The organism is Pelagibacterium nitratireducens, from assembly GCF_037044555.1.
GTDB classification, from domain to species: domain Bacteria; phylum Pseudomonadota; class Alphaproteobacteria; order Rhizobiales; family Devosiaceae; genus Pelagibacterium; species Pelagibacterium nitratireducens.
Window position 1 is genome coordinate 773,986 of the sequence record NZ_CP146275.1, and the last position, 57,671, is coordinate 831,656.

The 57,671-nt window shown below is 61.2% G+C and carries 51 protein-coding genes (2 of these 51 only partly in view); 28 read left to right on the forward strand and 23 right to left on the reverse strand.

The genetic code is table 11. The features are described from left to right. The 4 genes in view from V6617_RS04025 to V6617_RS04040 are tightly spaced (at most 56 nt apart) and all read right to left on the reverse strand, a layout consistent with a single transcriptional unit that may run on beyond the window. Positions 1-751, reverse strand: the 5' portion of a protein-coding gene (locus V6617_RS04025) for a substrate-binding domain-containing protein (protein WP_338609277.1). Its footprint begins 203 nt before the window's first position; 751 of the gene's 954 nt are visible here — the first part of the coding sequence; the start codon lies at positions 749-751; the stop codon falls past the left edge of the window. Between the two features lie 56 nt (positions 752-807). Beyond that, positions 808-1,803: an ABC transporter permease gene (locus V6617_RS04030; RefSeq protein ID WP_422394799.1), complete on the reverse strand. Its 996-nt coding sequence runs from the start codon at positions 1,801-1,803 to the stop codon at positions 808-810. Next, positions 1,796-3,367 carry a sugar ABC transporter ATP-binding protein gene (locus V6617_RS04035; protein WP_338609279.1) on the reverse strand — a complete coding sequence of 524 codons (1,572 nt, stop codon included), beginning with the start codon at positions 3,365-3,367 and terminating at the stop codon, positions 1,796-1,798. The genes V6617_RS04030 and V6617_RS04035 overlap by 8 nt, the downstream gene beginning before the upstream one ends. After that, positions 3,364-4,068, reverse strand: coding sequence for a GntR family transcriptional regulator (locus V6617_RS04040; RefSeq protein ID WP_339641859.1), 705 nt, complete (start codon positions 4,066-4,068; stop codon positions 3,364-3,366). Before V6617_RS04040 ends, V6617_RS04035 begins: the two co-directional genes overlap by 4 nt. Before the next feature lie 77 nt (positions 4,069-4,145). Between V6617_RS04040 and V6617_RS04045 the strand changes: the two genes are divergently transcribed. From V6617_RS04045 to V6617_RS04060, 4 genes are read left to right on the forward strand one after another with little or no spacing between them, the layout of a single operon-like run. Then, the gene (locus tag V6617_RS04045) at positions 4,146-5,180 is read left to right on the forward strand and encodes an Ldh family oxidoreductase (RefSeq protein ID WP_338609281.1); all 1,035 of its coding nucleotides are present in this window, start codon (positions 4,146-4,148) and stop codon (positions 5,178-5,180) included. After that, entirely contained in the window at positions 5,167-6,396 is a 1,230-nt protein-coding gene (locus tag V6617_RS04050) for an iron-containing alcohol dehydrogenase (protein WP_338609283.1), read from the forward strand. Before V6617_RS04045 ends, V6617_RS04050 begins: the two co-directional genes overlap by 14 nt. A 10-nt stretch (positions 6,397-6,406) precedes the next feature. Beyond that, positions 6,407-7,876 (forward strand): NAD-dependent succinate-semialdehyde dehydrogenase, encoded by a 1,470-nt coding sequence (locus V6617_RS04055; protein ID WP_422394800.1) that lies wholly within the window; start codon positions 6,407-6,409, stop codon positions 7,874-7,876. Beyond that, positions 7,876-8,688, forward strand: a complete 813-nt coding sequence (locus V6617_RS04060) for an alpha/beta hydrolase (RefSeq protein ID WP_338609284.1) — start codon at positions 7,876-7,878, stop codon at positions 8,686-8,688. The genes V6617_RS04055 and V6617_RS04060 overlap by 1 nt, the downstream gene beginning before the upstream one ends. 42 nt (positions 8,689-8,730) lie before the next feature. Here V6617_RS04060 and V6617_RS04065 read toward each other — a convergent pair whose 3' ends face one another. Genes V6617_RS04065 through V6617_RS04080 form a run of 4 tightly spaced genes read right to left on the reverse strand, consistent with a single transcriptional unit; the run spans position 8,731 to position 12,812 of the window. Continuing rightward, the gene (locus tag V6617_RS04065) at positions 8,731-9,882 is read right to left on the reverse strand and encodes a mandelate racemase/muconate lactonizing enzyme family protein (RefSeq protein ID WP_338609285.1); all 1,152 of its coding nucleotides are present in this window, start codon (positions 9,880-9,882) and stop codon (positions 8,731-8,733) included. A gap of 52 nt (positions 9,883-9,934) precedes the next feature. Continuing rightward, positions 9,935-11,206, reverse strand: coding sequence for a TRAP transporter large permease (locus V6617_RS04070; protein ID WP_338609287.1), 1,272 nt, complete (start codon positions 11,204-11,206; stop codon positions 9,935-9,937). Between the two features lie 34 nt (positions 11,207-11,240). Further along, positions 11,241-11,732, reverse strand: coding sequence for a TRAP transporter small permease (locus V6617_RS04075; protein WP_338609289.1), 492 nt, complete (start codon positions 11,730-11,732; stop codon positions 11,241-11,243). A gap of 57 nt (positions 11,733-11,789) precedes the next feature. Further along, a complete protein-coding gene (locus V6617_RS04080) occupies positions 11,790-12,812 on the reverse strand; it encodes a TRAP transporter substrate-binding protein (protein WP_338609291.1) in 1,023 nt (340 codons plus the stop codon). 122 nt (positions 12,813-12,934) lie between these two features. On the opposite strand from V6617_RS04080, the gene V6617_RS04085 reads away from it, so the two are divergent. Beyond that, on the forward strand, positions 12,935-13,609 hold the full coding sequence (locus V6617_RS04085) for a GntR family transcriptional regulator (RefSeq protein WP_338609292.1): 675 nt from the start codon (positions 12,935-12,937) through the stop codon (positions 13,607-13,609). Positions 13,610-13,702: 93 nt separating this feature from the next. On the opposite strand, the gene V6617_RS04090 is transcribed toward V6617_RS04085, so the two are convergent. From V6617_RS04090 to V6617_RS04120, 7 genes are all read right to left on the reverse strand, one after another. Continuing rightward, on the reverse strand, positions 13,703-14,467 hold the full coding sequence (locus tag V6617_RS04090; RefSeq protein WP_338609293.1) for an SDR family oxidoreductase: 765 nt from the start codon (positions 14,465-14,467) through the stop codon (positions 13,703-13,705). A 44-nt stretch (positions 14,468-14,511) separates the two neighbouring features. After that, positions 14,512-16,293, reverse strand: coding sequence for an IlvD/Edd family dehydratase (locus V6617_RS04095; RefSeq protein ID WP_338609294.1), 1,782 nt, complete (start codon positions 16,291-16,293; stop codon positions 14,512-14,514). Continuing rightward, on the reverse strand, positions 16,290-17,216 hold the full coding sequence (locus V6617_RS04100) for a DMT family transporter (RefSeq protein WP_338609296.1): 927 nt from the start codon (positions 17,214-17,216) through the stop codon (positions 16,290-16,292). Before V6617_RS04100 ends, V6617_RS04095 begins: the two co-directional genes overlap by 4 nt. Beyond that, the gene (locus V6617_RS04105; RefSeq protein WP_338609298.1) at positions 17,217-18,428 is read right to left on the reverse strand and encodes a mandelate racemase/muconate lactonizing enzyme family protein; all 1,212 of its coding nucleotides are present in this window, start codon (positions 18,426-18,428) and stop codon (positions 17,217-17,219) included. A gap of 116 nt (positions 18,429-18,544) precedes the next feature. Then, on the reverse strand, positions 18,545-19,552 hold the full coding sequence (locus tag V6617_RS04110) for a TRAP transporter substrate-binding protein (RefSeq protein ID WP_338609300.1): 1,008 nt from the start codon (positions 19,550-19,552) through the stop codon (positions 18,545-18,547). A 38-nt stretch (positions 19,553-19,590) separates the two neighbouring features. Next, entirely contained in the window at positions 19,591-20,868 is a 1,278-nt protein-coding gene (locus V6617_RS04115; RefSeq protein ID WP_338609302.1) for a TRAP transporter large permease subunit, read from the reverse strand. Beyond that, on the reverse strand, positions 20,865-21,398 hold the full coding sequence (locus V6617_RS04120) for a TRAP transporter small permease (RefSeq protein WP_338609304.1): 534 nt from the start codon (positions 21,396-21,398) through the stop codon (positions 20,865-20,867). The genes V6617_RS04115 and V6617_RS04120 overlap by 4 nt, the downstream gene beginning before the upstream one ends. A 209-nt stretch (positions 21,399-21,607) precedes the next feature. Between V6617_RS04120 and V6617_RS04125 the strand changes: the two genes are divergently transcribed. From V6617_RS04125 to V6617_RS04190, 14 genes are all read left to right on the forward strand, one after another. After that, entirely contained in the window at positions 21,608-22,633 is a 1,026-nt protein-coding gene (locus V6617_RS04125; RefSeq protein ID WP_338609306.1) for a LacI family DNA-binding transcriptional regulator, read from the forward strand. Between the two features lie 31 nt (positions 22,634-22,664). Next, complete coding sequence (gene denD, locus V6617_RS04130) at positions 22,665-23,654, forward strand: D-erythronate dehydrogenase (RefSeq protein WP_338609307.1); 990 nt, start codon at positions 22,665-22,667, stop codon at positions 23,652-23,654. After that, positions 23,651-24,397 (forward strand): SDR family oxidoreductase, encoded by a 747-nt coding sequence (locus V6617_RS04135; protein WP_338609309.1) that lies wholly within the window; start codon positions 23,651-23,653, stop codon positions 24,395-24,397. Before denD ends, V6617_RS04135 begins: the two co-directional genes overlap by 4 nt. A 166-nt stretch (positions 24,398-24,563) precedes the next feature. Next, the gene (locus V6617_RS04140; protein ID WP_422394801.1) at positions 24,564-25,691 is read left to right on the forward strand and encodes a fumarylacetoacetate hydrolase family protein; all 1,128 of its coding nucleotides are present in this window, start codon (positions 24,564-24,566) and stop codon (positions 25,689-25,691) included. Positions 25,692-26,013: 322 nt separating this feature from the next. After that, a complete protein-coding gene (locus V6617_RS04145) occupies positions 26,014-27,045 on the forward strand; it encodes a LacI family DNA-binding transcriptional regulator (protein WP_338609312.1) in 1,032 nt (343 codons plus the stop codon). Positions 27,046-27,241: 196 nt separating this feature from the next. Further along, on the forward strand, positions 27,242-27,913 hold the full coding sequence (locus V6617_RS04150; protein WP_338609313.1) for an amino acid ABC transporter permease: 672 nt from the start codon (positions 27,242-27,244) through the stop codon (positions 27,911-27,913). 9 nt (positions 27,914-27,922) lie between these two features. After that, complete coding sequence (locus tag V6617_RS04155; protein WP_338609315.1) at positions 27,923-28,579, forward strand: amino acid ABC transporter permease; 657 nt, start codon at positions 27,923-27,925, stop codon at positions 28,577-28,579. 37 nt (positions 28,580-28,616) lie between these two features. Beyond that, complete coding sequence (locus tag V6617_RS04160; protein WP_338609316.1) at positions 28,617-29,414, forward strand: transporter substrate-binding domain-containing protein; 798 nt, start codon at positions 28,617-28,619, stop codon at positions 29,412-29,414. A 23-nt stretch (positions 29,415-29,437) separates the two neighbouring features. Continuing rightward, positions 29,438-30,199 carry an amino acid ABC transporter ATP-binding protein gene (locus V6617_RS04165; RefSeq protein ID WP_338609317.1) on the forward strand — a complete coding sequence of 254 codons (762 nt, stop codon included), beginning with the start codon at positions 29,438-29,440 and terminating at the stop codon, positions 30,197-30,199. A gap of 50 nt (positions 30,200-30,249) precedes the next feature. Beyond that, positions 30,250-31,191 (forward strand): 2-hydroxyacid dehydrogenase, encoded by a 942-nt coding sequence (locus tag V6617_RS04170; protein WP_338609318.1) that lies wholly within the window; start codon positions 30,250-30,252, stop codon positions 31,189-31,191. 108 nt (positions 31,192-31,299) lie between these two features. Beyond that, the gene (locus tag V6617_RS04175) at positions 31,300-32,031 is read left to right on the forward strand and encodes an SDR family oxidoreductase (RefSeq protein WP_338609319.1); all 732 of its coding nucleotides are present in this window, start codon (positions 31,300-31,302) and stop codon (positions 32,029-32,031) included. A 151-nt stretch (positions 32,032-32,182) separates the two neighbouring features. Further along, positions 32,183-33,034, forward strand: a complete 852-nt coding sequence (locus V6617_RS04180; protein WP_338609321.1) for a fumarylacetoacetate hydrolase family protein — start codon at positions 32,183-32,185, stop codon at positions 33,032-33,034. Positions 33,035-33,384: 350 nt separating this feature from the next. Next, positions 33,385-35,106, forward strand: coding sequence for a type I secretion system permease/ATPase (locus tag V6617_RS04185; RefSeq protein ID WP_338609322.1), 1,722 nt, complete (start codon positions 33,385-33,387; stop codon positions 35,104-35,106). After that, positions 35,103-36,419, forward strand: coding sequence for an HlyD family type I secretion periplasmic adaptor subunit (locus V6617_RS04190; RefSeq protein WP_338609323.1), 1,317 nt, complete (start codon positions 35,103-35,105; stop codon positions 36,417-36,419). The genes V6617_RS04185 and V6617_RS04190 overlap by 4 nt, the downstream gene beginning before the upstream one ends. Positions 36,420-36,506: 87 nt before the next feature. On the opposite strand, the gene V6617_RS04195 is transcribed toward V6617_RS04190, so the two are convergent. Genes V6617_RS04195 through V6617_RS04205 form a run of 3 tightly spaced genes read right to left on the reverse strand, consistent with a single transcriptional unit; the run spans position 36,507 to position 43,778 of the window. Then, positions 36,507-42,209, reverse strand: a complete 5,703-nt coding sequence (locus V6617_RS04195; protein ID WP_338609325.1) for a M10 family metallopeptidase C-terminal domain-containing protein — start codon at positions 42,207-42,209, stop codon at positions 36,507-36,509. Beyond that, entirely contained in the window at positions 42,206-42,883 is a 678-nt protein-coding gene (locus V6617_RS04200) for a hypothetical protein (protein ID WP_338609326.1), read from the reverse strand. The genes V6617_RS04195 and V6617_RS04200 overlap by 4 nt, the downstream gene beginning before the upstream one ends. Continuing rightward, positions 42,867-43,778 carry an MJ1477/TM1410 family putative glycoside hydrolase gene (locus V6617_RS04205; RefSeq protein ID WP_338609327.1) on the reverse strand — a complete coding sequence of 304 codons (912 nt, stop codon included), beginning with the start codon at positions 43,776-43,778 and terminating at the stop codon, positions 42,867-42,869. Before V6617_RS04205 ends, V6617_RS04200 begins: the two co-directional genes overlap by 17 nt. Before the next feature lie 172 nt (positions 43,779-43,950). On the opposite strand from V6617_RS04205, the gene V6617_RS04210 reads away from it, so the two are divergent. The 5 genes from V6617_RS04210 to V6617_RS04230 all read left to right on the forward strand — a co-directional run bounded on the left by V6617_RS04210 (position 43,951) and on the right by V6617_RS04230 (position 48,912). After that, positions 43,951-44,652 (forward strand): hypothetical protein, encoded by a 702-nt coding sequence (locus V6617_RS04210; protein ID WP_338609328.1) that lies wholly within the window; start codon positions 43,951-43,953, stop codon positions 44,650-44,652. A gap of 9 nt (positions 44,653-44,661) precedes the next feature. After that, positions 44,662-46,194 (forward strand): GT4 family glycosyltransferase PelF, encoded by a 1,533-nt coding sequence (gene pelF, locus V6617_RS04215; RefSeq protein ID WP_338609329.1) that lies wholly within the window; start codon positions 44,662-44,664, stop codon positions 46,192-46,194. Between the two features lies 1 nt (position 46,195). Further along, entirely contained in the window at positions 46,196-47,590 is a 1,395-nt protein-coding gene (gene pelG, locus V6617_RS04220) for an exopolysaccharide Pel transporter PelG (protein ID WP_338609331.1), read from the forward strand. A 34-nt stretch (positions 47,591-47,624) separates the two neighbouring features. Next, a complete protein-coding gene (locus tag V6617_RS04225; RefSeq protein WP_338609332.1) occupies positions 47,625-48,161 on the forward strand; it encodes a hypothetical protein in 537 nt (178 codons plus the stop codon). A 103-nt stretch (positions 48,162-48,264) separates the two neighbouring features. Then, entirely contained in the window at positions 48,265-48,912 is a 648-nt protein-coding gene (locus V6617_RS04230; RefSeq protein ID WP_338609333.1) for a helix-turn-helix domain-containing protein, read from the forward strand. A 175-nt stretch (positions 48,913-49,087) separates the two neighbouring features. Here the strand turns inward: V6617_RS04230 and fixJ are convergent, their stop codons facing one another. The 5 genes from fixJ to V6617_RS04255 all read right to left on the reverse strand — a co-directional run bounded on the left by fixJ (position 49,088) and on the right by V6617_RS04255 (position 53,096). Further along, positions 49,088-49,714, reverse strand: a complete 627-nt coding sequence (gene fixJ / locus V6617_RS04235) for a response regulator FixJ (RefSeq protein WP_338609334.1) — start codon at positions 49,712-49,714, stop codon at positions 49,088-49,090. Further along, complete coding sequence (locus V6617_RS04240) at positions 49,704-51,161, reverse strand: sensor histidine kinase (RefSeq protein ID WP_338609335.1); 1,458 nt, start codon at positions 51,159-51,161, stop codon at positions 49,704-49,706. The genes fixJ and V6617_RS04240 overlap by 11 nt, the downstream gene beginning before the upstream one ends. A gap of 290 nt (positions 51,162-51,451) precedes the next feature. After that, entirely contained in the window at positions 51,452-51,856 is a 405-nt protein-coding gene (locus V6617_RS04245; RefSeq protein WP_338609337.1) for a DUF2177 family protein, read from the reverse strand. An 8-nt stretch (positions 51,857-51,864) separates the two neighbouring features. Beyond that, complete coding sequence (locus tag V6617_RS04250) at positions 51,865-52,524, reverse strand: ChrR family anti-sigma-E factor (protein ID WP_338609339.1); 660 nt, start codon at positions 52,522-52,524, stop codon at positions 51,865-51,867. Next, positions 52,521-53,096, reverse strand: a complete 576-nt coding sequence (locus tag V6617_RS04255) for a sigma-70 family RNA polymerase sigma factor (RefSeq protein ID WP_422394821.1) — start codon at positions 53,094-53,096, stop codon at positions 52,521-52,523. Before V6617_RS04255 ends, V6617_RS04250 begins: the two co-directional genes overlap by 4 nt. A gap of 240 nt (positions 53,097-53,336) precedes the next feature. Here V6617_RS04255 and V6617_RS04260 point away from each other — a divergent pair, with 240 nt between their 5' ends. The 4 genes from V6617_RS04260 to V6617_RS04275 all read left to right on the forward strand — a co-directional run. Beyond that, complete coding sequence (locus tag V6617_RS04260; RefSeq protein WP_338609342.1) at positions 53,337-54,692, forward strand: NAD(P)/FAD-dependent oxidoreductase; 1,356 nt, start codon at positions 53,337-53,339, stop codon at positions 54,690-54,692. Then, entirely contained in the window at positions 54,689-55,471 is a 783-nt protein-coding gene (locus tag V6617_RS04265) for a DUF1365 domain-containing protein (RefSeq protein WP_338609344.1), read from the forward strand. The genes V6617_RS04260 and V6617_RS04265 overlap by 4 nt, the downstream gene beginning before the upstream one ends. Positions 55,472-55,589: 118 nt before the next feature. Next, complete coding sequence (locus V6617_RS04270; RefSeq protein WP_338609346.1) at positions 55,590-57,083, forward strand: aldehyde dehydrogenase family protein; 1,494 nt, start codon at positions 55,590-55,592, stop codon at positions 57,081-57,083. Between the two features lie 165 nt (positions 57,084-57,248). Beyond that, positions 57,249-57,671 carry the 5' portion of an EAL domain-containing protein gene (locus V6617_RS04275; protein ID WP_338609348.1) on the forward strand. Its footprint extends 1,806 nt past the window's final position, so 423 of the gene's 2,229 nt are visible here — the first part of the coding sequence; the start codon lies at positions 57,249-57,251; its stop codon lies beyond the right edge, outside the window.

A 57,671-nucleotide genomic window follows, 5' to 3' on the forward strand; every position in this document is an offset into this window, starting at 1 on the left:
CGACCATACCATTGGCACCGAGCGCGAATTTGATGTCGTCGCGGCCGGCCTGGTCGATGGCTTCGAGCACGCCGAGCAGCATGTCGTCATCATTGGCCCAGACCGCATCGATATGGGAATATTTGGCAAGATAGTCCTGCATCAGATTGAACGCTTCATCGCGATTCCAGTTGGCGTACTGGACGTCGAGGATGTTGATGTTGGTGCCCTCAAGGGCATCCTGGAAGCCCTGAATGCGTTCGTCATCGATGACGGTGGGAATGCCGCGAAGAACGACCACGTCGCCTTCTCCGCCCAGTTGTTCGGAGAGCCAGTTGGCGGTGTTTGCGCCCACGGCGACATTGTCACCGGCGACATAGAGATCCTGTATGCTGGGATCGGTCAGACCACGATCGACGACGGTTATGAAGGTGCCTGCGTTCTTGACCGTTTCGACGGGGCCGGTGAGCTCCTCGGACGTGAAGGGCAGGATGACCAGCGCATCGGGATCGCGTGAGGCCTGCAGATCTTCGAGCGCACCGACCTGGGCGATGGCCGAGGGCGAGGTGTTCACGACGACGTCGATATTGGGAAAGGCCTCGCGGATTTCCGCGGCAGCCGCTTCGGCATGATAGACAACGCCGCCAGTCCAGCCGTGTGTCGCGGCCGGAATGGAAACGGCCATGACCTTTTGCTCCTCCTGGCCAAGGGCTGGTGCCGCCGCGGCAAGCGCAGCGACACTGAGCAGTGTGAACATACTCAAATATTTCATGGATTGTCCTCCCTAAATGATGAGCCAAGCGTATTGGTGGAAGTCATGTGGCTCGATCATGACCGCCTGGAAAACCTCTGGATCAGCATGGCGACGATGATGATGACGCCCTGAACGGCTGCCACGAGGTATTCGGAAATGAAGTCGGAAAGCACCATGAGGTTGGCGATCATCTCGAGGATGACCGCCCCGGCGATGGTGCCCCAGATGTGGCCCTTTCCGCCGCGGAGCGCAGTGCCGCCAATGACCACGGCGGTGATCACCTGAAGCTCCCACAGCAGCCCCGTCGTCGGGGTTGCGGCCCCCAGGCGCGGCACATAGCACACAGCGGCAATGGCCACGCAGATGCCCTGTATCACGAAGGCCGTGGTGCGAATTTTTGCGACCGAGATGCCTGAAAACCGCGCGACCTCTTCGTTGGCGCCGACGGCGGCACATCGGCGACCATATTTGGTCTTGTAGAGGATGAATGCCCCGATCCCGGCAACGATCGCGCAGATGACGATGGGGATGGGAATGCCCAGGACATCGCCGAAATAGATGGGCCGGAAGGGATCTCGCAGAGAGCGGTCGATCGGGATCGTGCCGCCATTGGACATGAAGGTGATAAAGGCCCGGAAGATGCCCATTGTGCCGAGGGTGACAATGAACGGCTCGATCCTGCCGATCGTGACGATCAGGCCGTTAAAAAGCCCGCACAGCGCACCCACGCAGATCACAAGGGCTATGCCGGCGACAATGGCATTGGCGCCGAGGCTGGGCACCAGGGCATTCATGAACATGATCATGATGCCGGCGACAAATGCCGTCATGGCGCCGACCGAAAGGTCCAGCCCGCCCGAGGAGATGACGAATGTTGCACCTACGGCGATGATGGCGACGAATGTCGAGCGCGTAAGAACGTTGGATACGTTGGTGGCCGAGAGAAAATCGGGATTGATCAGCACGCCGATTACAGCCAGAGCCACAAGGGCGATGAACGGGCCCAGATCGAACCAGTTGATGCGCTTGAGAATCGGTTCCTGCCCGGGAACCGCAATAATATCAGTCACTTGGTATTTCCTCCCCCGTTTTCGCCGATCCGGTGTTGCTGGTTGCGGCGAGAACGACTGCGTCTTCTGTAATCTGGTCACCGGTGAGTTCTGCTGTGATCCGGCCGCTGCGCATGACCAGCACCCGGTCACACAGGCCAACGAGTTCCTGAAGCTCCGAGGAGATCACCACGCAGGCTTTTCCGGCGCCAACGAGCTTGTCGATGAAGGCGTAGATCTGCCCCTTGTTGCCGATGTCGATGCCGCGGGTGGGCTCGTCGATGATGACGACGTCGGGATCGAGCATCATGATCTTGGCGAGCAGAAGCTTTTGCTGGTTGCCGCCCGAAAGCTGCCCGGCCGTAAGCTTCTTGCTGCGGACCCGGATATCGTATTTTTCGATGGCGCCATCGAGCTGTTGGCCTTCCAGTCGCTCGTCGGTGTAAATGGTGCGGTAGAGCCATGAGAGCGCCGAAAGGACAAGGTTGGGCGCAAGCCGTTCACCGAGCAGCAGGCCTTTGCCCTTGCGGTCCTCGGTGAGATAGCCGACCCCCAGCTCCATCGCATCGGCGACCGAGCCGATCCTGACCGGCTTGCCGCGCACCCTGACGGTTTTCACATGAGCCGGGCGAAGCCCCAAAAGTCCTTCGAAAACCTCGGTTCGTCCCGCGCCCATCATGCCGCCGAAGCCCAGAATTTCTCCGGGCCGGGCGCTAAAGGAAATGTCATGGGCAATAGTGGAAACCTGCAGCCCCTCGACCTCGAGCAGGGGAGGCTGGGTGGAGACACCGCGCCTGGGCGGGTAGAGCATCGAGAGTTCGCGCCCGACCATCATGCGGGCCATGTCTTGCTGGGTCAGTTCGGACGCCGGGTGTGTGCCGACCTTCTCGCCATCACGCAGAACGGTGATGGTGTCGGCCAGCGCCTGGACCTCGTCGAGGCGGTGGGAGATGTAAAGAACGGCGACGCCCTGCCGGCGCAGGCGGCGCACGATGTCGAGCAAGGTTTCCACTTCATTTGCCGTGAGTACGGCCGTGGGTTCATCGAAAATCACCAGCCGGTGATCTTCAAGCAACGCGCGGGCGATCTGGACCAGTTGCCGCTGTGCAATGGGCAGGGTGTTGACCGGGTCGCGCGGTGACGCCGTCGCGCCGAGCTCTGCAAGCTTTTCGCGCGCTATCGCCTCCATGCGCGCATTGTCGATGATCCCGTTCCGGGTCAATTCGCGGCCCATGAACAGGTTCTCGGCGACCGTGAGGTCACCAGCGAGCAGAATTTCCTGGTGAACGAGCACGATGCCCGCGTCTTCGGCATCGGCGGGTTTGGAGAATTTCGCGGTCTCGCCCAGATAGCTGATCGATCCGGCGGTGGGTTGGATATAGCCCGAGATCAGGCGCATCAGGGTCGATTTGCCGGCACCGTTCTCGCCGATGATTGCATGAACCTCTCCAGCGCGGATCTCAAGATCGACGTCGCGCAGCACCTTGATCGGGCCGTAGCTCTTGCTCAGCCCTGAAAGCGCGATCAGGGGCGTCGGCTGTACGCTATCGCGTGCCGATTGATCGATGCTGGCTGTGGCAGTCATTCGAACACCGGAAGGATTCTGTCGCGCGAGCGTTCGATGTGCACGCGCATGGCGCGTTCGGCGGCGTCGGCATCGCGATGCTCGAAGGCGGTAATGATCGCTTCGTGTTCGGCCAGCGCCTCTTCGGTCACGCGCGAATGGAACAACAACCGGAAGATGTGAAAGTGCACATGCTGATGGGCAAGGATATCCCGCACCAGCTGATTACCCGCCTCCTTGAGAATAAGATCGTGGAAGATGGCGTCCTGGCGCGCGAACTCCGAATAGCGGGCGCGCTCGTCGGTCTTGTTGCTCCGTCCGGCCATTACGCCTGCCGCTTCTGTAAGCTCGGCCAGATTTGACCCGTCGAGATTGGCAACCAGGCGACGGGCCGCGTCAGGCTCAAGAAGCAGGCGAAGCTCGTAGAGCTCGGAAAACTGGCCGCGCGTCAGTTGGGGCGCGGCGCTATAGCCCATCAAGTGGGTCTTGATCACCAGGCCCTCGCCCTCGAGGCGGCCAAGGGCCTCGCGGATCGGGGTCTGGGAAACGCCGAACTCGCGGGCAAGCGTGTCCACGGTGATGCGCGATCCCGGGGGGATCTTGAGCGCCATCAGCTGAGAGAAAATGGTGTCGTAGATTTCACTGGCAAGCCCCGCCGGACGGCGGATCGGCGATGTCGCCGGCTCAGTTGTCGATGCGGTGGATGGATGTTCTTGCGCCATGTTTGCCTCTTGACATTGAGCGACTGCTAACACGATAGTCTGCGATATGCAATCAGATATCCTATAGGATTTTTAGTATGAGGGTAATGGCGGCTCAGGCCCTGTCGCTTGCGACAGCGTTGCTCGAAGCCAGGGGCGCAGAGCCTTCTCATGCCCGGCTGCAAGCCGAGGTGCTCGTCGAGGCGGAATTGCGCGGCCACCCTTCGCACGGGCTGCAAAGGCTGCCGCGCCTTCTCGCGCGCATCGATCGAGGGTTGATCGCTCCCAATGCAACCGGCAGCCAGACCTGGGCCGGATCGGCCTTTCTTGCGGTCGATGGCGAGGCGGGGCTGGGCCCGGTTGTTGCCCATGCCGCAATCGAACAGCTTGTCGATCGGGTCGAACAGACCGGCATCGCCATAGCCGGCATTCGGGATGCAAATCATCTGGGAATGCTGGCCGTTTACGTGCAATCGATCGCCTGCAGGGGCCTGATCGGTATCGTGCTCACCAGCAGCGAAGCGCTCGTTCACCCTCATGGCGGTGACAAGGCGATGATGGGAACCAATCCGGTTGCCATCGGCATGCCGACCTCGGGCGAACCCTATATTCTCGATATGGCAACCAGTGTCGTTTCGATGGGCAAGATCCATGATTATGCGCTCAAGGGAGAGCCAATTTCCCAAGGCTGGGCCCTGGGGCCTGACGGCGCGCCGACCCTTGATGCGCAACGCGCCAAGTCGGGCTCGATCGCCCCTTTCGGGGGCGCAAAGGGCTACGGGCTGGGGCTGGGATTCGAGCTTCTTGTGGCCGGCATTGCGGGCACGCCTCCCGCTCCCGATGTTCGCGGCACGCTCGATGCCGATCATCGCGCGAACAAGGGCGACGTCATCATCATCGTCAAGCCCGGCAGCGCGGGAGTTGGAGCGGCTGTGTCGGGGTATCTCGACATGGTGCGCGACAGCAAATCGGACGGTGGCACTGTCACAATTCCCGGCGACCGTTCGCGGCAGCGCCGGCAACACGCGATAAGCGAGGGTTTTGAGGTCGACCCTCGTGTTTGGGAGGAACTCGTTGCGGCGGGTTCAGGTATCCCGGCCTCAGTCAGGAAATCGTATCATGAATATGTTTAGCGCTCTGAGAGCGCCAAGGGAGATCGTCTTCGGCGCCGGACAAAGAGCGTGCCTTGCCAGGATCGCCCGGCAATTGGGGGAGCGGGTGCTTGTCTGTACGGACGCGCGTTTTGCTGCCGAGCCGGTCTTTGCCGAACTCATGGCGTCGCTCAAGGACGCCGGAATGGCGGTGGAGATCGAGGCCGGCGTTCTGCCCGATGTTCCGGTCCAATCCTGCGTGGCCTCGGCCGAGCGCGTGCGCGGTTTTGCACCTGATGTGGTGGTGGGCATCGGCGGTGGCAGTTGTATCGATCATGCCAAATGCGTTGCAATCCTTCTCGCGCACGGGGGCGAACCCCAGGATTACTACGGCGAGTTCAAGGTTCCAGGGCCGGTGCTGCCCATCATCGCGGTTCCCACAACGGCAGGCACCGGATCGGAGGTGACGCCTGTGGCGGTGCTTTCCGATGCCGAGCGCATAATGAAGGTCGGCATTTCCAGCCCCCACATCATTCCCACCGCCGCCCTATGCGATCCGGATCTAACGGCAAGCTGTCCAAAGTCATTGACCGCAATTGCCGGGGCCGATGCGCTGACCCATGCGATCGAGGCCTTTAGTGCAACCCGGCGCGTTGCGAGCGCGGGCATGGCGCAAGAGCGCGTGTTTATCGGTAAGTCCGCGATCACCGATCATTTCGCGCGTCTGGCCATACAGACGATCTTTTCCAGTCTCGAGCGCGCCTGCACCCATGGCGACGATATCGAGGCGCGCGAACAGGTCATGCTGGGCGCTCTCATGGCCGGTCTGGCTTTCGGCACGGCCGGCACGGCCGCGGCACATGCAATCCAATATCCCATAGGGGCGGTTACCCATACGGCCCATGGCGAGGGGGTGGCGTGCGTTCTGCCCTATGTCATGCGCTTCAATCTCGAGGCGGATCCGGAACCGCTGGCCGAAATCGGACGGATGCTGGGGCTGCCGGGTTCGGATGAAATCGCGCTTGGCAATGCGGCGGCAGATGCCGTCGCGCGCCTTTTTTCAGCCATCGGCATTCCGCCCACGCTCGAAGCGCTGGGTCTGCCCCGCGACAAGCTCGAATGGGTCGGCACCCAGGCGCTGGGAGTTTCGCGCCTGATCGACAATAACCCCCGCCGGATCGACGCCCCCGCCATGGCCGCGCTTTTGCAGGCAGCCTATAGCGGCGACCGTATCCGGCTCCAAAACGCCATCGCCTAGGAGTCCCTTCATGTCATCTGCAGTCGTTGAGTCATCGCCCGTCGGCATGGATTGCTCTGCCTACGCCCAAGGCCTTTACATCGACGGGAAATGGGTGCCCGGTGAGGGCATTACCGTCATCGATCCTTCGACCGGCAACAGCATCGCGGAGGTGGCCGATGCAACGGTCGAGGATGCACGCGCGGCCGTCGATGCCGCTGCGCGCGCTGCGGCCGGTTGGCGTGCCACCCCGCCGCGCCAACGCGCCGGGATCCTGATCAAATGCTTTGAGCTGATGATGCAGCGGCAGGAAGAGCTGGCCTATCTCATTGCGCTCGAGAACGGAAAGTCGCTCGTCGATGCCCGTGGGGAAGTCGCCTATGCAGCCGAATTTTTCCGCTGGTACGCCGAAGAGGGCGTGCGCATTTCCGGTGAGTTCATGACGGCGCCGGGCGGGGGCAACCGTATCATCGTGGACTACGAGCCCATCGGAATTGCGGTTCTGATTACGCCGTGGAACTTTCCCGCCGCCATGGCGACGCGCAAGATTGCGCCGGCGCTTGCCGCCGGGTGCACAGTGGTGCTCAAACCCGCCAGCGAAACCCCGCTGACCGCCTACGCGCTGGCGGCTCTTTATTCCGAAGCGGGCATTCCCGACGGGGTCGTCAACGTCATCACCACCACCAATCCCGGGCCGGTCACCGCTGCAATGCTCGAGGATGCGCGGGTGCGCAAACTGTCCTTCACCGGTTCGACACCGGTCGGGCGCCTGCTGCTTGCCCAAGCCTCAAAGACCGTGCTGAGCTGTTCGATGGAGCTTGGCGGCAACGCCCCCTTTGTCGTGTTCGATGATGCCGATCTCGAAGCTGCGCTCGATGGCGCGATGTTGGCCAAGATGCGCAACGGGGGTGAAGCATGCACGGCAGCCAACCGTTTTCTCGTTCAGGAGGGTATCCATGACCGGTTCGTCGAGGGGCTGACCGCGCGCATGAAGGCGCTCAAGGTCGGTCCGGGAACGGACCCGGACACCGGCTGCGGGCCGATGATCACGCGCAAGGCGGTGGACAAGATCGAGGCGCTGGTCGCCGAAGCCGTCGGGCGCGGCGCCAAGGTGGTGCTGGGCGGCAAGGGGCTCGACCGTCCGGGCTATTATTATCCGCCAACGGTCATGGTCGATGTTTCTCCCCATGCGGAAATGGCCAGGGACGAGATTTTCGGCCCGGTCGCGCCGGTCTACCGGTTCAAGACCGAGGACGAGGCCATCGCCATGGCCAACGATACCGAGTATGGGCTGGCCGCCTACATCTATACAAAGGATATCCGGCGGGGCATGGCCGTTTCGTCACGGATCGAATCGGGCATGATCGGGCTTAACCGCGGGCTGGTTTCAGACCCGGCCGGGCCGTTCGGCGGCGTCAAGCAAAGCGGGCTCGGGCGCGAAGGATCGCACCATGGGGTGATCGAATTCATGGAAGCAAAATACATAGCCACGAGCTTTTGATGGCGGAACCCGACTATTTCCGCACGCGCGATCACGTACCCGATTTCGACGAGCATGTTGCTTGGTATCGTGCGCGCAGCAGCCAGACGCGGGCCGGTCAGCCAAACCGCTGCGATGTCAGATACGGGCAAGGAGAGAACGCCAGCCTCGATCTTTTCTTTCCGATGGACAGGGGAGGACTGGCGCCGATCCACCTGTTCATCCATGGCGGGTATTGGCGCATGTTCGACAAGTCCGATTTTTCGTTCGTTGCCAATACAGTCTGTGGCGCTGGAGGGATCGCGGCCATCATGAACTATGATCTGATGCCCCATGTCCGGCTGGAGACCATTGTCGGGCAGGTGCGAGCATGCGCGGCCTGGCTGGTCGCAAACGCGGGCTCGTTCGGGGGCGATCCGAAGCGTCTGAGCGTCTCAGGCCATTCGGCCGGCGCAAATCTGAGTTGTTTTCTGGTCAGCAAAGACAGTCCGGTGCGCCCGAGCGCCATTCTGGCGCTGAGTGGAATTTACGATCTTGCGCCCCTGCGCCACTCGTTTCTTCAGCCGGACTTGAAGTTTACCGATAGCGAAATCGCCCGGTTCTCACCGCTCAGTATGGATATCGCGGGGCCCGGAGAGATCACCTTGCTGGTTGGAGACGCCGAGACCCCACCGTTCCATGAGCAGGCCCGGGCGCTGCGGACAAAATTATCGAACGAGGGGTTTGCCGTCTCGTTCGAAACGGTCGAGACTGCGAACCACATGAGCATTGTGGCTCAACTGGAAAGCCCCGGGACGCGCCCGGGACGGCTCCTGTCTGCGATGATTTGTTGATCGGCCTTCAAACGCCGTGGGCCAAAAGCGTTTCCAGATGGCCTACCAATTGGTGAAGGAGCCATCCCTGCGGCGCAGATGCGGGGGTTCGGAATATTCGAACGCCGCGGCCTTGAGATAATCCTCGTTGACCTCGACACCCAGGCCGGGGGCCTCGGGCACGATGTAGTGGCTGCCGTCCATTTCGGTCTGAACAGGGAAGATCTCCCTGTTGTCGAACCCCAGATCCTCCACCGGGCTCATGCGGCATTCGAGCCAGGAAAAGTTCGGAACGACGGCGGCCATGTGAACCGAGGCTGCCGTGCAGATCGGCCCGAGCGGATTGTGCGGCATGAGGTCGACATAATGGGCCTCGCACCAGCCTGCCACTTTCATGGCCTCGGTGAATCCACCCACATTGCAGATGTCGATGCGGGCATGCTGGAGAATGTCGCGCTCGAGATAGGGCATGAACTGCCATTTGGACGAGAATTCTTCGCCGATTGCGAAGGGCACCTCGGTCATGCGGCGCAGCGATTCGTAGGCCCCCGGTGCCTCGTCGCGGATTGGCTCTTCGAGGAAATCGAGCGTGCCCTGTCCCAGTTTCTGGCAGAACGAGGCGGCTTCGGCCACGCTGAGGCGGTGATGATATTCCACACCGAGAATGGCCGCGTGGCCCAGTTCGGCGCGTACGGCCCGGACCCAATCGACGGTAGCGGCGATCGATTCACGCGGTTCATAGACCGTTTCGGCTTCCTGGAATCCGCCCAGCAGGCGAATGCAGTGCCAGCCGGCATCAAAGGCGATCCTGGCCTTTTCCACCATCTGGGGACCGGGGTCGGCCGGAACCGTTGCAAAGGCGGGAACGCTCTGACGCGCGCGCCCGCCCAGGAGCTGATAGACCGGAACGCCGAGCGCTTTGCCCTTGATGTCGTAGCACGCAATGTCGATGGCAGAGATGGCGGCTGCGAGGACGCGCCCGCCTTCGAAATACTGGCTGCGATAGAGCTCCTGCCAGATCCCTGCGGTCTGCATGGGATCGCGGCCGATCAGGAACTCGGTGAAATGCTCGATGGCACCGACGACGGCCTTTTCGCGGAAGGAAAGGCCGGATTCGCCCCACCCATGGATGCCCTCGTCGGTTTCGATCTTGACGAGCAGTTGGTTGCGAACGCCTACCCAGACCGGATACGCCTTGATTGCCGTTATTTTCATTGATGTGTCTTCTATTCTTCTTGTCGGTTGGGTTGGCACGGCCGAGAGCGGCCTAGTTGAGAAGGTTCGGAAGCCAGGTCGAGAGTTCGGGGACGAAAACCAGAAGCAGAATGGCCGCGATCTGCGCGATCAGGAACGGCACAAGGGCTTTAAAGAGTGGCGAGAGACCGATATTGCCGATCTTCATGAGCACGAACAAAACCACTCCAAAGGGCGGTGTGATCAGCCCCATGGCGAGGGTCAGGATAATGACCATGGCGGCTTGAATCGGGTCGATCCCGAGCTGGGTTATCGTGGGCATGAGCAGAGGCACGAAAATGATGAGTGCCGCGCCGATATCGAGGAACATGCCCAGGATCAGCATCAGGACGACGACCCCGATCAGAAACAGGGTCGGATCGCCGCCAAAGAACGGCACCATCGCCGAAACGAAGCTCGAAATGCCCAACAGGTTCAGCGCGTAGGACAGGATGGCAGCCGCCGCGACCAGAAAGTAGATGGTCGCAGTGACCCGCGCCGAGACCACGACGGCGCGCCAGACATCGGCGATCGAGAGCGAGCGGAAGATCACAAGACCCAGGACGAGCGCCACAAATACCGCGATGCCGCCACCCTCGGTGGCGGTAAAGGCGCCAGTGACCATGCCGCCGACGATGACGACTGGCAGAATGGCAACGATTGCGCTCTCGATCAGCAACCGCGGCATCTGCTTGCGCTCGACCACGATCGCGGATTTGGGCAGGCCCCTGGTCATGGCGGTGACAAAGACCACGGCGACGCATGCAAGGCCCATGATCAGGCCCGGGATGACACCGGCGAGAAACAGATCGACGATCGAGAGCCCGGAGACCGCTGCCATGATGATGGCGAGGCCGGACGGGGGAATGATGGGCCCAACGATCGAGGACGAGGCCGTGACCGCAGCGGCGTACTCCTTGGTGTAGCCTTCTTCGGGCATCACCTTTAAGAAGAACCGCCCAAGGGCGCTGGCGTCGGCGACCGCCGAACCCGATACGCCGGCAAACAGGACTGATGCGGTGATGTTGGTATAGGCGGTGCCGCCGGGTATGCGTCCGATCACGAGCGAGGTCGCGCGCACGATCCGGTCGGTGATGCCGCTGATGTTCATAAGCTCGGCGGCCAGAATATAGAACGGCACGGCCAAGAATATGAAGCTGTCCACGCCGCCGAAAAAGCGCGTGATGATCACCTGGGGCGGAATGCCGAACTGCCAGATGCCGAACGTGCCGGCCAGGCCAAGGGCGAAGGCGATCGGGATCCCGAAAATGAGCAGCACAAAGGATATGGTTGCAACCCAGGCCATTGGATCACCTCATCAAAGGCGTTGAAGACATGCGCTAGAGGCGCTCGGGTTCGGCATTGGCCGAGGCAAAGCCCGAGATCGCGCACAGGACGATCTGAATGAGCATAAGAAGGGCGCCCGCAGGAATGGCGAGATAGACCCAGAACATCGAGATGCCCGAGGCGGCCGCGGTCTGGCGCGTGTTGGCCATGGTCGCGGGCCAGCCGTAATAGACCAGAAGCACACAGAATAATCCGCCCACCAGATAGGTGGTGGTCAGAACCAAATGGCGCCGATGCGGTGCCAAAAGCTCACCAAGGCTTTCGACGGCCATGTGCTCGGCATAATAGATGGACGCGGTACCCCCCAGCATCATCACCCAGATCATGGAATAGCGCATGATCTCCTCACCCCAGGGGATCGATGATCCCAGGATATAGCGACCGAACACCTGCGAGAAATTGAGGCCGCACACGAAGATGAAGATCGCTGCCGCGCTCCACTGGCAGACGAGGGCCAAGCCTTTCGAGAGGGTCTTTAACCGCATCGGATTCTCCGCTGAACGATGGCGGGCCGCCTCGCCAGGACGAGACGGCCCTGCGTGCTACTGGCCGTAGACCGAGGCCTCTGCGGTTTCAACGGCCGCTTCGATGCGGTTGAGAACATCTTCGCCGACCTGACCGAGAATGAACTCACGCACGGGCTGATAGACGGCGTCGCGGAACATGGACTTTTCCTCGGGCGAGGAAATATGAACCTCGACGCCCATCTCGCGGATTGCGTCGATGGCGGCCCAGTCGCCGGTGGTCTTTTCCACGTTCTCGACAGCGGCCATCACGCGCGCGCCATCGGCGACGATCTGCTGATGCTCGGGTGTGAGCGAGGTGAACCATTCGTCATTGGCCACAACGATGTGCAGCCCGAACACATGCTCGTTGAGGGTCATGTATTGGGCTACCTCAGCGGCTCCGCCCGACAGGTGGACCGATGGCGGGCTTTCAAGGCCATCGACAACGCCCTGCTGGAAGGCCATCGTGGCTTCCGATCCGGCGATCGGAGTGGGGTCGGCGCCCAGCGCAGAGACCATTTCCATATAGACCGGGCTCTCCATGGTGCGGATCTTCATCCCCTCCATGTCCTGGGGCGTCTGAATGAGTCGCTCATTGTTGAGGAACGAGCGGAAGCCGTTCTGGGAAAATGCCAAGGCGCGGATGCCGGTCTGTTCGCGGATATCTTCGAGCATCCACTGGCCGAATTCACCGCTCATCACTTCCCAGGCGACCGGAGCCGAAGGGAAAAGGTAGGGCATGGACCAGGCCTGGATGGGGGCGTAAAAGCCGGCAAAGGCGCCATCGGAGGGCAGGGTCATGTGCAAGGTGCCCTGCTGCACCATCTCGGTGGTGTCTCGGACCGAGCCGAGCTGGTTGCCCGGGAAGATGCGGACGGTGAGATCGCCGCCGCTCTTGTTCTCGACATATTCCTTGAATGCGGTGACCGCGTTGAATTCGGGGTTGTCGCCTTCATACATCTCCAGCGCAAAGCGAATCTCTTCACTCAAGGCAACCGGGGCGACAGCAAACGATGCCGCAGCCAAAAGGCCAGCGGATAGCGCACGGATTACAGACATATTCTCCTCCTATATTCTGCAGATTGTGGAAACAAACATCGAAATTATACAAAGTCAATGTCCGATTGTGTGGTAACGGCTTTGCGGGTAGACTCGGGCGAGCTTGGAAAAGGAGTGCGCTGGTGACTGAGGTTCTGGCATCGAGCGAACGCAGAGTGGTTCGGCCCCGGCCCCGCATGGGGTTGGCCGAATTGATGCGCGAAGACATCGTTTCGGGCGCGCTGCCGGCCGGAAGCCGGTTGAAAACCATCGAGCTGTCAAAGCGATACGGGGTCAGTACCAATCCGGTTCGCGAGGCCCTGCACCAATTGAGCGGAGAGGGATTCGTGGTCTTGTCGCGCAATCGTAGCGCGCAGGTGCGCAGCCTCGATGAGAGCTTCGTGCGCAATATCTTCGACATCCGTACCCTTATCGAGCCGTATCTGATCCGGGTGTTTGTCGAGCAGGCCCATGAGGACGACCTCGAACGCGCCCGCGCCGTACAGCTTCGCCTCGAGCAGTCGCAGGGCGATCAGGTCGAATGGGATAGCCTCGACGAGGAATTTCACGGCATCATGTACAAGCGCCACTTCAATGGAGAGGCACGCGCCATTCGTCAGCGTCATGGTGAAGTGGTCAGAGCCCTGGCGCGCCGCTATCCGATCAGCTCGGCCCGCCGCGCGGCCGTTCTCAAGGATCACTGGGATATTATCGAGGCCGTCGCCGCCCATGATGCCGACAGTGCGGCCAGGATCGTCGAACGCCACGCCCGGGGTGCCGAGCGTCACTTGCTGCTTCGAATGCAGGAAGGGCGTTGATCGCGAAGACTGCGGCCGGTAATCATCATTGCCAGTGACAAAGCATTCGCACCGACGGCGAGCCTGGGCCCCGGCAGGGTCGGCGGCTGCCGCTCAGACTGAAATGGTCAGACCACCATCGACATAGAGGGTGTGACCGTTGACAAAGCTGGCCGCGTCGGATGCGAGGAAGATGGCGGCGCCTTTGAGTTCGTCGAGATCGCCCCAGCGACCGGCCGGAGTGCGGGCCTCGAGCCAGGCTGTGAATTTTTCGTCTTCGATCAATGCCTTGTTGAGTGGCGTCTTGAAATAGCCCGGCGCTATGGCATTGACCTGCAGACCCTTTGCGGCCCAATCGGTGGCCATGCCTCGGGTCAGATTGCGGACGGCGCCTTTGGCGGCCGTATAGGGCGCGACCGAGGTACGGGCCAGTTCCGACATGGCCGAGGCGATGTTGATGATCTTGCCGTGCCCGCGCCCGAGCATGAACCGCGCGACAGCCTGGGCGACGTAAAAGACCGAGTTGAGGTTGGTTTTCATCAGTTCGTCCCATTTGTCGTGGGGGAAATCTTCGAGCGGGGCGCGGTGCTGCATGCCGGCATTGTTGATGAGGATATCGATGGGGCCGATCTCGGCTTCGATCTTGCTGACGGCGGCGTGGACGGCGGCGGGGTCGGTGACATCGAAGGGCGCGATGTGGGCGTCGTGGCCCTGTGCCTTGAGGGTTTTGGCTGCGGTCTGGAGCTTTTCAGGGTTGCGGCCATTGAGGACAACGCGGGCGCCGTGCGAGGCGAGGCCTTGGGCAAGGGCGTGGCCGATGCCCTGGGAGGAGCCGGTGACAAGGGCGGTTTTTCCAGTGAGGTCGAAGAGGTCTTTCATGGGCGGCTCCGTGCAGGCAGATAAAGTCGAGGGCCTTGCGACGACTAGTGATTGTCTCTGGGCAGGCCTTTGGCATGGGCGATGCGCTGGTAGTTGACGGCGGGTTTGAGGACGGCACCGTCACCGAGTTGATCGACCAACCCGCGCTGGATTTCCTGCCAGGGGGTCTGATGATCGGGGAAGGGGTATCCGCCCTTTGCGTCGAGCTCGGCGCGGCGGCGGGCCAGTTCCTCATCGCTGACCAGCATGTCGGCGATGCCCAATTTGAGATCGATGCGCACGCGGTCTCCGGTCCGGACCAGGGCCAGACCGCCGCCAGCGGCGGCTTCGGGGGAAGCGTTGAGGATCGAGGGGGAGCCCGAAGTGCCCGACTGGCGGCCATCGCCGATGCAGGGCAGGGCATGGATGCCGCGTTTGATGAGATAGGAGGGCGGGCGCATATTGACCACTTCGGCGGCGCCCGGATAGCCGATGGGGCCGGCGCCGCGCATGAACAACAGGGTAAACTCGTCGATTTCGAGGGCCGGGTCGTCGATGCGGTGGTGATAATCCTCGGGGCCATCAAAGACGACGGCCTTGCCCTCGAAGGCTTCGGGATCATCGGGATTGGAGAGATAGCGCTGGCGGAATTCGGGCGAGATGACCGAGGTCTTCATTATGGCGTTATCGAACAGATTGCCCGAAAGGACGATAAATCCGGCATCCTCGGTCAGAGGTGTGTCGAAGGGGCGAATGACGTCAGGATCGAGGATGGGGGTGGCGCGGCAGTTCTCGCCGATGGTCTGGCCGTTGGCGGTGGGGGCGTTCTCGTAGATCAGACCCTTTTTCATCAGCTCGTTGACGACAGCGGGGACACCGCCGGCGCGGTGGAAATCCTCGCCCAGATATTCGCCGGCCGGCTGGAGATTGACCAGCAGGGGGATGTGGTGGCCGTGGGTCTGCCAGTCCCTGATCGAGAGGTCCACGCCGATATGGCGGGCGATGGCATTGATGTGGACCGGCGCATTGGTCGAGCCGCCGATGGCCGAATTGACGGCGATGGCGTTTAGAAAGTTCTCGCGGGTGAGGATGTCGGAGGGTTTGAGATCCTCATGGACCATATCGACGATACGCTTGCCGGTGCGCCAGGCGATCGCGGCGCGATCCTTGTGTGGAGCGGGGATGGCGGCAGAGCCGGGCAGTTGCATGCCGAGTGCTTCGGCAAGCGAATTCATGGTGGTGGCTGTGCCCATGGTGTTGCAATAGCCTACCGAGGGGGCCGAGGAGGCGACAAGCTCGATAAATTCCTCATAGCCGATTTCGCCGGCGGCCATCATCTGGCGGGCCTTCCAGATGATGGTGCCCGAGCCGGTGCGTTCACCCTTGAACCAGCCGTTGAGCATGGGGCCGACCGAGAGTGCGATGGCCGGGATATCGACAGTGGCGGCACCCATGAGCATGGCGGGGGTGGTCTTGTCGCAGCCGATGGTGAGGACCACGCCATCGAGTGGGTAGCCATAGAGCACTTCGACGAGGCCGAGGTATGAGAGGTTGCGGTCAAGGCCTGCGGTGGGGCGCTTGCCGGTTTCCTGAATGGGGTGGACCGGGAATTCGAATGCGATGCCGCCGGCCTCGCGGATGCCTTCGCGCACGCGCTGGGCGAGGACCATGTGGTGGCGGTTGCAGGGAGAGAGGTCCGATCCGGTCTGGGCGATGCCGATGATGGGTTTGCCGGATTGAAGTTCTTCGCGGGTGATCCCGTAATTCATGTAGCGTTCGAGATAGAGCGCGGTCATGTCGGGGTTTTCGGGGTTGTCGAACCAGGCGCGGGAGCGAAGTTTTTTCATAGGGTTTCTCCTGTTCCGCTGACGGCTGGCGCGGGGGAGGTGCGCCGCGTCCGTTGTTCGCGGAGGTAGATGATGAAGCTCGAGGTGATGATGATGGCGGCGCCGACCAGCGTGAGGGGGCGCGGCAGGTCGCCAAAGAAGAGATAGCCCAGAATGATCGCCCAGGGCAGGAGCGTATATTGTAGCGGGGCAACGGCGGCGGCATCGGCGAGTTTGACGGCGCGGTTGACGCAGATATGGGCGAGCATGGCGACCACGCCGAGCGTGCCGAGCAGCAGGAAATCGGGCACGGTGGGGGTAACCCAGCCGAATGGGGTGAGGATCAGACCGGCGATGAGGGCGCCGGTGATCTGGAAGAAAACAAGCGTCTTGTCGGGCGTGCCGCGCAGGGTGCGACCGGTGATGACCATCAAGGCAAAGGCCAGAGTGCCGACGACCGAAACGAGGATGGCGAGGGGATTGATTTCCCCCGAGGGGGTAAGGGCGACGAGCACGCCGACAAAGCCAAGGCCGATGGCGGCCCAGCGGATGGGGCCGACCTTTTCCTTCAAAAGGAACGGCGACATGGCGGCTACATAGATGGGGGCGGCGAGCCAATAGGTCATCACATCGGCCAGCGGCAGGAAATAGACGGCCCAGTAAAAGCAGAACACTTCGGCGGTGGAAAACACCACGCGGGCGAACTGAAGCTTCGGCCGCTCGGCGGAGAGAATGGGTTTAAGGCCCGATTTCCAGAGGAATGGCAACAGGATAACCAGGGCGACGGCGGAGCGCAGCAAGAGCACCTGGCCGACCGAATAGGTGGCGACCAGCCATTTGCCCATGGCATCGTTGAGTGAAAACAGGAACATGGCCAACAGCATGATGAGCACGCCCATGCGGGCGGGGGACATCGGGACCGGTGTTGCCTTGACGCTGCTCATCTAGAGTTCTCCCTCGGCATTGGAGCGCCGATGGATGGCATCGGGGCGGGTAAAGAGTTCGGGGAGGAGTTCGATGCCCAACCCCGGGGTATCGGGCAGGGTGATCTGGCCGTCGCCAACGATCGGGAGGGCATCGACGACTTCGGTGTACCAGCCGGTATAAAGGGCGCGCACCGATTCCTGGATCAAGGCGTTGCGGGCGTGGAGCGAAAACTGGCAGGAGGCCATGAAGACCACTGGCCCGGTGCAATCGTGCGGCGCGACGGGGATTTGTTGGGCTTCGGCCATGCCGGCGATCTTTCTTGCTTCGGACAGCCCGCCACACCAGGAGAGATCGAGCATGGCGACCCCCGCGACGCCGGTGGCGAGATAATCGCGGAAGGCGTGGGGATAGGCCAGTGTCTCGGAGGCGCAGATCATGGCATCGGTGTGGGGGGCGTAGGCCTTGAGGGTATCGAGGCTGTCCATGCGCACGGGATCTTCGTGCCAATAGGTATCGTAGGGCTTTAAAGCGCGCGCGATGCGCTGGGCGGCGGGCAGGCGCCAAAGGGAATGGAACTCGACCATGATGTCCATCCTGTCGCCGACGGCCTTCCTGATCTTTTCAAAAGGTTCGAGCGCGGTCTTGAGCTCAGCGGCCGAGATGTCGAGACCATGGGTGCGCTCGGCGGCGATATCGAAGGGCCAGATCTTCATGGCTGTGATCCCTTCATCGAGAAGGGAGAGCGCGAGCTCGTCGGCGCGGTTCAAAAAGGCGTCGAGGTCTTCGTAGGGGCCGATGGGCATGGCATCAAGGCCCCAATTGTCGACCGACTGGGCGCGGTTGTCGCGGATATAGGAATAGCCGGCGCAGGTATTGTAGGTGCGGATCGTATCGCGGGACTTGCCACCAAGCGCGACCGAAACGGGGACGCCGAGCGCCTTGCCGAAAATGTCCCACAGCGCGATGTCGATGGCCGAATTGCCGCGGGTTTCGACCCCGGCCCCGCGCCAGCCCAGATAGCCGATGAGATCCCGGTTGATCGCTTCGATCTGCAGCGGATCGCGGCCGACCAGTTTGGGGGCGACGGTTTCGTGAATATAGGCTTCGACCGCTGCGGCGCCGAGGAAGGTTTCTCCAAGACCCGTGATGTTCTCATCGGTCTTGATCAGAATCCAGACGACATTGCCGAACTGTCCAAGGCGCAGGGTTTCGACGGCTGTGATCTTCATGGGCGGATCCGTGTCGGACGGTTGTTCAAGAAAAGGGCGGAGCCGAGGCTCCGCCCTTCTGGTCGGTCATGCGCCATGAGTGTGGCGCGTGACCTGAATCGTCAGGGAGGAGACGATTATTCGCCGCGGATGGCGGCGAGCTCGGCCTGGGCGCGTTCGACAACGTCGGCACCGATGGAATCGGCGCTGCGCTCGTAAACGCCGGCAACGGCTTCGCGGATTTCGGCCATGGCTTCGTCCGAGATGTCGTTGACTTCGAGACCGGCATCGATAATGCGCTGCAGCGATTCATCGGACAGGGCACGGCTCGATTCACGCTGCACGGTCTGACCTTCAGCGGCGCAATCGAAGAGCATCTGCTGTTCTTGTTCCGACAGCGTGTCAAAGATCGGGCCCGAGAACAGGACCATGAACGGGGTATAGGCGTGACGGGTGTTGGAGACATAATCCTGCACTTCATAAAAGCGCGAGGTGTCGATCGTCACATAGGGGTTTTCCTGGGCGTCGATGGCACCGGTTTCCAGAGCCGTGAACACTTCACCGAAGGCCATTGGCGTTGCATTGGTGCCAAGGGTCTGGAAGGTGTCGAGGAAGATGTTGTTCTGCATGACGCGGACGCGCATGCCCTCGAAATCGGCAAGCGTTTGGACCGGGCGCACCGAGTTGGAAAGGTTGCGGAAGCCGTTTTCCCAGAAGGAGAGATTCACGAGGCCGACTTCGGGCATCATGTCGGAAATGTACTGGCCGAACTCGCCGTCGAGAAGCGCATCGGCTTCTTCATCGCTCGAGATCAGGAAGGGCAGGTCGAAAACACCCAGGGCCGGCTCGATGGCAACGAGCGGGGAGGTCGAGGAAATGACCATTTCGAGCGTGCCCGAGCGCAGGGACTGAGCCGACTGCAGATCGTCGCCCAGGGCCGAAGACCAGAAGGCGTTGACCGTCCAGGCGCCACCCGAGGTTTCATCGACGCATTGGGTGAAGGTATCGACGCCATCGGCGACAGGGTGATCTTCGGCAATGCCGTTGGCGATGCGGATGGTGCGGTCGGTGAACTGGGCATGGGCGGGCAGAGCCACGCTCATGGCCAGAGCTGCGGCCAGCGAGGTTGTGACGATGGTTTTCATTTTGAGAACTCCTCCATTGGTTTTTGGTGAACCCGAAATCAGCGCAGCCAATTGAGCGGCGTGAGCACGATCTCGGGGAACATAACGAGCAGGGCCAGCACGATGATCTGGGACAGGATGAATGGCAGAACGCCATACACCACCTTGCCCATGGGCACGCGCGAGACCCCGCTGACCACGTTGAGCACGACGCCAACCGGCGGGGTGATCAGCGAGATGCAGGTGGACATCACAAAGATGATGCCGAAATAGATGGGATCGATCTCTGCCGCCCGGATCATGGGCATGAGCACGGGACCGAAGATCAGGATGGTCGGAGCCAGGTCGAGGACCATGCCAACGACAAGCAGCAGGAGCACGATGCAGAACATCAAGAGCCTGGGGTTGTCGATGAAGGGTTCGACCAGACCGATGAGCTGGTTTGGAATGTTGGCCGAGGTGATCAGCCAGGACGTAACCAGTGCCGCAGCAACAAGGAACATCACGATGGAGGTGGTCTTTGCCGCGTTGACGAACACACGGTAAAGGCTGGCCCAAGTGAGTTCGCGATAGACGACGCCGCCCACGAACAGGGCATAGACGGCAGCAACCACTGCAGCCTCGGTGGGTGTAAAGATGCCGAACCTTATGCCGGCCAGGATAATGACGGGCATGAACAGGGCCCAGACGGCAGCGCCTGCGGCCTTGAAGCGTTCGCTGCCCGAGCTTTTGGGCAGGGTCTCGACCTTTTCCTTGCGGGCGACGAAGCCCCACATCAGCGCCAGCGAGACGGCCATCATCAGGCCCGGCACGATGCCGCCCAGGAACAGGCCGGTGATGGAGACGTTGGCGGCAACGCCGAAGATGATGTAGGCGAGCGAGGGGGGAATGACCGGGGCAACGATGCCGCCTGCGGCCATAAGGCCGGCAGCGCGCGGCACGTTATAGCCTGCATCGCGCATCATGGGCACGAGGATGGCGGCAAGCGCGGCGGAATCGGCGGCAGCCGAACCCGACATCGACGCCATGATGACCGCGGCCATCACGGCGACAAAGCCCAGCCCGCCCCGAATGTGACCCACGCAGGTGACGGCGAAATGGACGATGCGGCGCGAAAGCCCGCCCGCATTCATCAACTCGCCGGCCAGAAGGAAAAACGGGATGGCCAGAAGGGTGAAGGTGTTGGCGCCGGTGATCATCTGCTGGGCGATGATCTGGGGGTTGAACATGCCCATGAAGGTCATGAGCACGATGCCGGTGGTCAGAAGCGCAAAGGCGACCGGAAGCCCGATGGCCAAGGTCGAAAACAGCGATCCCAGGAAGACCAGGATGATCATATGGCGCGCTCCACGACTTTATTTTCCTCATACTCGCCGGCGAAACGCGCGATCTCGGTGTCGGACACGCGGCCCGTCACGATTTCGAAGAGGCGATAAAGGGCAATGAGCCCGATGCCCAGGGAGGTGAAGTAGCCGATGCCATAGACCCAGATCATCGACATGTTGATGACCGCTGCGGTCATCGATGCGTTGATCGGGTGCTGCATCCATGTGCCGTAGAAAAAGACGCCCGCTGCAAAGATGATCAGGGCGTTGCTTATCGCCATGCAAATGAGCCGGCCGGTGCGGTTGAAGCGCCGGACCAGGGTTTCCACCCCGATATGACCGTGATCCTTGAAGGCGAGAACCGCGCCGATGAAGGTGAGCCAGACGAAAAAGTACCGGCTCATCTCTTCGGAAAAGGTCAGCCCGCTGTTAAATCCGTAGCGGAGCACCACATTGGTCGCGACCATGATGACCATGCCGAACAGGAGCGCGGCCAGCACGAACTCGACCAGCCTGACGATGGTTTCGATGGCCCTAGTCATGAGCGGGGTGTCCCGTCCATGCCCAAAATTGCGCATTGCGCATGTTCAGGTCTCCTCCCATAGCGCACTTGGTAAAAGGCGCTGCAATCGCGTCGGCAAGGCGGCAGTTTTTCCTGCCAGTCACGAGCCGTCTGGACAGAGGCTTAAATGATAGCGTATGTCATTGTCAACGGCGCACCGCAATGCAATGAGTGCGCTGGAGGGAGATAGTGGGAAAAAAAGATAATATATACAGGGCGGTAACGCTAAAGGACGTTGCCGCCGCCGCGGATGTCAGCGTTATCACCGCATCGCGCGCGCTGCGCACGCCCGAGATCGTTTCCGACAAGGTTCGCGAGCGCATTCATGCGGCCGTGGATGCGCTGGGCTATGCGCCCAATCAGGCGGCAAGAGCGCTTGCATCGGCGACCACATCGACAATCGGGGTGCTGATTCCCTCGGTGACCAATCTGGTGTTTTCCGATGTCATGCGCGGGATCTACGATGCCGTCGAAGGCACGCCCTATCAGGTGCAGTTGGGCAATACGCGCTACACCAACCGCAAGGAAGAAGAATTGCTCAAGGTGTTTGCGGCGCAGCGACCGGTCGGACTGATCGTTTCGGGGATCGACCAGTCCCAAGCTGCGCGGGCGCTGCTGGACAGTTTTGGCTGCCCGGTGGTCCAGATCATGGATATCGGGCCCGATCCCATCGACATGATGATCGGGTTCGATCATCGCGAGGGCGGACGGGCGGCGGTGCGGCACCTGATCGAAAACGGCTATCGTCGAATCGGGTTTATCGGTGCGCGCATGGACCCGCGGGCGCAAAGACGGCTCGACGGCTATAGCGAAGTGCTCCATGCCGAGGGCCTTTATGACGAGCGGCTGATCCTGACCTCGCCGCAGGCGTCCTCGGTGACGCGCGGGAGCGAGATGTTTGCCGATTTTCTCGGGATGGCGCCCGATGCGGACGCCGTGTTCTGCAACAATGACGACATGGCGCTGGGCGCGCTGTTCGAGTGCCAGAGGCGCCATATCCGCGTGCCCGGCCAGTTCGGAATCATGGGGTATAACGATCTCGATTATACAGCCGCCAGCAATCCCACCATCTCGTCGATCCGCACGCTGCGCTACGACATGGGGTATCGGGCCATCGAAATGATCATCGCCGCCTCCAAGGGCGAGCGGCCCGAGCCGGCTGTTGTCGATGTGGGATATGAGCTCAAGGCCCGTCAGAGCACGGATCGCAAATAGAACCGAGGTTTGGGGAGGACAGAATCAGATTATGAATATCGTGATTATCGGGGCCGCCGGCATGGTCGGCCGCAAGCTTACCGATGCGCTTGTCGCATCGGGCACATTGGTGGGCAAGCAGATCGATGGGCTCACGCTGGTCGATGTGGTCGAGCCCGCAATGCCGCAGGCGGCGGGGATGACCATCAGGACGCGGGCGGTCGACATTGCCGATGCGGGCGTGGCGGCGACGCTGATTGCCGAGCGGCCCGATGTGATCTTTCACCTGGCGGCCATTGTTTCAGGTGAAGCTGAACTCGATTTCGAAAAGGGCTACGCGATCAATCTCGACGGAACGCGGTATCTGTTCGAGGCGATCCGGCAGGCGGGACAGAGCGCGCCCTATTGCCCGCGCTTTGTCTTTACCTCCTCGATTGCGGTGTTCGGCGCGCCGTTTCCCGACAAGATCGGGGACGAATTTTTCCAGACGCCTCGTACCAGCTACGGGACGCAGAAGGCGATCGGGGAACTGCTGCTGGCGGACTATTCGCGGCGCGGCTTTCTCGACGGGGTGGGCATTCGCCTGCCGACCATCTGCATCCGTCCAGGCAAGCCCAACAAGGCAGCCTCGGGGTTCTTTTCCTCGATCCTGCGCGAACCACTGGTGGGGCTGGAGGCCGTATTGCCGGTCAGCGAGGACGCCAGGCACTGGCACGCCAGCCCGCGGGCAGCCGTGGGATTCCTGATCCATGCGGCACATATGGATACGGCCAGCCTCGGGGCGCGGCGGAGTCTGAACATGCCGGGGCTTTCGGCGACAGTGGGCGAACAGATCGAGGCGCTGCGGCGCGTGGCCGGGGACAAGGCGGTGGCCTTGATCCGGCGCGAGCCCGATGCCATGACCACCGAGATGGTCGAGGGCTGGGCCAAGGATTTCTACGCCTCGCGGGCGCTCTCGCTGGGGTTTAGGGCCGAATCCTCGTTCGACGAGATCATTGCGATCCATATCGAGGATGAACTGGGCGGGGAGTTGCCGAAATGAAAATTGCAATCGTGACCGGCGGCGGCACCGGGGTGGGCAAGGCCATTGCCAAGGCGCTTTATGCCGACGGGTTTGCGTTGGCGCTGTTCGGGCGGCGGCTGGACGTGCTCGAGGCGACGGCCGGCGAGATCGACGCTGGCGGCGAACGGGTGCTGGCGGTTTCGGTCGATATCGGGGATCAGGCAGCGGTCGAGGCCGCGTTCAAAACGGTGATCGGGCGCTGGGGCCGTCTTGATCTTCTGGTCAACAATGCCGGGATGAATGCGCCTTCGGTGGCGCTCGAAGATGTTACGGCGGCCCAGTGGAACCAGATTGTAGGGGCGAATTTGTCGGGCGCGTTTTTCTGCACGCAGTTCGCGTTCCGCCAGTTCAAGGCGCAGAGCCCACAGGGCGGGCGGATCATCAACAACGGGTCGATTTCGGCTACGACACCGCGACCGCAATCGGCGCCCTATGCGGCGACCAAGCACGCTATTTCGGGGCTGACAAAGGCTTCGGCGCTCGATGGGCGGGCGTTTAACATTGCGGTGGGGCAGATCGATATCGGCAATGCGTCAACGGACATGACAACGCGAATGTCGTCTGGCGTTCTGCAGGCCGACGGGTCGATGGCAATCGAGCCGACCATCGATGCGGGGCATGTCGCCGGCGCGGTCAGCTATATGGCGGCGCTGCCGCTGGAGGCCAACACCTTGACGATGACCGTGATGGCGACACAGATGCCGTTTGTCGGCAGGGGCTAGGATACACCAATCTTCAGGCCATGAAGGGCTGCGCAGGGAGATTTGCTGCGCTTCCGGTACTCACGTACTCAGTGTACGCTTCGTTCCGGTTCTCGCAACCACCCTTCTCGCTCCGTCCTGACCTGAACCTCGGCACATCCTTGGAGCAAGAAAATTGGAGATGGCAATGAGCGTTTTTGATGAGGGCATTTTTCTGGGTCGAGTGCGGCTGGATGGCGGTGGGCATCCGCGCATTGTGACGGTGCGGGACGGCAAGGTCGTCGACATCACCGCCAAGGCCGCGCCGACCGTGCGCGATATCTGCGAGATGGACGATCCGGCAGGTTATGTGAGGAGCGCGCAGGGCAATGTGGTCGCCGATCTTGACGCAGTGCTGGAAGGCCAGGCGGATGGCGTAACGCTGCTTTCGCCGGTCGATCTGCAGGCGATCAAGGCGTCGGGGGTCACGTTTGTGGTGAGCCTGCTCGAGCGGGTGATCGAGGAACAGGCCAAGGGCGATGCGGGGCGCGCCGACCAGTTGCGCGGGGAAATGCTCGCGCTGATCGGGGAGGATCTGTCGCAACTGGTGCCGGGCTCGGACGCGGCGATGGCGGTCAAGGCCAAGCTGATCGAAAAGGGCGTGTGGAGCCAGTATCTCGAAGTGGGGATCGGGCCGGACGCGGAAATCTTTACCAAATGCCAGCCGATGGCCAGCGTCGGGCATGGAGCCAGTGTGGGGCTGCATCCGATCTCGACCTGGAACAATCCCGAGCCCGAAGTGGCGCTGATCGTCTCGTCGACGGGCGAAATCCTCGGAGCGACGCTGGGCAATGACGTCAATCTGCGCGACGTTGAAGGCCGTTCGGCGCTGCTGCTGGGCAAGGCCAAGGACAATAACGCGTCGGCGGCTTTGGGGCCGTTCATCCGATTGTTCGATGGGGATTTCTCACTGGACGACGTCAAGCAGATGGAGATTGCGCTCGAGGTCGTGGGCGAAGACGGCTTCAGGCTCAGCGGACATTCGTCGATGAGCCAGATTTCGCGGACGCCGGAATCGCTTGTGGCCGCCGCGTTGGGGACCCATCACCAATATCCCGACGGGCTCGCGCTTTATCTGGGGACGATGTTTGCGCCGGTGCAGGACCGTGACGGGGAGGGCAAGGGCTTTACCCACAAGCGGGGCGATGTGGTGACGATTTCGACGCCGGCGCTGGGGGCGCTGGTCAATACCGTTGGTTTGTGCACCGAATGTGCGCCCTGGACCTATGGGCCAAGGGCATTGATGGGCGATCTGGCCAGGGCGGGATTGCTTTAGGGTCCGACCTTAGCGCTGGGGCGGGTCCGGAAACTGGACGTCGGGTTCCGGACTTGGCGGGGTGCCGGGGACGTCGTTTTCGGGCTCTTGTGGCGGCGGCGGTGTGACCGGCCGACCGGGGCGCGGATGGGGTCGAGGCGGCGGGGTGTCGCCGAGCGGCGGACGGGGGTTCTGACTGTCGGGCATGGCGGGCTCCTTATCTCTTTTTAAGCAATGGTCGGGACGATGAGCGGTTCCCTTTGCGATGCCGAGTGTTGCCAATTGGGGCCGGGCTTGTCATCTTGATCTTAGATCGATCTAATAATCGCAAGGTCGGGGGAGGATGATGGGCGAAAAACCGGTGCGCAAGCCGCGCCCCACCCTTATGGACGTTGCCCGCAAGGCGGGGGTGTCGCGGGCCACGGCATCTCTTGTGGTGCGCAAGAGCCCGCTGGTGGGGGCCGAAACCCGGGCAAGCGTGGAAGCGGCGATGGCCGAGATCGGCTATGTCTATAATCTGGGCGCGGCCGGGATGCGTGCTGCGCGCAGCCGTACGATCGGAGTGATCATCCCCAATCTTTCCAATCCGTTTTTCGGCGTTTTGCTGGCGGGGATCGACCAGGTGGTCGATGGAGCGGGGCTTGCGACTTTCATCGCCCATTCGTCCGAATCGGCGGGCAAGCAGGACGGGTTCGTCACAAGGATGCGCGAGCACGGGGTGGACGGGCTGATAGTGTGCCCGGCGGCAGGCACCGCGCCACGCTTTATCGAAAGGCTGACCGATTGGGGGATGCCGGTCGTCGAGGCGCTGCGAACGGTGGGCGCCGGGGTTGTCGATTATGTGGGCATGGATCAGAGCGGGGGCATGGAAGGAGCCGTGGCGCGGCTTGTGGATCTCGGCCATTCGCGGATCGGGTTCGTGACCGCCAATCTGAACCATTCGGCCCATGACGAAAGGCTTGCCGCTTTTCGGGCAGCAATGGCTCGGCACGGGGTTGCTTCCGCCATCGAGATCGAAATCGATCCCACACATGGCGAGGCCATGGCGCTGGCGCGGCAAATGGCCGGAACACAGGATGCACCAACCGCGTGGGTCTGCCACAACGACGTTATCGGGCTGGGCATGCATCGGGGGTTTTCCGATTGTGGGCTGGTTCCGGGACGCGACATGTCACTGATCGGGTTCGACAATGTTGCCGAAACCGATCTGGTGCGGCCAGGGCTGGCCTCGGTTGCGACCGAGCCGGTCGAGATCGGGGTGCTGGCGGCGCAATTGCTGCTGCGACGGATCGAGACGCCCGAGGCGGAGGTGGAGATTCGCAGGGTGCCGTCCCATTTCGTCGAACGCGGATCGGTTGGCGCTGCCCGAGGATAATGGGGTCTGGCGGGTTCGGATCGTGGGGTTGACTCGGGGCCATTAAGGCTTTTAGATCGATCTAAATTGAAGGAGGCCGGGGCGTCGTCCGTTTCCTATTGGATCGGAAACGCAGCTTCGGAACTTAATCTGCAGCGCTGGCGGCCCGTGAATCGGGCTCTTTGAATGCGGGCATTGCAGCGGGAGGAGTGAGCGCTTGGACTATCAGTTCAACTTCGCGCCAGTGATCAACAATTTCGACCAGTTGATCTATGGCGCGCTCATCACGATACAACTGAGCTTCGGCGCGATCCTGATCGGGACGCTGATTGCGGTTCCGTGCGCCGCCGCCAAAACAGCCGGCATTCGGCCCCTGGCCTGGCTGGTCAATATCTATATCGAGGTGATCCGCAACACCCCGTTCCTCGTGCAAATCTTCTTTATCTATTTCTCGCTGCCCGCGCTGGGGATCCGGTTCGATCCCAATACCGCCGCGCTGGTGGCGCTGTCGGTCAATGTGGGGGCGTATGCCACCGAAATCGTGCGGGCGGGGATCGAATCGATCAATCGCGGGCAGGTGGAAGCTGGCAAGGCTCTGGGGCTCAAGGGGTACCAGATCTTTCGCTACATCATCTTCAAACCGGCGATCCGCACCATCTATCCGGCACTGACCAGCCAGTTCATCTATCTGATGCTGACCTCGTCGGTGGTTTCGGCGATTTCGGCGACCGACCTGGCAGCGGCGGGCAACAACATCCAGGCGACGACCTTTGCGGCGTTCGAGGTCTATCTGGTGATCACGGTGATGTATTTCATTTTGTCGCTGGGCTTTTCGGGGCTGTTTTCAGCCATCGGGCGGTCGGCGTTCCGCTATCCGTTGGCACGGTAGGGGACGGTCATGTTCAGAACCTTCGGGCCCAACGAATTCTGGTACATCGTTTTGGCGGTGCAATGGACGCTGTTGCTGTCCGCCGTTGCCTTTGCCGGTGGCGCCCTGGGCGGGATCGCCATCGCGCTGGGGCGGGTGTCGCCTGTCAAGCCGCTGCGCTATGGCGCCCTGGCCTTCATCCGGGTGTTTCAGGGCACGCCGTTGCTGATGCAGCTGTTCCTTGTGTTTTTCGGGCTCAACATTTTCGGGGTGGGGATCAATCCCTGGGTGGCGGCCGCCGTAGCACTGACGCTGCATGCCAGCGCCTATCTGGGCGAAATCTGGCGCGGCTGCATCGAGGCGGTCCCTTCGGGGCAGAGCGAAGCGAGCTGGGCTTTGGGCCTGGGCTATCGCGACCGTATGACCCATATCGTCTTGCCGCAGGCGGCCAAGATTTCCGTGGCGCCGACCGTGGGGTTTCTGGTGCAGCTCATCAAGGGCACCTCGCTCGCGTCGATCATTGGGTTCGTTGAGCTGACGCGGGCGGGCCAGATTATCAATAATGCGACATTCCAGCCGCTGACCGTGTTTTCGCTGGTCGCGGCGCTTTATTTCATCTTGTGCTGGCCGCTCTCGTTGTGGGCCCGGCACCTGGAAGGGCGGTTCGCCGTGGCAACAGCCCGCTAGACTGTCCAACAAGAGTTCAACCCAAGGGAGAGAGCAAATGAGACTGAACAAGACACTGATCGGGCTGGGTGCCGCTGCGGCGCTGACCGTGGGCCTGGCTGGGCCTGTTGCGGCGCAGACGCCGAGCGAAATCCAGGGCCGCGGCACGGTCAATATCGGGCTGCTCGTCGATTTTCCGCCGTTCGGCATTCTCGATGAAGCGGGCAATCCCGATGGCTATGACGCCGACGTTGCGCGGCTTCTGGCCGAGGACATGGGGGTCGAGCTCAACCTCGTGCCGGTGACCGGGCCCAATCGCATTCCCTATCTGGTTTCCAACCAGGTCGATATTCTCGTCGCCTCGCTGGGGATCACGCCGGAACGGGCCGAGCAGGTCGATTTTTCCGACCCTTATGCCGGCATCGAGATCTTCGTTTTTGGTGATGCCGATCTCGAGGTCACCGGTCCCGAAGGGCTTTCGGGGCAGAACATCGCGGTGGCCCGGGCATCGACACAGGACACATCGATTACCGAAATCGCGCCGGACGATGCCAACATCCAGCGGTTCGATGACGACGCCAGCGCGGTGCAGGCGCTGCTTTCGGGCCAGACTCCGCTGATGGGAGCGTCCAACGTTGTGATTTCCCAGATCAATACCATGGCGCCCGACCAGTTCGACACCAAGTTCTCGCTGCGCCAGCAGAGCCAGGCGATTGCCGTGCGTCCGGGAAGCGATGAATTGCTTGCCTATATCAACGACTTTCTCGGTCGCGTGAAAGAGGACGGCAGCCTCAACGCCCTGCATGAAGAATGGGTTGGCGGTCCGCTGCCCGAATTTGTCATTTCCGGGCAGTAACAGATCGCGCGAAAGGACACGCCATGACCACCAATGCTGAACACAATGCCGGCAATGCCGCCGTCGAAATGGTCGGCGTCGATAAATGGTATGGCTCCTTTCATGCGCTCAATTCCATCGACTTAACGGTCGCGCGCGGCGAGAAGATCGTCGTGTGCGGCCCGTCGGGGTCGGGGAAATCGACGCTCATTCGCTGCATCAACCAGCTTGAGATCGTGCAGAAAGGCACGATCACAGTCGATGGGATCGAATTGACTGCAGGAGCGAAAAACGTCGAAGCAGTGCGCCGCGACGTTGGAATGGTGTTCCAGCAATTCAATCTGTTTCCGCACATGACGGTGCTGGAAAACTGCATGCTGGCACCCAGAAAGGTGCGGGGCGTGACCAGAGAAGACGCTGAAGCCACGGCGCGCAAATATCTCGAACGGGTACGCATTCCCGAACAGGCGGACAAATATCCGGCCCAATTGTCGGGCGGCCAGCAGCAGCGCGTGGCGATCGCGCGGGCGCTGTGCATGAACCCGAAAATCATGCTGTTCGACGAGCCGACCTCGGCGCTCGACCCGGAAATGGTCAACGAGGTGCTCGACACCATGATCGATCTGGCGCGCGAGGGGATGACGATGCTGGTGGTGACCCACGAGATGGGTTTTGCCCGCAAGGTTGCCGATCGGGTGATCTTCATGGACAAGGGTGAGATCGTCGAAGTGGGCGAGCCCGAGAGCTTTTTTTCCAATCCGCAGAATGAGCGGACAAAGACGTTCCTGGGTCAAATCGCTCACTAGCCTTATCCTGATACGGACCGGGCACTCCGAAATTGTGCAAAGAGGCAGACATGGCCGAACCCATCCTGACATTTGATAGTTTGCTCGAGCCGATCGGTTCGCAACTTGCGGCGCAGTACGAACTGGTTTCCGCCGATGATCCCAAAGCGCAGGAGCGGCTTTCCGAGTTCCGCGTGGCGATGACCAATGGCGGGCTGGGTATGGAAAGCGAATGGATCGAGAAACTGCCCAATCTCGAATTGATCGCGGTCAACGGGGTGGGTACCGACCGGATCGATCTCGATCTTTGTGTGTCGCGGTCGATTCATGTGGCAACGACACTGGGGATTTTGACCGACGATGTGGCCGATATGGCGGTGGGGCTGGTGATCGCCTCGATGCGTGCGTTCGGGCAGGGCCAGGCCTTCGTGCGTTCGGGCGACTGGGCGCAGGGCAAGAAGATGGGACTGGCCCGGGCGCTCAAGGGCAAAAAACTCGGCGTTGTCGGGCTGGGTGCCATCGGGCGGGCGATCGGTGAACGGGCAGAAGCCTTCAAGTTCGATATCGGGTTCTGGAACCGTTCGGAAAAATCGGTCGCTGGCTGGAGTGCGTTCGATACGCCGGCGGCGCTGGCCCAATGGGCCGATGTGCTGGTGGTCGCGGTGGCGGCGACGGCTGAAACCCAGGGGATGATTGACAAAGAGGTTCTCGATGGATTGGGGCCGAACGGGTTCGTGGTCAACATCGCGCGTGGCAGCGTGATCGATGAGGCGGCGCTGCTCGATGCGCTGGAGGCGAAATCCATCGCGGGGGCCGGGCTGGATGTGTTCTTGAACGAGCCCAATATCGATGCACGTTTTCTGGCGCTCGATAATGTGTTTCTTATCCCCCATCAGGGCAGCGCGACCGTCGAAACGCGCACGGGGATGGCCCAGACGGTCAAGGACAATATCGATGCGTTCTATTCCGGCACGGTGCCGCCGACCTCGATCACGGCAAGCCGCTTTAGCTGATCGCTCCTGAGCGGGCGAGCCGGGCAGGTCCGGCTCGGGACGGCGTGGAGTTTACCAGGGCCGGATCGTCACTGTCGGTGGCGGCAGGATCATGAAATGGAGGGCCGCATGGCCGATATTTCGGGAAAGGTCTGTCTTGTCACGGCGGCGGCGCAGGGAATCGGACGGGCCTCGGCGCTGGCCTTCGCCGCAGCAGGTGCGCGCGTTTTTGCCACCGACATCAACGAGAAGCTTCTGCGTGAACTCGATGACGTTGCGGGTGTCGAGACGCGGGTGCTCGACGTGCTTTCGACGGCGGCGATCGAGGCTCTGGTTGCCGAGATCGGGGCTATCGACATTGTGTTCAATTGTGCAGGCATCGTCCATGGCGGCACGGTGCTCGAAGCGAGTGAAGCCGACATCGACCTTGCGCTCGAGCTCAATTTCAAGGCGCAGGCACGCACGATAAGAGCGGTGCTGCCGGGGATGATCGCACGCGGCGACGGGGCGATCATCAATATGAGTTCGGTCGCGTCTTCGGTAACAGGTGTGCCCAACCGGTTCGCCTATACGGCGTCGAAAGCCGCAGTGATCGGTTTGACCAAATCGGTGGCCGCCGATTTCGTGGGGCAGGGCATTCGCTGCAATGCGATCGCGCCGGGGACGGTGGACAGCCCGTCGCTGCAGGAGCGGTTGCGGGCAACAGGAGATTATCAAGCGGCGCGGGCTGCCTTCGAGGCGCGGCAGCCGGTGGGGCGGTTGGGGACGCCCGAGGAGATCGCCGATCTGGCCGTTTATCTGGCGGGGGCCACCTATACCACGGGGCAGGTCTACGCCATCGACGGCGGCTGGACCACTTAAATTCAGGTGAGAGCGGGCTGCGCACGGCGTCTGCCTGCGCTTCCGGTCCTCACGTATTTCTAATACGCTCCGGTCCGGTTCTCGACAGCCACCGCGCTCGCTCCACCCTGACCCGAATTGCACCATCACACGATAAGGAGACAACAAGACCATGAAGCTCATGCGCATTGGAGCCCGAGGCGCCGAAAGGCCGGCGGTCTTGCATTTGGATGGGACGATCCGCGATCTGAGCGGGATCGTTGACGATATCGCCGGAAGCGTGCTGACGCCCGAGGGGTTGAAAGAGCTTTCCGGCGCCGATCTGTCGGGATTGCCCGAACTGGACAAGAATGAGCGGATCGGGCCCTGTGTGGGGCGGGTGGGCAAGTTCATCTGCGTGGGGCTCAATTATGCCGACCATGCCGCCGAAAGCGGCCTTGACGTGCCCAAAGAGCCAGTGCTGTTCATGAAGGCGACCAGCGCGATTTGCGGTCCCAATGACGATGTCATCATTCCGAAAAATTCGAGCCAGACCGATTGGGAGGTCGAGCTTGGCGTGGTGATCGGCAAGGAAGCGCGCTATGTGGACGAGGCCGACGCGCTCGATCATGTGGCGGGCTATTGCGTGGTCAACGATGTGTCCGAGCGCGAATTTCAGGCCAAGCGCTCGGGGCAATGGGTCAAGGGCAAGTCGGCCGATACGTTCGGGCCGATCGGGCCATGGCTGGTGACCAAAGACGAGATTGCCGATCCGCAGAACCTTGGCATGTGGCTTGAGGTCGACGGGCATCGTTACCAGAACGGGTCAACCAGAACCATGGTGTACGGCGTCGCACATGTGGTGAGCTATATCTCCCAATTCATGAGCCTGCAGCCCGGCGATATCATCACCACCGGCACGCCGCCGGGGGTGGGCATGGGGATCAAGCCCGACCCGGTGTATCTGCGGCCCGGCCAGACCATGCGGCTGGGTGTTGAAGGGCTGGGCGAGCAAATGCAAAAGACTGTGGCCTGGCAGGGTTAGGCCCCTGTCCGACCGATACGGTCACCGACGCCGCCAGACCGGAGATCATCGGCGCAGGGACGCGTTGAGTCCCGCCATGCTCTGGCGACGGTAGCGGAATTCGGACGCGATATCGATGTCAGAGGACAGGGCGGCGTAGTCCTCGAACCGGCATTTGGCCGTCGGCCCCCGTGGGATAGGTATTGGATGCGGCCGGGGCGCCGCCACTCATCGCATCTGCTCTATGCCCGTCGGCCTTCCCGTTCGCGGCTGGTCCGACAGCGAGGCGGGCACGCCCATTATTGACAATCGTCAAGGTGTCGGGGCCGGGCTGTGGGAAAACGATGCTACGCGCGTTTTCCGGGACCACGATGATGGCATCAAGCGAGAATGGTGGGCGCAAGGTCCGCAAGCCCTCGGGCCGGGGCGCGGTGCTGGGGTTGGGGCTGCTCAGCATAATCTCCAATCTGCTGCTGCTGACCGGGCCGCTTTTCATGCTGCAGGTCTATGACCGGGTGCTGGCGAGCAAATCTGTTCCTACGCTCATGGCGCTGACCGGCTTGGTTGTCGGGCTCTACGGGTTTTACAGCGTCGTCGAGATTGTGCGCAGCCGCATGGCGACGCGCTATTCGGTGCTGGCCGCAGCGCGGCTGACCCGTCCAGTCTTCGCGCAGGTCGTCGTCTCGAGTGCGTCGTCCCGAAGAGGGGGCGAGGGCGATCCTATCCGCGACGTTGAAACCCTGCGCCAGTTTCTGGCCGGGGCCGGACCGATGGCACTGCTCGATCTGCCCTGGGTGCCGATCTATCTCTTCATCGTCTTTGCCTTCCATCCCATGCTGGGCTGGCTGGCGATGGCGGGCGCCGGTGTCGTTACGGTTCTCATGATCGTCAACGAATGGTCGTCGCGCGGACCCTCGCGCGATGCCAATGCGGCGGCAAATGCCCGCCAGAGCCAGCAGGCCGATATCGCCGCAAACGCCGAAGCGGTGCTGGCCATGGGGATGAGCGAAACGCTCGCAAACCGCTGGGAGGCGGCCAATACCAAGATGCTCATGACACAGGCTCGCGCTGCGGACCGTGCGACGGTTTTTTCGGCGCTGACCAAGGGATTCCGCCTGCTGTTGCAATCGGCCGTACTGGCAATGGGCGCCTATCTTGCCATCGGCGGCGAGATTTCAGCGGGTCTGATGATTGCCGCGTCGATCGTTACGGCGCGCGCGCTCTCGCCGGTCGAGCAGGCCGTTACGAACTGGCGCGGGTTTGTGGCGGCGCGGCAGGCCAGGGCCCGCCTCAAGACCGTGCTTGCCGATGCAAAAGGCAAGCCCGAGCGGGTCGCTCTGCCGCTGCCCAAAGCAAGCCTTGCGGTTTCCGATCTCGCCATTTCGCCATTGTCCGATGGGCCGGCGCTGGTGTGCGGGGTCAGTTTCGGGCTCAAATCGGGCGAGGCGATGGGGGTTCTGGGCACTTCGGGGTGCGGGAAATCGTCCCTTGTCCGCACATTGATGGGAATATGGCCGGCGCGGGCCGGCGTTGTGCGTCTCGATGGCTCCGAACTTTGCCACTACGACCCCGACCGGTTGGGCATGGCATTGGGCTATCTGCCCCAGACGGTGGAGCTGTTTGCCGGAACCGTCGCGCAAAATATCGCCCGCTTCCGAAACGATGGCGAGTTCGAAGACGTTCTCAAGGCCGCTCAGGCGGCGGGCGTCCATGAACTGATTGCGTCCTTGCCCCACGGCTACGACACGCCGATCGGACCGCAGGGGGCTATGCTTTCGGCCGGTCAGCGTCAGCGTATCGGGCTGGCGCGGGCGCTGTATGGCGATCCCTTTCTCATTATTCTCGATGAGCCCAATTCCAATCTCGACGCCGCGGGGGATGCGGCGTGTAATGCGGCGATCGCCGGGGCCAAGGCCCGGGGCGCTATCGTCATCATCGTCGCGCATCGGCCGACCGCCATTGTTGCAGTCGATACGATCTTGTTCCTTCAGGATGGCCGTCAGGCGGCCTTCGGTCCCAAGGACGCGGTGCTGGCATCGATTACCGCCCAGCCCGCTTCTCTCGATATTGCCCGCAAAGCGAGACGGAAATGAGCGCCATAGACATTGAATATGCAACGGCGCGCAGCCTTGACCGGCATGGATTGCTCGGCTCGACCGCCATGATCGCTCTTTTGGGTGGGCTTGCCCTGTGGGCGGCCATCACCCCGATATCGGGGGCGGTGGTGGCCGGCGGAAGCGTCGTTGTCGATGGGGGCGTGCGGCGTGTTCAGCATCAGGAAGGTGGGATCGTGCGGGAAATCCTCGTGCGCAACGATGCCGCGGTCGAGGCCGGTCAGACTTTGGTCGTACTCGACGGAACGTCGGTCGCGGCCAATATGGCGGTCATCGATGCGCAATTGGGCGAGGCCTATGTACGCCAGGCCCGGCTTCTGGCCGAAGCGGGCGGCGCCACCGAGATGGAGTGGACGTCCGAGCTCGATGCCTTGCCCAATATGGAGCACAACCGCGTGCTGTTTGCTGCCGAAGATCGCCTTCGCCAATCCCGCGCCGCCGGGCTTTCGACCCAGGTGGCACAACTGGGCGAGCAGATCGTCCAACTGGAAAACCAGGTTGCCGGGCTCCATGCTCAGCGTGATGCGGTGGTCGCTCAGACCGAAATCCTGACCGAGCAACTCGACAGGCTTTCGGCCCTGTTGTCCCAGGGGTTGGTCGAAGCGAGCCGGGTGAGCGACCTGCGCCGCCAGATCGCCCAACTCGATGGCGAGCGTGCGCGCATCACCACCGAGATCGCGCGGGGCAATGCGGCGACTGCAGAACGCAGGCTGCAGATTTCCCAGGTCGAGGAATCCTATCAGAGCGAGGTGCTGGGACAGTTGCAGGAAACCGGCCAGCAGATTGCCGAGCTCGAACAGCAAAGGGTCGCCGCCCAGGACCGGTTTGACAGGCTCGTCATACGCGCCCCCATCGCGGGGGTGGTGCACCAGATGCAGGTTGCCACCCTGGGCGGTATTGCCGCGGCGGGGGACACGCTCATGCAGATCGTGCCGCAGGATGACGAGATCATGGTCGATGTTCGGATCAACCCGCTCGACATCGACAAGCTTGCCGCCGAGCAAAGCGTGACGCTGCGGCTTTCGAGCTTCAATTCGCGTTCGACGCCCGAGCTGTTGGGGCTGGTGGACAGAATTTCTCCCGATCTGACCCGCGATAGTGCGTCGGGCACGCAGTTTTATCTCGTGCGAGTCCGTCTGCCAGCGGACGAACTCGACAAATTGCCCGAAACGGCCAGGCTTATCCCCGGTATGCCGGTCGAGGCCTTCTTTGCTACAGGGGAGAAGACGGTGCTGAGCTATCTGACCAAACCGGTGATGGATCAGCTCAATCTGGCGTTCCGCGAAGATTGAGGCCAACAGCAATCGGTCGGAATGAAAAAGGGAGCTCAAAGCTCCCTTTTTCTCGAGCAGGTGGTGAAGAGAAGGCGCCGCTTCGGTTTAGAGGATGAAGTCTACGGCCGCGAGATCGATCAGGCCTGTCAGCTCTATGTTGAAATCGGCCACCTGGTCCCCGTTGACGTCTCCGGCGACGATGGTCCTGTCATTTTCGGTGCCTTCGGAGTCCTCGAAGCTGAAGTTGAGTTCCCCCGCGACGCCGGTAAAGGCTGCGCCGACCGAGGCAAGGAATATGAAAGCCTGGTTTCCCGAAGATGTGGCATTGGCATCGATGATGGTGAGATCGATCGTGTCGTCGCCTTGGGTAAAATCGGTAATGACATCGCGAGTGGCGATTGCGGGCGACGAGTGGCCGATCTTGCGGAAGATGAAGACGTCCTCGCCGGTGCCTCCGGTGAGGATGTCTTTACCGCCTCTGCCATCCAGAATGTCGTTTCCGTCTCCGCCCGATAGCAGATTGGCTTGACCCGATCCGATAAGGGCGTCGTTTCCAGAACCCCCGATGATGTTTTCGATTGTATTGAGGCTATCGGTTCCTGTCTGGGCGCTGAAGGCTGTGCCCACACCGAGCTTGGCAGTGACATCGGCCGAAATGCGCGAGAAGTCCAGCGTGTCGTTGCCGTCACTGCCGTTATACCTGTCATCACCATCATCGAGTGTTGCGATAATGGTGTCGTCCCCCCGACCGCCGAAGACTGTGTCGTTGCCGCCATCGCCAAACAGAATGTCGTTGCCCCCAGCGGCTCGTATGGTGTCGTTTCCTTCGCCACCATGATATTGGTCGGATGTACCAAGGGATGGGAAGACGTCGGCCGCTTCGGTGCCCATGACATCGTTCATGCCGATCAGATCAAGTGTGGCGCTGGAGCCGGTGGTTCCGCTGTCGGTGGTGATCGAATAGGTGAAGATCACGTCGGTATCGTCGTTGAGGTCGGGGATGAACAGCCACGATCCGTCGGCGTTTTCGCTCAGGGTGCCCGAGGATGCGGCGAGGCCCACGATGGCAAAGGTCATGCCCGTATAGGCCGATCCGACAAGATCACGGGGCGTGATCGTGCGTGTGGTATCTTCGGTAAGGGGGGGCAGAATTACCGAAGGTGTGACGTCGATCACGGGGGCGGTGGCTGCCGAGACAACGCTTTCGGATGTGCCGCCGAGGTCGATGTAGGTCACCACAACACGCACCAGAGCCTGCGCATCGTCATCGGTGAGCGTGTAGGTCGCTGCCGTCGCGCCGGCGATATCTCCAAATCCCGATCCTGTATCGCGTTGCCATTGATAGCTGAGCTCCCCTAATCCGTCGGGGTCGCCAAGGGTGCTGGTGTCGGCGCTGAGCGTCTGGTTTTCGGCAGCCTCGCCGATTACTAATACGCCGCCTTGGGGGGTGTCGTTGGCATTGGAGACCGCGATCGAAACCTGCTTGTCAAAGACCAGCGAGCCATCGGTGGCGGTGATGGTGAGGTCGATTGCGGGTTCGGTTTCGAAGTCGATAGCGACACCGGCTTTGCGGTAGAGCGCGCCATCCACCGCGTCGATCTCGAACCGATCGTCGGAAACCGTGAGGACGTTGTCGCGTTTGTCGGGATCGAGGTTGGGATCGATGACAAGCAGATCGGCAACTTTTACCCGATCGAGCATGATTTCGGGAATCGCGACCATGTTGGACAGCACGATGTCAGTGGGGGCGAGATTTTCGGCATCGACCCGAGTGAGACTGACTGTGTGGTTGCCCAGACCGACGAGCCGAATGGTCATGATGCCATCAATGACACTGACCACTTCAGCGCCCGAGACAGTGAAGTCGCTGTTGGAGACGCTGGCCAGATCGATGGAGACCAGCCCCTCGCCATACATTGTAAAGGCAAGGTTGATGCCATCCCCTTCAAGGGTGACCAATTGCATGCGGGCACCGATCGAGGTGATGTGGGTTACGTCGTCCCGCGTCGTGCCCAGCTTGATCTCGAAGGTGCCGCCGTCGGCATCGAGGAAGACCGAGCTGCCGTCATAGGCGTACCAGTTGGTGACGGCCTGGATGGTCTGGGTGCCCAGGGAATCGAGATTGACGGCAAATGTTCCGAGCGTTCCGGCCTGGGGCGTCGCTGTGACGGTGATCGTATCTCCATTGACGGCGTAGGCGAGATCGGTTTTCTCGAATGTCGCAATACGGGCGGCCAGATCGGCGAGCGTCACGAATTCGGAACCGGCCGCTTGGGCGGTACTGAGGAATTCGGTGAACATGAAAAGCTCATAGGGCGATGACCCTATGTTGTCGACATCCCAAGCGGTGACGCCATAGTCGTGCCAGGGCCAGACCACGATAGGAAGGTCGGAATTGATCGCCAGATCTTCAAATTCAGCGATCCATTTTGCCGCGGCCTGTGCGGCCGTCAGGCCCAGCCAGCCAAGCAAGGTGAAATCGAAGCTCATATTGGGAGCGAGATAGACCTTGCCGGTATCGCTGGGCGAGAGATAGCCGAAAGCGCCGGGATATCCGGCGCCGACCAGGGAGGCCCCGCCCGTCAAATAGTCATAGTACTGAATGATCTGACGCGCCGTCTCAATCGACTCAGGCATGCCCGGCACGGCTGCGCCGCCGACGACGATTCCGAGGTTGTCCTCGATGACGTGGCGCGATGTTTCGAACTGGAATTTGAACGAGGCTTCGAGAATGGCCTTGGAAACCGGATCGAGTGCCATCGGATCTGGAGCTCCAAGGGCGGCCTGCAATGTAGCGTTGATCTGGGCGACGCTCATAGCCGCCAGCGCGTCGATGACTGACTGATCGGCATCGTCGCGCATGCAATAGGGGCAGAAGCAGGCTGAAGGATTGTCGAGCATGGCCGCATAGCCGGCGATACGCTGATCGAGAATCTCCTGGGTGACTTCGTCGGGCAGCAAGAGATTGGTGTCTGATGGGTGAGAGTAGGAGTGCGATCCGATTTCGTTGCCCATTGCCAGAAGCTGCTGGTAGTAGGAGGACGAGATGAACCAGTTGGTTTCCTGGTCGGGACCGTAAAGTCCGACATTGACGTAGTAGGAGCCGACGAAGTTGTAGTCGGCTTTCCACTGTTCGAGAATGGGCAGCATGGCGTCATAGATGCCGTTGTCCACATCGTAGGTTTCCTGGGACTGGTCCATGTCATTGCGCGAGGCGACGAGTGCGTTGTCGCGGCTCATCGACAGCGAAACCTTTGGCCCGTCCAGGCTCTGGGTCACCCAGTCGATCGTTTGGCCGAGCAGATTGTGGTCAGCGAGCATGCCTTCGGTCGCAAAATGGACATTGCGCCCACCGGTGGTGGTGGAAATAACCGCGTCGTGGCTGGTGCCGTTGATGATCTGTTCGGCGATCACGGTGCCGGCCGCTATGGCCGAAAAATAAGAGGTCGAGGCACCGGCATAGGTGTGGATGGCGCCGCCGGCATAACCGGCAGTGATCTCGTGGTCTCCCGAGGCGACCAGATTGACATCGACGCCGCTTTCGCCGCCCGTACGCGTCAACCCCAGAAGCGTTTGCATGCGTTCGTAGGGGTTGGCCGAGAGGGCCTCTCCAGCGGCGGCATTTGTCATGAAGTCGCCGGCGGTGATGATGGGCATGTCATAATCGTAGACGAGCTGGTTCAGCGTTGCCGCAATATCGGCGTAGTTGTCGGGAGCGTTACGGAAAGAGGGGAACACCAGGCCCTTGTATTGCGAGAGCAATTCGAGATTTGTGAGATCTGCCTCTCCGATAAGATCGAATGGAATACCCGCGCTCATGGCCTGGCTCTGGGCCGCCATGACCAGCTGGGAATAGGCCGTTTCGGAGAAATAGGCGCCGGCGGTGGTCTCCGAATAGACGATGGCGATCTTGTGGTTTGCTCCGCCGGCCGGCGGCACGGGTGAACTGATCGTATAGGCTGGCTGGGTATAATCGGCGGGCAGGTGCACGGAATCGTTGACGTCGGCCATCAGCCCGATCTTGTTGATGTCTTCGCCCAGGAGCGCCTTGGGAATGGCCAGCTCGATGGTCCTGGAATCGGGACCCAGCGCGAAGTCGATTTCGGCGACAAGGGTCTGGCCGGCACTGCCGGTGTAGAGCCGCGCGACGCCGTCGCTGCCGATATTGACGTTGAATTCGGCGCCCGTCGCCCAGCCAAAGACCAAATGGCCGGTGGACGTATCACCGTCGGTGTCGATCCAGAATGTGGTGTTTGGTCCGATGTCGACCGCGCTCTTGAGCGCGATGACAAAGGCGTCATCGGTCACAGTGCCATAGAGTTCATAGCCTGCGACGTGCGTGGTGGGGGTTTCAAGGCGCTGGTTCTCGGTCCATTCGTTCAAGATGCCGTCGAAAGCGCTGACCGGCGGCAACGCTATGGTATAGCCGCCAAAGCCGTAATTGTTGGGGAGAAACACCGAGTCGTTGATATCGGCGAGCACGGCGATCTGCTCGATGCCTGGCCCGAGCAGGGATTTTGGAACCGCAAACTCAAGCGTGGTTCCATCCTGGCCGAAGGCGTGATCGATCTCGGCGACGAATGTTTCACCGGCGGCTCCGGAATAGAGCCGGGCGATGCCGTCGGCTCCGATATTGATGTTGAACTCGGCTCCGCCAGCCCAACCCCAGATCTGGTGGCCTGTGGCGGCGTCGCCATCGGTATTGATCCAGAAGGTCGTGTTGGGACCGATCGGCTGGGCGCTCTTGAGGGCGACGACAAAGTCGTCACTGTCGACCCGACCATACAGCTCATAGCCATCGACGCCGGTGCCGGCTGCCTCAAGACGCTGATCCTCGCTCCATTCGGTCAACAGCCCGTCAAAACTCGTCGTCTGCGGCTCGGCCAGCGTATATCCGCCGGTGCTGTAATTCGGCGGCAGGAACACCGAGCCATTGATGTCGGCCAGGATCTGCACTGACTGAACCGCTCCGAGGTCCTGCCTGGAAACGGTAAATTCGATGCTCGCCGCCCCAGGGCCGAAGGCATGGTCGATCTCTGCGACAAATATCTCGCCGGCGGCGCCGGAATAGAGCCGGGCAAATCCGTCGGCTCCGATATTGATGTTGAACTCGGCTCCGCCAGCCCAACCCCAGATCTGGTATCCGGTGGCAGCATCGCCATCGGTGTTGAGCCAGAAGGTCGATCCCGGGCCGATCGGCTGCGCGCTCGAGAGTGCGAACACGAATTGCTCGGGCTCGACCCGGCCGTACATTTCGTATCCTTCGACCAGGGTCGATTGGGTATCGAGGCGCTGATCCCCTGTCCATTCGGTCAAGAGCCCGTCAAACGTGCTTTCGGGGGGCTGGGTGACGAGATATCCGCCTTCTGCGTATGACGATGGCAGAAAGACCGAATTGTTTATGTCCGCATAAACCGTGAGCGAGGTCACGGCGAGCCCGACCAGCGCATGAGGCAGTCTCATTTCCAGCGTCATCCCCCCGGCGCCAATGACATACTCGATTTCGGCAACAAGGGTTGCCCCTTCCGAACCCGAATAGAGCCGGGCGACCCCATCGTCGCCGAAATTGATGTTGAACTCGGCGCCGACCGCCCAATCGAAGACCTGGTGTCCGGTTTCGCTGTCGGCATCGGTGTTGAGCCAGAATGTCGTGGTGGGACCGATCGGCACCGCGCTTTCAAGTGCAATGAGGTAAGCCCCGTCCTCGTAGCGTCCAAAGAGCGCATAGCCCTCGACAAGGGTTTCGGGGCGCTCGAGCCGGTCGGAGGGCGACCAGTCCGCAAGGGATCCGTCAAGGGTGATGGTCATTGGACTGTCTCCTGAGAAGAAGTGTTGTCAACCCGCGCCGACGACCGCCACTCGGCGGTTTCATCCATCGCAAGTGCTGATTTCAGCCGATCGAGTCGCGCGAGATCGTGCTGGCTGGCCAGCCCGTTCGCGCGACCCAGTTCGATGGTGGCGCGCTCACCGGTCCTGTCGCCCTCGAGCCGGTACAGTGCGATCAGCCGACGATAGGCGGCGGCCGTGGGTGCCCGGGCGAAGATCTGTGCGAGGATGCGGGCCTCATTGCCGTAGGTGTTGTCTCCCCGATAGAGATCGACCAACATGGGCCGCGCCCAGTCGCTTTGCGGACGGATGGCGATTTCGTCTTCGAGCAGGCGGATGAGCAGGCCGGCTTTGCCCTGATCCCGATACAGCCCGGCCAGGGAATAGGCCTCGAAAGGGTTAAGCTGGGCCGTTTCGCGCCTGGTCTCGTAAAGGCTGATTGCCTCCTCGATCCGCCCCTGGGACAGGAGCACCTGGGCCTTTTCCTCGGTGTTGGGGAGCATGGCGATCGCCGCAACGATCGTTACGAGCACAATTGTCGCAACGAAGATATTGGTCCTCTCGGCCGGATCCATACGCGACATGAAGGCCAGCGGGCCAATGGCCGAAAACCTGCCTGGTCTGTAGGGGGCGTGGGTATCAGCGAGAGTGGGCATCATCGAGTTCCCTGTCCCCAATAAACAATACCACCCCAAGCGTTTCGGCGTTGTGGCGGACCTGGGCAATGTCGGAAGCGGAGTTGAGATATTCGGCCAGAAACACCGGCTTGCCTTCAGCCGTGAGGCGCGAGATCAGCCGCAACGATGAGCGCAGCATCCCCAGGCTGTTTGGCTGCTGGTCCTCTTGGGCACCAAACAGCAGGTCTTCCTTGGCCAGCCCGTCAATGGCGCTACGGTATGACGGATCGCTGAGGAGCTCTTCGCCATTCTGAGGCACGACCAGAAACCGGGGCCTGCCGGCGCGGGCATAGGCAGCAAGGCTATTGACGAAAGCGGTCATTGCCGCCTTGCGGGCGGCGGCACCGAGTTGGGGATCGTCGCGCTCGAACGCATCGACGCGGTCCAGATAGACCCCATCGAAGCCGGCGGCGACGATCCGGTCGAGATAGCTCGTGGGCTGGCCGAAAATGGTCGCCTGCCATGCCGGGTCCCAGTAACGGATGTTGTAATTGCCTTCCCATTCGGGGTTTTCGCCGAACAGCCATGACGGGCGATTTCGGGCCCAATCGTTCTGCCAGTAGAACCGGTAATCTTCAGCTTCTCCTATCGAGAGATAGGAGAGGACGAAGCGCTGTGAGCCGTCGGGCTTGGTCTTGAGGGTGGCGATTTCGGACGCGGAAAACGCACCCGCCGCCGTCCCGTCGCGCGAATAATCGATGACCACCAGATCATAATCGGTGGCGGCGAGGACACGCAGATCGATCCCCTGGAGCTGGTATGTCCAGGATCGAACCCCGGCCAGTGCCGAAGCCGTTCCGCCCATCGCGTGCGGCGAAAGCATAAGCGGAAATGCGGCCAGGACAGCGGCCAGTCCGGCCATGCGTATCCCCATGTCAAAGGTCTCCCATACGCCCGATCTGCCGATCGCGGCGAACCGGACACTAGGCGGGCGAGACGCTCTCCATGTTGACATTCATCAACTCGTGGCCCGCCGGGACACGACATTATCGGCTCAGCTGTCCCAAGACGTTCGGGAATCCCGAACACGAAACAGGGTGACCATCATGGAACAAACCAACAAGACTTCGTCCCTGGCAAAACCTGCGACCCCACCGGAAAGTCCGGTCGTTCGGGCCGTGTTTGCCGGGCTCAAAATCCTGGTTTTTGCGACCGAGCTGGTTGGAATCATCCTGCTCGTGCTCGGCCATATGGAACTGGGGACCGCATTGTTGCTGCATCTGGGCTATTGCGCCTTGCTGCTTGTGACCATCCTGGTGGCCGAGCGGAGTGGCATCTATTCGGGAGATATGCAGTCCTTTGCGCTCCAGGTGCTGGTGGCCGGCCCGTTCGGTGCCGCCTCGGCGATGATCGACGAGCAACTTTCCTCCCGGGTCCGCGCCGAGCATCTTCAAAGCTGGTACGACACCATTGCGCCGCCGCTCAAGCAGGCGGTGACCCTGGCTGACCGGATCCGCGACGATCAGGTCGTCCGGCCGGCGGCGCGGCTGCCGAAATCGGTCGACAGGCTGATCACATCGGGCTCAATGCGCGAAAAGCAGGCGGTTTTTGCCTCTATCGTCGCGGATGGTCCGGCAGAAGGTGTCAGTCTGATCGAAAAGGCGCTGCGCAGCCGCGATCAGCGGGTCCGCGTCCAGGCTGCTGCCGTTTCCGCCCTGTTTCGCTCCAAGATCCGCACCAGTGCGGGCCAGCGCCATCGGCCGGGCATTGGCATTGCTGCCAATGACGCCACACCGCCTGCGGCATAGGGGCTGACGATGATGGAGATGCCCTCCTGGTTTGCGCCCGCATGGCGCGACCCCCAGCCTGAAGCCGATGTATGCCTTATCGCCGAGGGGTGCTACCCCTATGTGGCGGGTGGGGTCTCCACCTGGATCGACTGGCTCATCAGGAGCCATCCGGATCTGACCTTTTCGGTGCTGGCCATCTTGCCGGGCATACCCCTGACCGAGCCGCGCTATGGGCGTCCGGCCAATCTGATCGCCATCGATCATCTGTATCTTGACGACAAGGGCAAGGGGCAGCGCGGCGCCTGGCCGGCAATGACGCCCCAATGGTACGCCGATACGCTTTCAGCAATTCTCGATCATGGCGATCCCAGCGCGTTTCATGCGCTGCTCGACAAGCTCGGGCCGACCAAACGTCGACCCACGGTGGCGGCGCTGCTCGATTCTCCTCAGGCCTGGCAGGCGCTTTCGGAGGGCTATGGACGCATGCCGCAAACGGCGTTCATTTCGTACTTTTGGGCGTGGCGGGCGTTGGTCGGCGGGTTGTTGCGCACCCTGGTCAGCCCGCTGCCCAGGGCCCGGATCTACCATTCGGTTTCCACGGGCTATGCGGGACTGGTTGCCGCGCGTGCCGCCCATGATACCGGCCGTCCGGTGATCGTTACCGAACACGGGATCTATTCCAACGAGCGGCGCGTCGAAATCCTGATGGCCGACTGGATCAACAACAGCATCGACACCGGGCTCGATTTTACAGACGAGCGCCAGGATGTCCGTGACTTCTGGGCCGATGCTTTCGAGAGCTTTGCGCGTCTCGCCTATAGCGCAGCCGACGACGTTATCGCGCTTTATGGCGACAATAACGCCTTTCAGCAGGCACTGGGTGCCGACAGCCGCAAGCTCACCGTGGTTCCCAACGGTGTGGATGTGGACCGTTTCAGCACGCTTCCCGACCGGGTTTCAGATCGCCCCACGCTGGCGTTCATCGGCCGCATCACGCCGATCAAGGACATCCAGACATTTATCGATGTGGCCGAGAGAGTGGCGTCGAAAGTGGCCGACTTCCGGGCGTTTGTGATCGGGCCGATGGATGAGGATCCCGACTATGCCCAGAGTTGTATCGATGCGGTCAACGAGCGTGGGCTCGACCATATTATCACGTTTACCGGTCCGGTCGATGTGCGCGACTACATGGCCGAAATAGATGTTCTCATGCTCACCTCGATTTCCGAGGCGCTGCCGCTGGTCATTCTCGAAGCGGGTGCGGCAGGTGTTCCGTGCATTGCGACCGATGTCGGTGCTTGCAGGGAAATCCTGGGATGCCCGGGCAGTCCGGGACAGGCCGCAGTCGCGGGGATCGGGGGGATGGTCGCCCCGGTGGGCGATGTGGGGGCACTGGTTTCAGCGGCCGTCCATCTGCTCAACAATCCCATTGCGCGCCAGCGCATGGGCGCGGCGCTGCGGTCCAAGGTCCGGATCCAGTACCGCTCGGACACCATCGCCGCGGCCTATACCAAGCTCTATGGCCGGCATCTTTCCCCAACCGCCAAAAGTGAGGTCTAAGATGGCTGGCATCGGGTTTGCCCTATCGAAGCTTCGCAACCAGAACAACCTGGCCGGGCATTCCATCGCGACCGGTCATGCCATCATGATCACGGCGGGGCCATGGATCGTCATCATGATCGGGCTGGCGCTGATTTCCTGGCTCGGGGGGCCGCTGGTGGGCGTGGAGATGACGACGACGTTTCGCGTCCTCGTCATTTATTGCTTTGCCCTTTCTCTTGTCGTGACCGCTCCCATCGCGCTCGAACTCAATCTGCGCGTTTCGGCCGAGCTGTTCGAGCGGCGGTTCGAGCGGGTGCATGGCATCTACATTGGCGCTCTGGCGGCCGCGGCGCTGATCACCGTCGCGCTCGCCTGGGTGCTGTTTTTCGTTGTCATCAGGCTGGACATGCCGACGGCGACGGCAGCGACCTTCTGCGTTTTGCAGGTGTCGCTGCTCTGGCTGACCATGTCCATGGTCGCGGCGATCCGCCAGTATGTCACGGTCACCACGGGCTTTACCATGGGGTTGAGCGTATCGGTCGTGCTTGGCCTGTCGCTTGCCGGATTGGGATATGGTGTTGCGGGTCTGCTTGCCGGGTTTGGGGCAGGGCTGTTCCTGGCCTTTGCCATTCTGCATGGGCTCATTGTCCAGACGTTTCCCGGACGGGTGCGGCGGCTCACCGACGGCATTGCGGCGCTGATTGCCCATCCCATGCGCTCGCGCACTTTCGCCATAGCGGGGATTTCGAGTGCGCTGGCTGTGTGGATCGACAAGCTGGTGGTCTGGCAATCTTATGAAGCCACGTCGATCGCGCACGGGCTCATTCACGCCCCGCGATACGATGTGCCCATGTTCATTGCCTATCTCTCGATCGTTCCGCTGATGAGTATCGTTTCGATCTGGCTGGAGACCGATTTTTTCACTGCCTATCGCAAGTATCGCGACATCGTTCATTCGGGCGGCACGCTCCGTCATATCGATGCCCAGCGCGCCGCCATCACATGGCAGACCACAAATACGATCTTTTCGGCCTTCGTCATTCAGATCACGATCAGCCTCGTTCTGGCGCTGACCGGGCCCTGGATCGTGGGCTTTTTGGGCCTTGGGCTCGAAACGCTGCAGGTGTTGCGGTTTGCGCTGATCGGGGCAGCGTTCCACTTCCTGTTTCTCGCCTGCGTGGGCGTCATTCTGTTTGTGCAGTACGCGCGGGCCTATTTCGTGCTCCAGGCTGCCTTTCTGATCCTCAATGGCGGGCTGACCTATGTGCTGCTCGCCAATCCGGACGCCCTGGGGCTGGGCTATGTGATCGCAACGGGGGCGGCTGCGATCCTTGCCTATGGGGTCATGGTCAACACCCTCCAGGTGATGAACAGGCTTACATTCATCGACAATAACCCGGCGGTTGCAGGCTAGGCCTGTGCTGTTCCCGGAACCAAGGAAAACGACAGTGAACGTCCATGCTCCAAAACGCGCCGGTCCAAAGCTCCTGCCGGACGAAAAGATCGGCGGATCTCCGAACCATTGGGTGGGGGTCGTTGAAGGCGCCGTGCTGATCGGTGGTGTGTTTGCCGTCGAAAGGCTGGGCTTGTTCGATCTGCAATCATTGCCCCTCCATCCGCTGGTTCTCGCCGTTGCGTTGATTGCCGCTCAATATGGCGCTTCGGGCGGGATCATGGCTGCGGCGATGGCTGCCGCGCTTGCCCTTCTGGGCGGAACGCTGCCTCAAAGGGTGGTGGGGGAGGGCTATTTCGAGTATCTCGCTGCAGTCTGGACGACGCCTCTGGCCTGGCTGATCATCGCCGTGCTTGTGGGGATCATCTCGGATGGGCACCGGCGCCTATTGCAGCGTTCCGAGCAGGCGCTTTTCGAAGCGCAAAAAGAGCGGGACCTGATTGCAGCGCAGTATGAGGCGTTGGCGGCCCGGGCCAAACGGCTCGAAAGGCGCGTTGCGGGGATCGAAGGCAATAATTCATCACGCCTTTGAAAACGATGGGGCTGTCAATATCGTAGAATCACTAGTGGGAGAACCGGAATTTATTAACAAAGGCTTAAGACTCATACTGGGGGTCACAAGAGGGGGTAAGCAAATGTTAATACAGAGGGACTTCCGCAATCCGGGTGCGGCCATCGAAGAGGCCGGATATCTGGGCTTTCAGGGAGGCGTCAAGTTCGGTGGCACCACCCGGCACAGGGAAAAGGAGCTGATCTATGCGCAAGGGGACGAGTCCGGCGACATATTTATCGTCGAGTTCGGATGTGTCCGTGTGTCGCGGATAACACTGGAAGGCCGGCGGCTTGTTACCGGATTTCACTTTGCCGGTGAGGTCTTCGGGTTTGAAACGGGCGCCGAGCGGCAATGCTATGCCGAGGCGCTCGAGTATTCCGGGACGCGGAAATTTCATCTCGATGGCAGGGAGTTGGCCAATCCGCGGATTGCCGACATGCTGTTTGGCCACCTTGAAAGCATCCACGAGCACCTGCTTGTCCTGGGAACCCAGAATGCCATTGAACGGGTCGCTGCATTTCTCGTCGGGATTGCCGACAGGCAGGGGAGTGGGGGAGCCCGGGCTCGTCTTCCGATGTCGCGCTGCGATATCGCCGACCATTTGGGTCTGACGTTGGAAACCGTGTCGCGCGCAATTCATCGCCTGCAGGTTCTCAAGCTCATCACGCTTGTGGGCGCCCGCGATGTCCTGCTGCTCGACCGGAAGGCGCTGCTCGATCTGGGAGCCTAGAACCGTTCAGGATTTGATTGACTCAAATCCTTGGCGCTAAACCCTTGTTTCGTCGCATGTCCGAACCGCAAAACCGTTTCCACTTTTGCTGGAAACGCTCTAGGTTGGGGATGTCTGACTGCCCTTATTGCGTGTTCAGATAAAGTGACGTCCACCTTATCTCAGCACGCCCGAGCTAATCGCGCGCTGCGTAGTGGTCGGAACCCTCGACGGCCATTCGGACCAGCTCCGCGAGACTGTGGGCCTGCATCTTGGTCATGATCGTGGCGCGATAGACTTCGACCGTTCGGGGACTGAGCCCGAGATTGTGAGCAATGGACTTGTTGGGGAGCCCGTTGACGACGCCATCGAGCACCTGGCGCTCCCGCGCGCTTAGCGACTCCAGCTTGTCACGAGCCGCCTGGCGTTGCTGACGCACCTGGCTTTTTTCCTGTGCGGCGGCGCAAACCCTTTTGAGGGTGGACAGGATCACCTCTTCACTGAATGGCTTTTCGATGAAATCGCTGGCGCCGGCCTTCATGGCCTCGACGGCAGCCAGCACATCTCCGTGGCCGGTCACAACGATTACCGGCAGGGTGTTTCCGTTCTTGCGCAAGCGCCGCAGCAGGTCGAGCCCGTTCATTTCCGACATGCGCAGATCGGTTATCAGGCAGGAGTCCTCCAGATTTTCCGCCGTATCGAGGAACTCGGCCGCTGAAGCGTATTTTCGTGATCGCCAGCCCGACGCGGCAAGCAGGAACGATAGCGACTGGCGAACTGGTTCTTCGTCGTCCACGATATGGATCAGGAAATCACTCGTCATGGGCCTGAATCTCTCTGTCGACCAAGGGAAGGGTGAACGTGAAAATGGTTTCTCTGCCAGGGATGGTACGGGCACTGATTGCGCCTCCATGTGCTTCGATTATGCGCTTGGAAATCGAAAGACCGACCCCCATGCCGCGGCGTTTTGTGGTTACGAACGCCTTGAAGATTTCTTCACCGAAATCGGGGTGAATGCCCTGCCCGGTATCGCTGAGTTCGATGCGCGCGAACTTGCCGCTCCGGCGCGTCCGTATAGTGACCACCTTGCGTGCGCTGGTTTGCACGGCGTCGGTGGCGTTGCGCAGGAGGTTGACGATCACCTGCTGGATCTGGGTCGGGTTGCCCAGCGTCTCGAGCGGTCCGGGGGTCAGGTCGAGTTCGGTGAGAATGCCGTCTTCGCGGGTTCCGGCCAGGGCGAGCGCCATGGCACCCTCGATCAGTGTGTTGACGTTGACGATCTCCTTGTCGATTTCGCCTTGCGCCATGAAAATGCGCAGATGATGGATGATGTCGCCGGCACGCAGGGCCTGAGTTGCCGCCGCCGCAAGCGACTCGCGCAAGGCGGGCAGCATGGCGGGATCGAAAACTTCAAGCATGCGCTTGGCGCCCTGGACGTAGTTGCTGATGGCCGAAAGGGGCTGGTTGATTTCATGGGCAAGGGCGGACGCCATTTCCCCCATTTCGCTCATGCGCGAAAGCCGGGCGAGTTCGGCTTCGGTCTGTTCGAGCCGGGTTGCGGCCCGCTCACGCTCGGTCATGTCGCGCGCAAAGCCGATGAACAGCAGGCCTTCGCCGGTTGCTATCCTGACCACGTCGATGCTCATGGGGAAGGTGGTGCCATCACTGCGCTTGCCCCGCAGCAACCGGTTGCGGCCCAGAAACCGGGCAAAGCCGGTGGGCGGGTAGTCCGCGTTGCCCATGTTGTCGGGGTGATGGGTTTCAGCCATCAGGATATGGACATTGCGGGTCAACACCACCTTTTCGCGATAGCCGAACAATCGCTCGGCGGCAGCGTTGAACGAAACGATCTCTCCGCTCGGCTTGCTGGCTATGGTTGCGTCCGAGATGGTGTCGAGGATGGCCTGCAGATAACTCTCGCGCCGTTGCAGGAGCTTGCTGGCCATAAGGGCCTTGTTTCGCTCCTCGCGCAGGATGCCACCGAGCCAGGCGATGCCCAAACCCACACCAGCGAACAAGATGAGGTTCGAGCTCTGGGAGGCACGGTCTTCCTCGGTGAAAAAATACACGAGTGGCAGCGCCAGGACCATCGTGAACACGCCGGGCGCCATGCCACCCAGGCCGGCGGCAAGCAGAATGGCCAGCGCAAAAAAAAGGTCGTTAAACGACGAGGTGAAAACGGGTGCGATGGCCAGCTTGAGAGTGCTGACAAAGATCAGCCCTGCCAGTCCAACCACGTAGGCAATTATAATGTCCCTCGGCAGCCCCATGACATCAGATGCATCCGGTTTGCCGATGCAAGTTAAAAACTTGTCAGAAAAGCGGCAAGTAAATTTAAAAAGAGCAGGGAATAAAGTGTTCGGCACTGCAACTGCCCCCGTCTTTTCCTGAACCGGAAATCGAGAACGGGCCGAATGGTTGCGTCGTGGATGGTTCGACAGACATCAGGGCAAACGCATTTGAATCGCGCACGCCGTCCGCGTGGGGTTGGTTGGTCCCTTGTACCCGTGAACGAAGAAGTCGAAAAGCGCTATGAGGCGTTCAGGACCGACCCGTGCCTTTAGTTGCTGCTCAACAGGCGCGTAGCGAAATAGCCTGCGGTAGCTGCCGTTCCGGTAAGGGCGGCGCCCCAGACAATGTCGACGATAGTGACCATGACCGACCAGTCCCTGACAGTTGCAAGGTTGGTCATGTCGTAGGTGCCGTAGGCGACAAGGCCCAGAATGGCGCCGGCGATCAGAGCCTGGGTCCAGTTTCCGGACTGCATGGCCGGGGCGACGGCAAAGTAAACGATGCCGCCGATATAGAACAGATAGAAGGCGCCGGCGGCCGCGAGATTGGGCTGGTCGAGCAGGACGTGGCCGATCTGTTCGCGATAGAAGCCGAAAGCGACCCGCGAAAGCCAGAAATAGTCGATGGCGAAAAAGACGATGGCTGTTCCGATATAGGCAATAACGTAAGGCATGTGGTCCCTCATATCCCCAGCATTGGCTGAAAAAGACGTACGATCCAGCTCTTGAATTTGAGCGGGGCTTCGGTGACGGCAAGGCAGATGCAATCAGCATCGTTTGTGGCGACCGGCTGATGGGTCAGGCTGCCATCGGCAATCTCGATATCGCCGCGGGTGAATGTACCGTCTTCGTCGGCAAAGGCACCGGAGAGGACCAGGGTCATTTCCATGCCGCGATGGGTGTGTTCGGGCACCGGCTTGCCGGCCGGAATGCGCAAAAGACGTGCGACCGCGCGGCCATCGCGGATGGGGATAATGAACTGGGCGGCGCCAGGCATGGGTTTCCAGCGAATGGCATCGACGTCCGAACCGACATAGGAGCGCAACGGTTCTGGAAGGACAGGCGCCGATCCGCCGGAGGCGCCACGACGCGCGGGCTTTGCGGTGGGTAAGGGCGCGTTGGAGATACGGGCCTTGACCGCCTGCCAGCCGGCATCGCCGCCCGCGGCTGGTTCGATGGTATCGAGCAGTTCGCCGCCCGCGCCCTCGATCATGGCGTAGCGTTCACGGCACTCCGGGCAGACGGCCAGATGGGTTGCGACGGCGAGCGAAAAGCCCTCGGCGAGCGTACCGGCGGCATGATCGAGCAGGATGTCTTCATCGAGATGGTGGACGATGCTCATGAGCGATCCTCCAACGCGGTGCGCAACTTGGCGAAGGCCAGTCGGATGCGGGATTTGACGGTACCCAGCGGCAGGCCGAGCTTTTCGGAGATCGTACTGTGAGATGCTTCCTCAAAGAACGAGAGCTTTAGGAGCTCAAGCTGTTCGGGAGGGAGAGTTTGCATGGCGCGGTGAAGCCGGTCGGCATCCTCGTTCATGTCGAAGGCCGCGTCGGCCGGCCTGATTTCGGCGGGAACGAAAGCGGGATCGTTCGGGTCGAAATCGGGACGGTTCGTCTTGCGCCAGTGGTCGATGCGCTGGTTGCGCGCGATGGTGAAAATCCATGTCGAGACATTGCCCTTGTCGGGGCTGTATTGGGCGGCCTTGTTCCAGACCGCCACCATTGTTTCCTGCATCAATTCCTCGGCGAGCTGCCCATCGCGGGAGAGCTTGGCCATATAGGCGCGCACCCGGGGGCCGTAATAGCGGAACAGCTCTTCAAAAGCGGCAACGTCGCGCGACGTGGCGACTGCAAACAGTTTCTGGCGCATCACGATATTGAGCGCCTTCTTGTCACTGGGGTCGACAGCCATCTTGTCGGTACGCGCAATTCCTCTGGGGGCCGGACGCACAGCATACCTACGCTGCGCCGCCAAGGGCTTTGAAGTCTGCCATGCTGCCGGATCGATTGAAAGCACTGTCGTCATGCATCGATTTACGGGCGCACAATGGGGGCGGATCACAGCTGCAAGAATAAAAATCTCTCTTTGCGTGCATCCGTTTCGGCGTCTGGCTCGTACCTTAGTGAAACCCAAACAAGGACAAGCCGACCCATGTATCTCGACGCTGGCCCCAAAGGACCGAAAGGCACCAGGCGTATTGCCGTGATCGGAAGCGGAATTTCCGGGCTCTCGGCCGCCTGGCTGATGAGCCAGTCCCATGATGTGACGCTTTATGAGGCCGATTCTCGGATCGGGGGGCATTCCAATACCGTCGATGTCGATTATGACGGCAAAACGATCCCGGTCGATACCGGGTTCATCGTCTACAATGAAGGGAACTATCCCAATCTCGTTGCGATGTTCGACCATCTGGGCGTTGCAACAGAGCTCTCCTGGATGTCGTTTGGCGCCTCGATCGATGGGGGGGCTTTCGAATATTGTTCGGACCCGCTGGGGCTGATCGGGCAGAAATCGAACGTAGTGCGCCCGCGCTTCTGGCGCATGCTTTCCGATATCGTGAAATTTTCCCGCTCGCACCGCGAAATTCTCGCCGATGGCAGCCTGACCCAGGTCGGGTTGGCCGATTATCTGGCCGAAAACGGGTATTCCGAGAGCTATATCGCGGATCATATCCTGCCCATGGCGGCGGCGATCTGGTCGTCTTCGGCTACCGATATCCGCAATTACCCTGTGCAGGCCTTCGTGCGATTTTTCCTCAATCACGGGTTGCTCGATCTTTACAACCGTCCGTTGTGGCGGACGGTAACGGGCGGCAGCCGGGAATATGTTTCGCGGTTGGTGGCGGGCTTTAGGGGAACGGTGCGGCTTTCAACCGGGGTGAGCCGGATCGAGCGGCATTCGGGTGTAGTGACGATAACCGATGCGCGCGGGCATAAGGACATCTTTACCGACGTCTTGATCGCCACTCATGCGGATCAGGCGCTGGCCATGCTTTCGGACGCCGATGACGACGAGCGAGCACTGCTCGGGGCCTTCGAATATACGCACAACGAAGCGGTGCTGCACACCGACAAGCGCCTGATGCCCAAGCGCAAATCGGTATGGTCGAGCTGGAATTATATCGGCGAGCGCGAGTGGGACGGGGACAGCCCGTTGTGCGTTACCTACTGGATGAACAAGCTCCAGAATATCGACAAGAAATACCCCCTGTTCGTGACGCTCAATCCCAGCCGTGACATCGATACGGCGACGATCTTTGAGACGTTTGACTATACTCATCCGCTTTTCGATCAGAAGGCGATGGCGGCTCAAAAAGAGCTCTGGCGCCTGCAGGGCCGTGGCGGTGTGTGGTTTGCCGGAGCGCATTTCGGCTCGGGTTTTCACGAAGACGGGTTGCAGGCTGGCCTGGCCGCGGCCGAAGATATGGCAGGGGTGCGCCGTCCCTGGACGGTGGAGAATGCCTCGGGCCGTATCCATATCGGAACCGAAAGGGTTGCCGCCGAATGAGCGATGGCGCGATTTATGCCGGAGAGGTTGTGCATGTGCGGCACAGGCCGCGCGCGCATACGCTGCGCTATCGCGTTTTTTCGCTGCTCGTCGATCTCGACCGGCTCGATGCACTCGATAAAAGGCTCAGGCTTTTTTCCCACAACCGGTTCGGCGCGTTCAGCTTTCGCGATGCTGACCATGGGGACGGGGAGAGGGGCGGATTGCGGCGCTGGGCCGAGCGGCTGCTGGCTGATGCGGGGATCGCGGGTGAAGGCCTCAGAATCGAAATGCTCTGCTACCCGCGGATTTTCGGATATGTCTTTAACCCGATCACCGTCTATTTCTGTTCGGACAGCCAGGGGATGCGGGCTATCCTCTATGAGGTGTGCAACACGTTTTACGAGCGGCACACCTATGTGATCCCGGTGGGCGATCATGCTGGGGGTCCGGTGCGGCAGTCCTGCGCCAAGGAACTCTACGTTTCGCCTTTCGTGCCCATGCAGGCGCGCTATGATTTCAAGATCACGCCGCCGGCCGAAAAGGTTCAGATCGCCATCAATGAGCATGATGGCGAGGGCGCGCTGCTCTATGCGGCCTTTACCGGCAAGCGCGAGGAATTGAGCGACAGGAGTCTGGGGGCTGCGCTGTTGCGCTATCCGCTGATGACGCTGAAAATCATGGGCGGCATCCATTGGGAAGCACTCAAGCTCTGGCTCAAGGGCAATCCGGTGTTCACGCACAAAAAGGCGCGTGAAAAGATTTCCCATTCGGTAATCGGCACGGCGCCGGCCGAATAGGCATCAGCGCCGCTCATCGATCCATCACCAATCGGCGTTTTGAGCGAAGCGGTGCTTCCTTTAAGCTTGATGCAAATCGACCCTTGAAGGTCGAACATCATGCAAAGAGGAAACATTGATGTCCCATTCCGAGATTCTTTCAGCCGCGATGCTGGATGCCGCCGATCTGACCGGCGGGTCGCTCAAGGTGCATTCGCCCGTCGATGGCGCGCTGATCGGGGAGGTTGCGACTCATTCGGGCGCCGACGTCGAAAAGATGATCGGTACGGCCAAATCGGCATTTGCCGAATGGAAACTGGTGCCGGCGCCGCGCCGGGGCGAGTTGATCCGGCTGTTCGGCGAGGAATTGCGCAACGCCAAAGAGGCTCTGGGCAAGCTTGTGTCCCTTGAGGCCGGCAAGATTTTTCAGGAGGGGCTGGGGGAAGTCCAGGAGATGATCGATATCTGCGATCTGGCGGTGGGCCAATCGCGGCAATTGTTCGGGCTGACCATAGCTTCCGAACGTCCGGGTCATTCGATGCGCGAGACCTGGCACCCGCTGGGGGTGACCGGGGTGATCTCGGCGTTCAATTTTCCCGTCGCGGTGTTTGCGTGGAACTTTGCACTGGCGACGGTGTGCGGCAATACCACGATCTGGAAACCCTCGGAAAAGACGCCGCTGACGGCGTTGGCGGTCAAGAAGATTTTCGAGAGGGCCTCGGCCCGGTTCGGGGATGCACCCGACGGGGTCTTGCAGGTGGCCATTGGTGGTGCCGATGTGGGCGAAGCGCTGACGGCTTCGAAAGACGTGCCGTTGATTTCGGCAACCGGGTCGACGCGGATGGGCAGGATCGTTGGCCCCAAGGTGGCCGAGCGGTTCGGTAAGACCATTCTCGAACTTGGCGGCAACAACGCGATGATCGTGGCGCCATCGGCGGACCTCGACAATGCGGTGCGGGCCATCGTCTTTTCAGCGGTTGGCACCTGCGGGCAGCGCTGCACCAGCCTGCGGCGGCTGATCGTGCATGAGGACGTGCGCGACCAATTGGTCGAAAAACTCAAGAGCGCCTATGGCAGGCTGCCGATCGGCAGTCCTTTGGAACAGGGTGTTCTGGTTGGGCCTCTGATCGACAAGGCAGCCTATGATAGCATGCAGGCGGCGCTGGAAAAGGCGAAGACCGAAGGCGGCAGGGTGACCGGAGGAGAGCGGGTGGACGCTGTCGAAGGTGGGTATTATGTGCGCCCGGCCATTGTCGAGATGGCCGGGCAGAGCGCCATCGTCAAGCATGAGACCTTCGCGCCGATCCTTTATGTCCTGACCTACAAGACGCTCGAAGAGGCCATCGCGCTGCAGAACGATGTGCCGCAAGGGCTTTCGAGCTGCATTTTTTCGACTGATATGCGCGAAACGGAAACCTTCCTTTCGGCGGCGGGGTCCGATTGCGGCATCGCCAACGTCAATATCGGGCCCTCGGGGGCCGAGATCGGCGGGGCTTTCGGCGGGGAAAAGGAAACAGGCGGCGGGCGCGAGAGCGGATCGGACGCCTGGAACGCCTATATGCGGCGACAGACCAATACGGTCAATTATTCGCGCGCGTTGCCGCTGGCGCAAGGGATCAGGTTCGATATCTAGGTGCCGTTTGTACCAATCATTGCAAGGCCAGATTAACCCTGGGGCCGGTCGCTCTGTGGGAAGCGGGGAAAAAACAGGCTTCATTAATCTCTGGGTCTTCACACTCTCTCGTGCGGGACGGCTTCAGGGTCGCCCGAACGGGGGAACAAGATCCGGGATTGCAGAATGCACGATGGACGAAGCGCTGGCGGGTGTCTGACCGCCAATCCGAGCCGGCTCGATCTTATCGAACTGGCGATCACACGCACTGATCGGGCTATCCTGATTTCGAATGCCGAGGGGCATCCGTGCTATCTCAATCCCGCTTTCGAGGCGCTGTTGGGCTATGGGCTGGACGATTTTGCCGGACAGGCTCCCTGGTCTCTGCTGGCCGGCCCGATGATCGATGAACGGTTGCATCAAAGGGCGCGCAGCTTTGGCAATACGGGCGGGGGATTTAGCGACGATTTGCTGTTGCGCACGCGATCGGGCGATCCGGTCTGGGTTTCGGCCTGGCTCGATCCGGTGCAGGACGCGCAGGGACATTTTACCCATCTTATCGCCATGCTCGCCGACACCACGCAATCGAAGCGTCTTCAGGTTTTCCAG

Coding starts and splice junctions, on each gene's coding strand:
- V6617_RS04070 (WP_338609287.1), bottom strand. CDS start 11,206: ATGGCCTGGGTTGCAACCATATCCTTTGTGCTGCTCATTTTCGGGATC.
- V6617_RS04245 (WP_338609337.1), bottom strand. CDS start 51,856: ATGCCTTACGTTATTGCCTATATCGGAACAGCCATCGTCTTTTTCGCC.
- V6617_RS04240 (WP_338609335.1), bottom strand. CDS start 51,161: ATGGGGCTGCCGAGGGACATTATAATTGCCTACGTGGTTGGACTGGCA.
- V6617_RS04035 (WP_338609279.1), bottom strand. CDS start 3,367: ATGACTGCCACAGCCAGCATCGATCAATCGGCACGCGATAGCGTACAG.
- V6617_RS04230 (WP_338609333.1), top strand. CDS start 48,265: ATGTTAATACAGAGGGACTTCCGCAATCCGGGTGCGGCCATCGAAGAG.
- V6617_RS04100 (WP_338609296.1), bottom strand. CDS start 17,216: ATGAGCAGCGTCAAGGCAACACCGGTCCCGATGTCCCCCGCCCGCATG.
- V6617_RS04040 (WP_339641859.1), bottom strand. CDS start 4,068: ATGGCGCAAGAACATCCATCCACCGCATCGACAACTGAGCCGGCGACA.
- V6617_RS04045 (WP_338609281.1), top strand. CDS start 4,146: ATGAGGGTAATGGCGGCTCAGGCCCTGTCGCTTGCGACAGCGTTGCTC.
- V6617_RS04270 (WP_338609346.1), top strand. CDS start 55,590: ATGTCCCATTCCGAGATTCTTTCAGCCGCGATGCTGGATGCCGCCGAT.
- V6617_RS04050 (WP_338609283.1), top strand. CDS start 5,167: ATGAATATGTTTAGCGCTCTGAGAGCGCCAAGGGAGATCGTCTTCGGC.
- V6617_RS04160 (WP_338609316.1), top strand. CDS start 28,617: ATGAGACTGAACAAGACACTGATCGGGCTGGGTGCCGCTGCGGCGCTG.
- V6617_RS04135 (WP_338609309.1), top strand. CDS start 23,651: ATGAAAATTGCAATCGTGACCGGCGGCGGCACCGGGGTGGGCAAGGCC.
- V6617_RS04175 (WP_338609319.1), top strand. CDS start 31,300: ATGGCCGATATTTCGGGAAAGGTCTGTCTTGTCACGGCGGCGGCGCAG.
- V6617_RS04145 (WP_338609312.1), top strand. CDS start 26,014: ATGATGGGCGAAAAACCGGTGCGCAAGCCGCGCCCCACCCTTATGGAC.
- pelG (WP_338609331.1), top strand. CDS start 46,196: ATGGCTGGCATCGGGTTTGCCCTATCGAAGCTTCGCAACCAGAACAAC.
- V6617_RS04105 (WP_338609298.1), bottom strand. CDS start 18,428: ATGAAGATCACAGCCGTCGAAACCCTGCGCCTTGGACAGTTCGGCAAT.
- V6617_RS04095 (WP_338609294.1), bottom strand. CDS start 16,293: ATGAAAAAACTTCGCTCCCGCGCCTGGTTCGACAACCCCGAAAACCCC.
- V6617_RS04060 (WP_338609284.1), top strand. CDS start 7,876: ATGGCGGAACCCGACTATTTCCGCACGCGCGATCACGTACCCGATTTC.
- V6617_RS04180 (WP_338609321.1), top strand. CDS start 32,183: ATGAAGCTCATGCGCATTGGAGCCCGAGGCGCCGAAAGGCCGGCGGTC.
- V6617_RS04195 (WP_338609325.1), bottom strand. CDS start 42,209: ATGACCATCACCCTTGACGGATCCCTTGCGGACTGGTCGCCCTCCGAC.
- V6617_RS04250 (WP_338609339.1), bottom strand. CDS start 52,524: ATGAGCATCGTCCACCATCTCGATGAAGACATCCTGCTCGATCATGCC.
- fixJ (WP_338609334.1), bottom strand. CDS start 49,714: ATGACGAGTGATTTCCTGATCCATATCGTGGACGACGAAGAACCAGTT.
- V6617_RS04110 (WP_338609300.1), bottom strand. CDS start 19,552: ATGAAAACCATCGTCACAACCTCGCTGGCCGCAGCTCTGGCCATGAGC.
- V6617_RS04115 (WP_338609302.1), bottom strand. CDS start 20,868: ATGATCATCCTGGTCTTCCTGGGATCGCTGTTTTCGACCTTGGCCATC.
- denD (WP_338609307.1), top strand. CDS start 22,665: ATGAATATCGTGATTATCGGGGCCGCCGGCATGGTCGGCCGCAAGCTT.
- V6617_RS04185 (WP_338609322.1), top strand. CDS start 33,385: ATGATGGCATCAAGCGAGAATGGTGGGCGCAAGGTCCGCAAGCCCTCG.
- V6617_RS04210 (WP_338609328.1), top strand. CDS start 43,951: ATGGAACAAACCAACAAGACTTCGTCCCTGGCAAAACCTGCGACCCCA.
- V6617_RS04165 (WP_338609317.1), top strand. CDS start 29,438: ATGACCACCAATGCTGAACACAATGCCGGCAATGCCGCCGTCGAAATG.
- V6617_RS04170 (WP_338609318.1), top strand. CDS start 30,250: ATGGCCGAACCCATCCTGACATTTGATAGTTTGCTCGAGCCGATCGGT.
- pelF (WP_338609329.1), top strand. CDS start 44,662: ATGATGGAGATGCCCTCCTGGTTTGCGCCCGCATGGCGCGACCCCCAG.
- V6617_RS04200 (WP_338609326.1), bottom strand. CDS start 42,883: ATGCCCACTCTCGCTGATACCCACGCCCCCTACAGACCAGGCAGGTTT.
- V6617_RS04205 (WP_338609327.1), bottom strand. CDS start 43,778: ATGGGGATACGCATGGCCGGACTGGCCGCTGTCCTGGCCGCATTTCCG.
- V6617_RS04065 (WP_338609285.1), bottom strand. CDS start 9,882: ATGAAAATAACGGCAATCAAGGCGTATCCGGTCTGGGTAGGCGTTCGC.
- V6617_RS04255 (WP_422394821.1), bottom strand. CDS start 53,096: ATGGCTGTCGACCCCAGTGACAAGAAGGCGCTCAATATCGTGATGCGC.
- V6617_RS04155 (WP_338609315.1), top strand. CDS start 27,923: ATGTTCAGAACCTTCGGGCCCAACGAATTCTGGTACATCGTTTTGGCG.
- V6617_RS04120 (WP_338609304.1), bottom strand. CDS start 21,398: ATGACTAGGGCCATCGAAACCATCGTCAGGCTGGTCGAGTTCGTGCTG.
- V6617_RS04260 (WP_338609342.1), top strand. CDS start 53,337: ATGTATCTCGACGCTGGCCCCAAAGGACCGAAAGGCACCAGGCGTATT.
- V6617_RS04140 (WP_422394801.1), top strand. CDS start 24,564: ATGAGCGTTTTTGATGAGGGCATTTTTCTGGGTCGAGTGCGGCTGGAT.
- V6617_RS04055 (WP_422394800.1), top strand. CDS start 6,407: ATGTCATCTGCAGTCGTTGAGTCATCGCCCGTCGGCATGGATTGCTCT.
- V6617_RS04075 (WP_338609289.1), bottom strand. CDS start 11,732: ATGCGGTTAAAGACCCTCTCGAAAGGCTTGGCCCTCGTCTGCCAGTGG.
- V6617_RS04090 (WP_338609293.1), bottom strand. CDS start 14,467: ATGAAAGACCTCTTCGACCTCACTGGAAAAACCGCCCTTGTCACCGGC.
- V6617_RS04265 (WP_338609344.1), top strand. CDS start 54,689: ATGAGCGATGGCGCGATTTATGCCGGAGAGGTTGTGCATGTGCGGCAC.
- V6617_RS04190 (WP_338609323.1), top strand. CDS start 35,103: ATGAGCGCCATAGACATTGAATATGCAACGGCGCGCAGCCTTGACCGG.
- V6617_RS04080 (WP_338609291.1), bottom strand. CDS start 12,812: ATGTCTGTAATCCGTGCGCTATCCGCTGGCCTTTTGGCTGCGGCATCG.